Origin of the sequence: Bradyrhizobium liaoningense (assembly GCF_018130825.1) — a bacterium.
GTDB lineage: Bacteria > Pseudomonadota > Alphaproteobacteria > Rhizobiales > Xanthobacteraceae > Bradyrhizobium > Bradyrhizobium liaoningense_B.
On record NZ_JAFCJS010000007.1, the window covers coordinates 171,562 to 227,802 of the forward strand.

53 protein-coding genes and 1 riboswitch (2 of these 54 cut by a window edge) are annotated in these 56,241 nt (G+C 65.6%); of the genes, 32 read left to right on the plus strand and 21 right to left on the minus strand.

Features of this window, described 5'->3' with window-relative positions:
* A protein-coding gene (mmsB, locus tag JQ603_RS28305) for a multiple monosaccharide ABC transporter permease (RefSeq protein ID WP_212344128.1) crosses the window boundary here: on the plus strand, positions 1 to 109 show its 3' portion. It extends 1,082 nt beyond the left edge of the window; 109 of the gene's 1,191 nt are visible here — the last part of the coding sequence; its start codon lies beyond the left edge, outside the window; it ends in the stop codon at positions 107 to 109.
* 403 nt (positions 110 to 512) lie between these two features.
* Here mmsB and JQ603_RS28310 read toward each other — a convergent pair whose 3' ends face one another.
* Positions 513 to 668, minus strand: coding sequence for a hypothetical protein (locus JQ603_RS28310; RefSeq protein WP_200875155.1), 156 nt, complete (start codon positions 666 to 668; stop codon positions 513 to 515).
* A 132-nt stretch (positions 669 to 800) separates the two neighbouring features.
* Here JQ603_RS28310 and JQ603_RS28315 point away from each other — a divergent pair, with 132 nt between their 5' ends.
* The 15 genes from JQ603_RS28315 (at position 801) to JQ603_RS28385 (ending at position 15,962) form a co-directional block, all read left to right on the plus strand.
* Entirely contained in the window at positions 801 to 1,376 is a 576-nt protein-coding gene (locus JQ603_RS28315; RefSeq protein WP_212344130.1) for a cytochrome c oxidase subunit 3 family protein, read from the plus strand.
* 2 nt (positions 1,377 to 1,378) lie between these two features.
* Positions 1,379 to 1,639 carry a cytochrome C oxidase subunit IV family protein gene (locus JQ603_RS28320; protein ID WP_212344133.1) on the plus strand — a complete coding sequence of 87 codons (261 nt, stop codon included), beginning with the start codon at positions 1,379 to 1,381 and terminating at the stop codon, positions 1,637 to 1,639.
* A gap of 94 nt (positions 1,640 to 1,733) precedes the next feature.
* On the plus strand, positions 1,734 to 2,186 hold the full coding sequence (locus JQ603_RS28325) for a c-type cytochrome (protein WP_212344135.1): 453 nt from the start codon (positions 1,734 to 1,736) through the stop codon (positions 2,184 to 2,186).
* Between the two features lie 39 nt (positions 2,187 to 2,225).
* On the plus strand, positions 2,226 to 3,572 hold the full coding sequence (locus JQ603_RS28330; protein WP_212344137.1) for a cbb3-type cytochrome c oxidase subunit I: 1,347 nt from the start codon (positions 2,226 to 2,228) through the stop codon (positions 3,570 to 3,572).
* Positions 3,573 to 3,634: 62 nt separating this feature from the next.
* Complete coding sequence (locus tag JQ603_RS28335) at positions 3,635 to 4,447, plus strand: CbbQ/NirQ/NorQ/GpvN family protein (RefSeq protein ID WP_212344139.1); 813 nt, start codon at positions 3,635 to 3,637, stop codon at positions 4,445 to 4,447.
* 10 nt (positions 4,448 to 4,457) lie between these two features.
* Entirely contained in the window at positions 4,458 to 6,374 is a 1,917-nt protein-coding gene (locus tag JQ603_RS28340; protein ID WP_212344140.1) for a nitric oxide reductase activation protein NorD, read from the plus strand.
* A 73-nt stretch (positions 6,375 to 6,447) separates the two neighbouring features.
* A complete protein-coding gene (locus tag JQ603_RS28345) occupies positions 6,448 to 7,110 on the plus strand; it encodes an HAD family hydrolase (RefSeq protein ID WP_212344142.1) in 663 nt (220 codons plus the stop codon).
* A 6-nt stretch (positions 7,111 to 7,116) separates the two neighbouring features.
* Positions 7,117 to 8,067: a sugar-binding transcriptional regulator gene (locus JQ603_RS28350; RefSeq protein ID WP_212344144.1), complete on the plus strand. Its 951-nt coding sequence runs from the start codon at positions 7,117 to 7,119 to the stop codon at positions 8,065 to 8,067.
* Positions 8,068 to 8,351: 284 nt separating this feature from the next.
* A complete protein-coding gene (locus JQ603_RS28355; protein WP_433996658.1) occupies positions 8,352 to 9,695 on the plus strand; it encodes an ABC transporter substrate-binding protein in 1,344 nt (447 codons plus the stop codon).
* A gap of 100 nt (positions 9,696 to 9,795) precedes the next feature.
* Positions 9,796 to 10,668, plus strand: coding sequence for a carbohydrate ABC transporter permease (locus JQ603_RS28360; RefSeq protein ID WP_212344148.1), 873 nt, complete (start codon positions 9,796 to 9,798; stop codon positions 10,666 to 10,668).
* 3 nt (positions 10,669 to 10,671) lie between these two features.
* Positions 10,672 to 11,502, plus strand: a complete 831-nt coding sequence (locus JQ603_RS28365) for a carbohydrate ABC transporter permease (RefSeq protein ID WP_212344150.1) — start codon at positions 10,672 to 10,674, stop codon at positions 11,500 to 11,502.
* A gap of 10 nt (positions 11,503 to 11,512) precedes the next feature.
* Positions 11,513 to 12,520: an ABC transporter ATP-binding protein gene (locus JQ603_RS28370; RefSeq protein WP_212344152.1), complete on the plus strand. Its 1,008-nt coding sequence runs from the start codon at positions 11,513 to 11,515 to the stop codon at positions 12,518 to 12,520.
* 41 nt (positions 12,521 to 12,561) lie between these two features.
* Positions 12,562 to 13,335: an SDR family NAD(P)-dependent oxidoreductase gene (locus tag JQ603_RS28375; RefSeq protein ID WP_212344154.1), complete on the plus strand. Its 774-nt coding sequence runs from the start codon at positions 12,562 to 12,564 to the stop codon at positions 13,333 to 13,335.
* Positions 13,336 to 13,374: 39 nt separating this feature from the next.
* A complete protein-coding gene (locus JQ603_RS28380; protein ID WP_212344156.1) occupies positions 13,375 to 15,021 on the plus strand; it encodes an FGGY-family carbohydrate kinase in 1,647 nt (548 codons plus the stop codon).
* Between the two features lie 5 nt (positions 15,022 to 15,026).
* Positions 15,027 to 15,962 (plus strand): carbohydrate kinase family protein, encoded by a 936-nt coding sequence (locus JQ603_RS28385; protein WP_212344158.1) that lies wholly within the window; start codon positions 15,027 to 15,029, stop codon positions 15,960 to 15,962.
* A gap of 4 nt (positions 15,963 to 15,966) precedes the next feature.
* Here JQ603_RS28385 and JQ603_RS28390 read toward each other — a convergent pair whose 3' ends face one another.
* A complete protein-coding gene (locus JQ603_RS28390) occupies positions 15,967 to 16,854 on the minus strand; it encodes a LysR family transcriptional regulator (RefSeq protein WP_212344159.1) in 888 nt (295 codons plus the stop codon).
* Between the two features lie 121 nt (positions 16,855 to 16,975).
* Between JQ603_RS28390 and JQ603_RS28395 the strand changes: the two genes are divergently transcribed.
* The 8 genes from JQ603_RS28395 to JQ603_RS28430 all read left to right on the plus strand — a co-directional run bounded on the left by JQ603_RS28395 (position 16,976) and on the right by JQ603_RS28430 (position 25,752).
* Positions 16,976 to 18,397, plus strand: a complete 1,422-nt coding sequence (locus tag JQ603_RS28395; protein WP_212344648.1) for an amidase — start codon at positions 16,976 to 16,978, stop codon at positions 18,395 to 18,397.
* An 84-nt stretch (positions 18,398 to 18,481) separates the two neighbouring features.
* Positions 18,482 to 19,432, plus strand: a complete 951-nt coding sequence (locus JQ603_RS28400; protein WP_212344160.1) for an ABC transporter permease — start codon at positions 18,482 to 18,484, stop codon at positions 19,430 to 19,432.
* On the plus strand, positions 19,429 to 20,322 hold the full coding sequence (locus tag JQ603_RS28405) for an ABC transporter permease (RefSeq protein WP_212344161.1): 894 nt from the start codon (positions 19,429 to 19,431) through the stop codon (positions 20,320 to 20,322). Before JQ603_RS28400 ends, JQ603_RS28405 begins: the two co-directional genes overlap by 4 nt.
* A 2-nt stretch (positions 20,323 to 20,324) precedes the next feature.
* The gene (locus JQ603_RS28410; protein ID WP_212344162.1) at positions 20,325 to 21,338 is read left to right on the plus strand and encodes an ABC transporter ATP-binding protein; all 1,014 of its coding nucleotides are present in this window, start codon (positions 20,325 to 20,327) and stop codon (positions 21,336 to 21,338) included.
* Entirely contained in the window at positions 21,335 to 22,339 is a 1,005-nt protein-coding gene (locus tag JQ603_RS28415; protein WP_212344163.1) for an ABC transporter ATP-binding protein, read from the plus strand. Before JQ603_RS28410 ends, JQ603_RS28415 begins: the two co-directional genes overlap by 4 nt.
* Before the next feature lie 55 nt (positions 22,340 to 22,394).
* On the plus strand, positions 22,395 to 23,891 hold the full coding sequence (locus JQ603_RS28420) for an ABC transporter substrate-binding protein (RefSeq protein WP_212344167.1): 1,497 nt from the start codon (positions 22,395 to 22,397) through the stop codon (positions 23,889 to 23,891).
* A 582-nt stretch (positions 23,892 to 24,473) separates the two neighbouring features.
* Positions 24,474 to 24,710: a hypothetical protein gene (locus JQ603_RS28425; RefSeq protein ID WP_245003908.1), complete on the plus strand. Its 237-nt coding sequence runs from the start codon at positions 24,474 to 24,476 to the stop codon at positions 24,708 to 24,710.
* A 535-nt stretch (positions 24,711 to 25,245) separates the two neighbouring features.
* The gene (locus JQ603_RS28430; RefSeq protein WP_212344168.1) at positions 25,246 to 25,752 is read left to right on the plus strand and encodes a hypothetical protein; all 507 of its coding nucleotides are present in this window, start codon (positions 25,246 to 25,248) and stop codon (positions 25,750 to 25,752) included.
* A gap of 176 nt (positions 25,753 to 25,928) precedes the next feature.
* Here JQ603_RS28430 and JQ603_RS28435 read toward each other — a convergent pair whose 3' ends face one another.
* The 11 genes from JQ603_RS28435 to JQ603_RS28485 all read right to left on the minus strand — a co-directional run bounded on the left by JQ603_RS28435 (position 25,929) and on the right by JQ603_RS28485 (position 38,120).
* Positions 25,929 to 26,363 carry a hypothetical protein gene (locus JQ603_RS28435; RefSeq protein WP_212344169.1) on the minus strand — a complete coding sequence of 145 codons (435 nt, stop codon included), beginning with the start codon at positions 26,361 to 26,363 and terminating at the stop codon, positions 25,929 to 25,931.
* Between the two features lie 1,953 nt (positions 26,364 to 28,316).
* On the minus strand, positions 28,317 to 29,870 hold the full coding sequence (locus tag JQ603_RS28440; protein ID WP_212344171.1) for a hydantoinase/oxoprolinase N-terminal domain-containing protein: 1,554 nt from the start codon (positions 29,868 to 29,870) through the stop codon (positions 28,317 to 28,319).
* 6 nt (positions 29,871 to 29,876) lie between these two features.
* Entirely contained in the window at positions 29,877 to 30,983 is a 1,107-nt protein-coding gene (locus JQ603_RS28445) for a DUF917 domain-containing protein (protein ID WP_212344174.1), read from the minus strand.
* A complete protein-coding gene (locus JQ603_RS28450; protein ID WP_212344176.1) occupies positions 30,980 to 31,666 on the minus strand; it encodes an AroM family protein in 687 nt (228 codons plus the stop codon). Before JQ603_RS28450 ends, JQ603_RS28445 begins: the two co-directional genes overlap by 4 nt.
* A gap of 2 nt (positions 31,667 to 31,668) precedes the next feature.
* Positions 31,669 to 32,745 carry an ABC transporter ATP-binding protein gene (locus JQ603_RS28455; RefSeq protein ID WP_212344178.1) on the minus strand — a complete coding sequence of 359 codons (1,077 nt, stop codon included), beginning with the start codon at positions 32,743 to 32,745 and terminating at the stop codon, positions 31,669 to 31,671.
* Positions 32,742 to 33,806 (minus strand): ABC transporter substrate-binding protein, encoded by a 1,065-nt coding sequence (locus tag JQ603_RS28460; RefSeq protein ID WP_212344179.1) that lies wholly within the window; start codon positions 33,804 to 33,806, stop codon positions 32,742 to 32,744. Before JQ603_RS28460 ends, JQ603_RS28455 begins: the two co-directional genes overlap by 4 nt.
* 28 nt (positions 33,807 to 33,834) lie before the next feature.
* Positions 33,835 to 34,701, minus strand: coding sequence for an ABC transporter permease (locus JQ603_RS28465; protein ID WP_212344181.1), 867 nt, complete (start codon positions 34,699 to 34,701; stop codon positions 33,835 to 33,837).
* Positions 34,702 to 34,709: 8 nt separating this feature from the next.
* On the minus strand, positions 34,710 to 35,585 hold the full coding sequence (locus tag JQ603_RS28470; RefSeq protein WP_212344188.1) for an ABC transporter permease: 876 nt from the start codon (positions 35,583 to 35,585) through the stop codon (positions 34,710 to 34,712).
* Entirely contained in the window at positions 35,582 to 36,364 is a 783-nt protein-coding gene (locus JQ603_RS28475; RefSeq protein ID WP_212344191.1) for an IclR family transcriptional regulator, read from the minus strand. Before JQ603_RS28475 ends, JQ603_RS28470 begins: the two co-directional genes overlap by 4 nt.
* 179 nt (positions 36,365 to 36,543) lie before the next feature.
* Positions 36,544 to 37,185 (minus strand): alpha/beta hydrolase, encoded by a 642-nt coding sequence (locus JQ603_RS28480; RefSeq protein ID WP_212344193.1) that lies wholly within the window; start codon positions 37,183 to 37,185, stop codon positions 36,544 to 36,546.
* Entirely contained in the window at positions 37,182 to 38,120 is a 939-nt protein-coding gene (locus JQ603_RS28485) for a ring-cleaving dioxygenase (protein WP_212344195.1), read from the minus strand. Before JQ603_RS28485 ends, JQ603_RS28480 begins: the two co-directional genes overlap by 4 nt.
* A gap of 129 nt (positions 38,121 to 38,249) precedes the next feature.
* Here JQ603_RS28485 and JQ603_RS28490 point away from each other — a divergent pair, with 129 nt between their 5' ends.
* Entirely contained in the window at positions 38,250 to 39,176 is a 927-nt protein-coding gene (locus tag JQ603_RS28490) for a LysR family transcriptional regulator (protein WP_212344198.1), read from the plus strand.
* Positions 39,177 to 39,708: 532 nt separating this feature from the next.
* Positions 39,709 to 40,185, plus strand: coding sequence for a hypothetical protein (locus JQ603_RS28495; RefSeq protein WP_212344200.1), 477 nt, complete (start codon positions 39,709 to 39,711; stop codon positions 40,183 to 40,185).
* Between the two features lie 230 nt (positions 40,186 to 40,415).
* Here the strand turns inward: JQ603_RS28495 and JQ603_RS28500 are convergent, their stop codons facing one another.
* The 6 genes from JQ603_RS28500 to cobU form a co-directional block, all read right to left on the minus strand.
* The gene (locus tag JQ603_RS28500; protein WP_212344202.1) at positions 40,416 to 40,586 is read right to left on the minus strand and encodes a hypothetical protein; all 171 of its coding nucleotides are present in this window, start codon (positions 40,584 to 40,586) and stop codon (positions 40,416 to 40,418) included.
* Between the two features lie 284 nt (positions 40,587 to 40,870).
* Entirely contained in the window at positions 40,871 to 43,561 is a 2,691-nt protein-coding gene (locus JQ603_RS28505) for a hybrid sensor histidine kinase/response regulator (RefSeq protein ID WP_212344204.1), read from the minus strand.
* A complete protein-coding gene (locus tag JQ603_RS28510; RefSeq protein ID WP_212344205.1) occupies positions 43,558 to 44,601 on the minus strand; it encodes an ABC transporter substrate-binding protein in 1,044 nt (347 codons plus the stop codon). The genes JQ603_RS28505 and JQ603_RS28510 overlap by 4 nt, the downstream gene beginning before the upstream one ends.
* A 225-nt stretch (positions 44,602 to 44,826) precedes the next feature.
* The gene (bluB, locus tag JQ603_RS28515) at positions 44,827 to 45,459 is read right to left on the minus strand and encodes a 5,6-dimethylbenzimidazole synthase (RefSeq protein ID WP_212344206.1); all 633 of its coding nucleotides are present in this window, start codon (positions 45,457 to 45,459) and stop codon (positions 44,827 to 44,829) included.
* 4 nt (positions 45,460 to 45,463) lie between these two features.
* A complete protein-coding gene (gene cobS, locus JQ603_RS28520) occupies positions 45,464 to 46,246 on the minus strand; it encodes an adenosylcobinamide-GDP ribazoletransferase (protein WP_212344207.1) in 783 nt (260 codons plus the stop codon).
* The gene (gene cobU, locus JQ603_RS28525) at positions 46,243 to 46,746 is read right to left on the minus strand and encodes a bifunctional adenosylcobinamide kinase/adenosylcobinamide-phosphate guanylyltransferase (RefSeq protein ID WP_212344210.1); all 504 of its coding nucleotides are present in this window, start codon (positions 46,744 to 46,746) and stop codon (positions 46,243 to 46,245) included. The genes cobS and cobU overlap by 4 nt, the downstream gene beginning before the upstream one ends.
* A gap of 121 nt (positions 46,747 to 46,867) precedes the next feature.
* Between cobU and cbiB the strand changes: the two genes are divergently transcribed.
* The gene (gene cbiB, locus JQ603_RS28530; protein WP_245003909.1) at positions 46,868 to 47,809 is read left to right on the plus strand and encodes an adenosylcobinamide-phosphate synthase CbiB; all 942 of its coding nucleotides are present in this window, start codon (positions 46,868 to 46,870) and stop codon (positions 47,807 to 47,809) included.
* Between the two features lie 11 nt (positions 47,810 to 47,820).
* Positions 47,821 to 48,786, plus strand: a complete 966-nt coding sequence (gene cobD, locus JQ603_RS28535) for a threonine-phosphate decarboxylase CobD (RefSeq protein WP_212344213.1) — start codon at positions 47,821 to 47,823, stop codon at positions 48,784 to 48,786.
* On the opposite strand, the gene JQ603_RS28540 is transcribed toward cobD, so the two are convergent.
* Together JQ603_RS28540 and cobO are read right to left on the minus strand one after the other, a co-directional pair.
* The gene (locus tag JQ603_RS28540; protein WP_212344215.1) at positions 48,775 to 50,223 is read right to left on the minus strand and encodes a cobyric acid synthase; all 1,449 of its coding nucleotides are present in this window, start codon (positions 50,221 to 50,223) and stop codon (positions 48,775 to 48,777) included. The genes cobD and JQ603_RS28540 overlap by 12 nt on opposite strands.
* 5 nt (positions 50,224 to 50,228) lie before the next feature.
* Positions 50,229 to 50,864: a cob(I)yrinic acid a,c-diamide adenosyltransferase gene (cobO, locus tag JQ603_RS28545; RefSeq protein ID WP_212344216.1), complete on the minus strand. Its 636-nt coding sequence runs from the start codon at positions 50,862 to 50,864 to the stop codon at positions 50,229 to 50,231.
* 40 nt (positions 50,865 to 50,904) lie between these two features.
* Positions 50,905 to 51,124, plus strand: a riboswitch (cobalamin riboswitch).
* A gap of 94 nt (positions 51,125 to 51,218) precedes the next feature.
* Here cobO and JQ603_RS28550 point away from each other — a divergent pair.
* The 4 genes in view from JQ603_RS28550 to cobG are tightly spaced (each overlapping or abutting the next) and all read left to right on the plus strand, a layout consistent with a single transcriptional unit that may run on beyond the window.
* Positions 51,219 to 51,593, plus strand: coding sequence for a DUF1636 family protein (locus JQ603_RS28550; RefSeq protein WP_027558954.1), 375 nt, complete (start codon positions 51,219 to 51,221; stop codon positions 51,591 to 51,593).
* Positions 51,590 to 52,624 carry a cobalamin biosynthesis protein CobW gene (cobW, locus tag JQ603_RS28555; RefSeq protein WP_212344217.1) on the plus strand — a complete coding sequence of 345 codons (1,035 nt, stop codon included), beginning with the start codon at positions 51,590 to 51,592 and terminating at the stop codon, positions 52,622 to 52,624. Before JQ603_RS28550 ends, cobW begins: the two co-directional genes overlap by 4 nt.
* Positions 52,624 to 55,866, plus strand: coding sequence for a cobaltochelatase subunit CobN (gene cobN, locus JQ603_RS28560; RefSeq protein ID WP_212344218.1), 3,243 nt, complete (start codon positions 52,624 to 52,626; stop codon positions 55,864 to 55,866). The genes cobW and cobN overlap by 1 nt, the downstream gene beginning before the upstream one ends.
* Positions 55,863 to 56,241, plus strand: partial view of a precorrin-3B synthase gene (cobG, locus tag JQ603_RS28565; protein ID WP_212344219.1) — the start only. The gene runs 785 nt beyond the window's last position; only the first 379 of its 1,164 coding nucleotides appear in the window; its start codon is at positions 55,863 to 55,865; the stop codon falls past the right edge of the window. Before cobN ends, cobG begins: the two co-directional genes overlap by 4 nt.

Sequence of the window (56,241 nt, forward strand, 5' to 3'; positions counted from 1 at the left end):
GAACAACGGCATGTCCATCCTCGGCATCGGCATCGACTACCAGCAGGTCATCAAGGGCCTGGTGCTGCTGGGAGCGGTGTGCATCGATGTGTATAACCAGCGGCGGTAGGGCGCGCGCGAATGCAAGGGTGGGTATAAGCACACCTCCGCGCGGCGTCCGCCCGGCGGTGATTGCGACAATTATCGTCAAATTCGATCACGGTATCGGCATTGCGGCGGCGGCCAATGCCTCGCCTTCACCATGATTTGGGGCATAAATCCGCGGCGCCGGGCAAGGCATGGGCAGGGCAGCGCCGATGACGGCTCCGTACCATGAGATGACGGAAGAAGAGTACGAGGACAAACTTCGCACCCTCGTCCGCATCGTGTCAGCCTCCACCCTGGGACTCTGCTCCTTTGCCGCGGGGCTGCTGATCGGGGCCTTTGTCCTGTTTTGAACCCTGCGATGCGCTGCCCGCACGCGCATTGCCATCATCGATCCCCTCGAACGGGGATTCGTTTGCCCGCCCCGCCTACTGCGTCGTGAACAGCACCGTCGCGATCGCGACGGAGAGGCTCACCGCCGATATGGTCGCGACCGTCGACAGCACGCCCATTCGCCTCAGCGCGATCGCAAAGGCGATGATGATGGGGGTCGCGGTCATCAGCCCGATCTGTGCATCACTCATGTGATCGTTCGCCACTTCTGGGAACCCTGAGCCGGTTCTTAACGCGCGCCGGCGTCTCCCAGTTTGTCCTGCGACAAATTCCGAGCTCGACGGGTCGGCTAAGTCTGGCCGGTGTCCTGATCCGGAGAGACGATGTCGACGGCCGACTGCGAACAACAGGAAACCGGCTGGGGAATTTTGCAGGATCTCCCCGGCGATCCCATGATCTGGGTGCTGATCTTCAGCGAGCTCGTCGCCTTCGGCCTGTTCCTCGGCGCCTTCGTGGTTGCGCGCGCGATTCATCCGGCGGTGTTCGCAGCCGGGCAGGCGACGCTCGATTCGAACCTCGCCGGCCTCAACACAATCGTGCTGGTGACCAGCGGCTGGGCCGCGGCAAGGGCGACCAAATCCGCGCGCGCCAATGCGAAGCGGGCTTCGCGCCGCTGGCTCCTCATCGCCATGGCGCTCGGCAGCCTCTTCATCGCAATCAAGCTCGCCGAATATGCGGAAGAAATCGGGCGAGGCGTCGGGCTCGAAACCAGCCCGTTCTTCACGCTCTACTTCCTGCTGACCGGCTTCCATCTCCTGCACGTCGGCCTCGGCATCGTCATCCTCGCCCTGGTCTGCCGCCGCGCTGAGGTATCCGGCGTGGAGACGGGCGCCGCCTTCTGGCACATGGTCGACCTGGTCTGGATCGTCATGTTCCCGGTTCTCTATCTGGTGCAATGACGATGCCGGATCGTATCGATATCACCTGGATCGCACTGATCGGCCTCGCGCTCGCGACCATCCTGATTCCGCCGTTGATGCCGCGTCCGCTGCTCGGCAACGCACTGCTGCTGGCGCTTGCCGCGCTCAAGGGCCGCCGGATCGCGCTCGATTTCCTCGATCTCCGCGCGGCGCCCGCGCTCTGGCGCGGCCTCGTCAGCGCCTGGATCCTGATCGTGCTGCTGCTTGCCTGGCTCGCTTCCGCCGTCGTCGCCCTGATCTGACGCGCTCATTGCGCCCTGACAAAGAACGGGCCGGGCAAAGCGGCAATAAATCGCAGCATCGCTATTTCGCAGAAGCAACCGGAAAGGATTGGCAATGGCTGAACGCCTGACCAAGTCGGCCGCTCGAAACGTGTTCTACGGCGGCTCGGCCTTTTTCTTCGCCATCTTCATAGGGCTGACGGCGCACAGCCATTACTACATGGCCACGAGCTCGACCGATGCGACGACGCTGACGTCGTCGGTCGCGCGCGGCAAGCATGTCTGGGAGAAGAACTCCTGCATCAACTGCCACACGCTGCTGGGCGAGGGCGCCTATTTCGCCCCCGAGGTCGGCAACGTCTGGGATCGCTGGGGCGGCAAGGAGGATCCGGCCGGCGCGCGCGAGACGCTGAAGGCCTGGATGCAGGCGCAGCCCTCTGGCGCGCCGGGCCGACGGCAGATGCCGCAGTTCGACCTGACCGACCAGGAGCTCAACGACCTCGCCGACTTCCTGCAATGGACCTCGACGATCAAGCGCCAGGAATGGCCGCCGAACAAGGCGGGCTGAGCAGGCCGAATTCCTCTTTCAAGACAGAGAGAACCCGAGATGAAATACCAAACCCAGAAAGTCGCGATGCTGTATTTCTACGGCGCGCTGACGCTGTTCCTGGCCCAGGTCCTGTTCGGCCTGCTCGCCGGAACCATCTACGTCCTGCCCAACACGCTGTCGACGCTCCTGCCGTTCAACATCGTCAGGATGATCCACACCAACGCGCTGATCGTGTGGTCGCTGATCGGATTCATGGGCGCGACCTACTTCCTGCTGCCCGAGGAAACCGAGACCGAGCTGTACAGCCCGCTGCTCGCAAAGATCCAGTTCTGGATGTTCTTCGGCGCGGCAGGTGTCGCCGTGGTCGGCTATCTCTTCCACTACCACGAGGGCCGCGAATTCCTCGAGCAGCCCTTCATCATCAAGGTCGGCATCGTCGTGGTCTGCCTGATGTTCCTGTTCAACGTCACCATGACGGCGCTGAAGGGCCGCAAGACCACGGTCACCAACATCCTCTTGTTCGGCCTGTGGGGCGTTGCGATCTTCTTCCTGTTCGCCTTCTACAACCCGGCGAACCTCGCGGTCGACAAGATGTACTGGTGGTACGTCGTCCATCTCTGGGTCGAGGGCGTCTGGGAGCTGATCATGGCCTCCGTGCTCGCCTATCTCATGATCAAGCTCAACGGCATCGACCGCGAGGTCGTGGAGAAGTGGCTCTACGTCATCATCGGGCTGGCGCTGTTCTCCGGCATCCTCGGCACCGGCCATCACTTCTACTGGATCGGCGCGCCCGGCTACTGGCAGTGGATCGGCTCGTTGTTCTCCACGTTGGAGGTCGCGCCGTTCTTCACCATGGTGATCTTCACGGTGCAGATGACCTGGAAGGCCGGCCGCAAGCATCCGAACCGCGCCGCGCTGTTGTGGTCGGTCGGCTGCTCGGTGATGGCGTTCTTAGGGGCCGGTGTCTGGGGCTTCCTGCACACGCTGTCCTCGGTGAACTACTACACCCACGGCACGCAGGTCACCGCGGCGCACGGCCATCTCGCCTTCTTCGGCGCCTATGTGATGCTGAACCTGTCGGTGATGGCCTATGCGATCCCGCAGCTCAAGGGGCGCGCGCCCTATAACCAGTGGCTGAGCATGGCGAGCTTCTGGATCATGTGCACGGCCATGATGACCATGACCTTCGCGCTGACCTTCGCCGGCGTGGTCCAGGTCCATCTCCAGCGCGTGCTCGGCCAAGGCTACATGGACGTGCAGGATCAGCTCGCCTTCTTCTACTGGATCCGGCTCGGGTCGGGCGTGTTCGTCGCGATCTCTGCGCTGATGTTCGTGTGGGCCGTGCTGGTGCCGGGCCGCGAGAAGACGGTGGCCATTCCGGCCGCGCTGCAGCCGGCCGAGTAAACGCTCACGGCGGCCGCGGTTCGCCGCGGCCGCCGTCTCAATGTGAATTGCGAGGAATGACCATGAAACCTGCCCTTCACGCCGTCACGGCACCGGCCCCCGCGTTGCCGGCCTATGTCGCCAGCGGCAACGAATGCGCGCTGTTCGAGCACGCCTGGCGGCACCAGCTTCCGGTCCTGCTCAAGGGGCCGACAGGCTGCGGCAAGACCCGCTTCGTCGCGCATATGGCGGCGCGGCTCGGCTTGCCGCTGCACACCGTGGCCTGCCACGACGATCTCACCGCAGCCGATCTCACCGGCCGCTATCTCTTGCGGGGCGGCGACACTGTATGGACCGACGGTCCGTTGACACGCGCGGTGCGCGAGGGCGGCATCTGCTATCTCGACGAGGTGGTGGAGGCGCGCAAGGACGTCACGGTGGTGCTGCATCCGCTGACCGACGATCGCCGCATCCTGCCGCTGGAGCGCACCGGCGAGGAGCTCGCCGCGCCGGAGAGTTTCATGCTCGTGGTCTCCTACAATCCCGGCTACCAGACGCTGCTGAAGGCGCTCAAGCCCTCGACGCGGCAGCGCTTCGTCGCCATCGAGTTCGGCTTCTTGGCCCCGGAGCAGGAGATCGCGGTGGTCGCGGCCGAGAGCGCACTGTCGCCGGAGCGCGTGCGGCCGCTGGTGGCGCTGGCCGGCCGGCTGCGCGCACTCAAGGGCCACGATCTGGAGGAGGGCGTCTCGACCCGCCTCGTGGTCTATTGCGCGACCTTGATCGCCGCCGGCATGCCGACGGCGGAGGCGGTGCTCGCCGGCATGATCGAGCCGCTGACCGACGATGCCGACGTCAAGGCGGCACTGCTCGACGTCGCACGTGCCGTGATCGGGTGAGGCGGGTCCCATGCTCGACTTCCTCGAACTGGAGGAGACGGTCGGCCGTGCCTGGCACAAAATGGTCGGCGGCACCGCCAGCTATCCGGTTCATGCCGATCACGCGGTCTCGCTTGCCGAGATGAGAAACAGGCTCGCGGTGATGTTCCGCGCGCTCGGCGGTGAGGCGGGGGTGCAGATCGCGAGCGCCGGCGCGCGCAAGTCCAGCCATCGGCTCGGCTGGCGGCAACGCATCGGCCTCGGCGACGAGCGCCTCGAGCAGCCGGGCCGTGACGCCGCGACCATCTTCCTGCCCGACAGCATCGCGATTTTCGCCGACCGCGAACTCAATGCATCGCTCTATCGTTGGCTCGCGGCATGGTTTGCGGTCGCGCCGATCGAGGCGATCACCGAGGCCGATCCGCTCCGGCGCGATCTCCTCGTGCTGCGCCGCGCCGCCGAAACGGCGGTCTTTGTGCTCACGCAGTTTCCCGGGCTCGCCGCCGACTACGCGCAGCTTGCCGCGGCGACCGCCGAGGCCCGGCCGCGGCGCCCCCTGCCGCGCATCGAGCAGGAGATCGAGCGGATCGTTCTCGCCCTGCTCGGCGCGGGACCAGCGCCCGCGGGACAATTGTGGCCGGCCATGATGGGAACGGGACCGCTGCCGGACAAGACGCCGCCGGGCTATCGTCCGATCCTGCCGTGCCCGCTCTGGGGCGATTGCTGGACGCGCGAGCTGTCGCCCGCGCATGCGGGCGAGGATGAATGCGCTGATGGTGCTGAGGTCACGGCCCAGGACAATCGCAAGCGCTTCGCCGTGCGCGAGCGTGAGGACGGCGCCAATCGCCGCGATCCCTTCGTGCTCAACCGCTTCGAAAAAATCCTGGCGATGGCCGAGATGGTCAATGTCGATCGCCCCTCGGACGACAGCGAGGACGAGGACGCGCAGAAGGCGGCCGACGATCTCGAGGAAATCACGCTCAGCCGCCGCAGCGGCAAGCCGGCGAGCCGGTTCAAGTTCGATCTCGATCTGCCGCCCGAGGCGCTCGATGCCTCGTGCTTGAATGCGGACCTCTCCTATCCCGAATGGGATTATCGCAGCAGCTCCTATCTGCCCGATCATTGCCGCGTGCTCGCATCTCCGGCTTCGGAGCGAGGTGAAAGCTGGGCGCCTGACGAGACCATGCGCCGGCACGTCCGCGAGGTGCGCCGCCGCTTCGAGGTCTTGCGGCCGCGTCATGAACTGATGCGGGCCCAGGCCGACGGACATGACCTCGACCTCGATGCGCTGGTGCGTGCGAGGTGCGACCTCCGCGCCGGCAGCAGCAATGGTCTCGATCGCGTCCACATGGCGATGCGCCCGCAAGGGCACGATCTCGCCGTCACGCTGCTCGTCGACGTCTCGCTCTCGACGGATGCCTGGGCCGATGGCCACCGGGTGCTCGACGTCGAGAAGGAGGCGCTGCTCGTGCTTGCGCACGGGCTGTCGGCCTGCGGCGATCACCACAGCATCCTGACCTTCACCTCGCGCCGGCGCTCCTGGGTGCGGCTCGAAACGGTCAAGGCATTCGGCGAGCCGATGAGCGGCGTGGTCGAGCGCCGCATCGGCGCACTCAAGCCCGGCTATTACACGCGGATCGGCGCGGCGGTGCGCCACGCCTCGGCCGAGCTTGCGCGCCAGCCGCAGCGCAAGAAGCTGCTGCTCGTCCTCACCGACGGCAAGCCGAACGACGTCGACCACTATGAGGGCCGCTTTGCGCTCGAAGACACCAGGAAGTCCGTGCAGGAAGCGCGCCGGCTCGGTATCGCGGTCTTCGGCGTGACGATCGACGCGGCGGCGCAATCCTATTTTCCGACGCTGTTCGGCCATAGCGGCTATGCGATCGTCGGCAACATCAAGCGGCTGCCCGCGGCGCTGCCGGCGATCTACCGGCAGGTGGCACATTGATGCGGGAATACCGCGGCACCGTGTTCCTTCCTGAGCTATTGCTCACACACTGAGTATATGATCGAATGTCCGGATGGACCAGGGCCGGCCAAGACCCGATCTGATCATCTTCGACTGCGACGGCGTGCTCGTCGACAGCGAGCTCTTGAGTTGCCGCTGCCTCTCTTCGGCGCTGGCCGAGCTTGGACTCGCGCTTAGCGAAGAGCAGGCGGTCGAATTGTTTCTCGGACGCAGCACGAAGGCGATCGAGCAGCACTACCGCGATCTCGGGCAGTCGCTGCCGGATGGCTTCCTGCCGCGATTGAAGTCGCGTGTGCTCGAAACGTTTGCCGCCTCGCTCGAACCGATCCCCGGGGTGGAGGCGGTGATCTCGGGGCTGACCGTGCCGTTCTGCGTGGCTTCGTCCAGCGACCTCGACCGCGTCTCGCTCTCGCTCGACGTCACTGGTCTTCGCGCGCATTTCGGCGATCGGCTCTACACCGCGCAGATGGTCAGGCACGGCAAGCCGGCGCCCGATCTCTTTCTCCATGCAGCCGAGAACATGCGTACGCCGCCCTCCAGCACGCTGGTGATCGAGGACAGCGTCAGCGGCGTGCAGGCGGCCAAGGCGGCCGGCATGAGCGTCTGGGGATTTGTCGGCGGCGGCCATTATCGCAGCCGCGACGGTCGGGCTATATTGTCCGCCGCCGGAGCCGATCGGGTCTTCGCGCGCATGAGCGATTTCTGGGAGATGTGAGCCCGTATGGCCGCCGAGAACGACAAGTCGAGACTCGACGACGCCGCGCGTGCCGGCTGGCTCTATTTCATTGCCGGCCACACCCAGGACGAGATCGCAAAGATGCTCCAGGTCTCGCGCGCCTCGGCGCAGCGGCTGGTCTCGCTGTGCCTCGCCGAGCGGCTCATCACGTTCCGGCTCGAACACCCCATCGCCGCCTGCATGGAATTGGCGGCGCGCCTGAAGGAACGGTTCCACCTCGTGCATTGCGAGGTGGTGCCGGCCGATCCTGCCGCGCCGCAGGCAGCTGCAGGCATTGCCGAGCGCTGCGCCAATCTGCTCGATTCCACCCTGCGCTCGGAGACGCCCGTCATCGTCGCGCTCGGCACGGGGAGGGCGGTGCGCGCCGCGGTCGAGCGCGTCACGCCGATCGAGCGGCCCAATCACCAGATCGTCTCGCTGGTCGGCAATATCTCCGCCGACGGTTCGGCAAGCTTCTACGACACCGTCGGCCGGCTCGCCGACCGCACCGGCGCGCGGCACTATCCGATGCCGCTGCCGTTCCTGATGTCGTCGGAGGACGAGCGCAACAAGATGGTGCGCATCGAGCCGATCGCCAAGGTGAAGGCGGTCGCGGCCAGGGCCGACCTGCGCCTCGTCGGCATCGGCCAGATGGACCAGAAGGCGCAGGTGCACGTCGACGGCTTCGTCACCCGCGACGAATTGTTCGAGATGATGCGCCTGGGCGCCATCGGCGAGATCACCGGCTGGGCCTATGATGCCAAGGGACGCCTGCTCAAGGCCGGCACCAACAAGCGCCTCACCAGCATTCCGCCGGAAGTGCCGGCGAAGACCACGACCATCGGCGCCGCGGTCGGTGCCGCCAAGGTGGCGGCCATCGCGGCTGCGCTGAGCGGCGGCCTGATCAATGGCCTGATCACGGACGAGACGACGGCAAGGGCGATCCTGGAGCGGTAGGGCACTCAGGTTTTCAGCGCGCTTCGCGAGGCTGTAGTTTCTCTCCACCTACATCGCTGTCATCGCCCGCGAAGGCGGGCGATCCAGTATTCCGGAGGCCGTGGTGGCTAAACCGAGGGGCCGCGGCGTACTGGATGCCCCGCTTTCGCGGGGCATGACAGCCGTGGACGAGGCAACACCTTCCATCACTCCCGCACCGCAGCACTCATAAGTTGCTGGAACGTCCACGCGCCTGCTTGACAAGCCCAGTCCCTCAGTTGAACATACGCCCAACGCGTGGGCATATGCTCAAAAGCGCGAGTCCAAGGGAGGTCACCGTGAAACATGTTCTGGGCGCCGTCTGCGGCGCGTCTGTCCTGCTGGCCGTCCCCGCGATGGCCGAAACGACCCTGACCATCGCCACCGTCAACAATGGCGACATGATCCGCATGCAGGGGCTGACGGGTGAATTCACCAAGAAGAATCCTGACATCACCGTGAAATGGGTGACGCTGGAGGAGAACGTGCTGCGCCAGCGCGTCACCACCGACATTGCCACGAAGGGCGGCCAGTTCGACGTGCTCACCATCGGCACCTATGAGGTGCCGATCTGGGCCAAGAAGGGCTGGCTGGTGCCGCTCGCCAATCTCGGCGCGGACTACGACGTCGCCGACCTCCTGCCCAAGATCAAGGACGCGGTCTCCGCCGACGGCAAGCTCTACGCCGCGCCGTTCTACGGCGAGAGCTCGATGGTGATGTATCGCACCGATCTGTTCGAGAAGGCCGGCCTGAAGATGCCGGAAAAGCCGAGCTGGGATTTCGTGATCGACGCCGCCAAGAAGCTCACCGACAAGAACGCCGGCACCTACGGCATCTGCCTGCGCGGCAAGGCCGGCTGGGGCGAGAACATGGCCTTTCTCTCGGCCATGGCCAATTCCTACGGCGCGCGCTGGTTCGACGAAAAGTGGGAGCCGCAGTTCAATACGCCGGAATGGAAGACGACGCTCACCACCTATGTGAACCTGATGAAGGAAGCCGGCCCTCCCGGCGCGAGCTCAAACGGCTTCAACGAGAATCTGGCGCTGTTCAACGCCGGCAAATGCGCGATGTGGATCGATGCCACGGTCGCGGCGTCCTTCGTCACCAACCCCAAGGACTCCAAGGTCGCCGACAAGGTCGGCTTCGCGCTCGCGCCCAACACCGGGCTCGGCAAGAACGCCAACTGGCTGTGGGCCTGGAATCTCGCGATCCCCGCCGGCTCCAAGAAGACGGAAGCCGCCGAGAAGTTCATCGCCTGGGCAACCAGCAAGGACTACACCAAGCTGGTGGCGTCGAAGGAGGGCTGGGCCAATGTGCCGCCGGGCACGCGCACCTCGCTCTACCAGAACGATGAGTACCTGAAGGTCGCGCCGTTCGCCAAGCTGACGCTGGCCTCGATCGACGCCGCCGATCCCAACAAGCCGACGGTGAAGCCGGTGCCTTACGTCGGCGTGCAATACGCCGCGATCCCTGAATTCCAGGGTATCGGCACGCAGGTGGGCCAGCAATTCTCCGCGGCACTCGCCGGCTCGATGACGGTCGATGCCGCGCTCGCCGCGGCGCAATCCCAGACCGAGCGCGAGATGAAGCGCGCCGGCTACATCAAGTAAGATCCAACCGAGCTCTTCCTCCTGAGCTCAAACTGGCGGCCATCCATCAGCCCAGCCCCGGATGGATGGCCGCCTTCTTCCACTCGGCGGAGAAGCGTTGATGGCAACCCGGCAGACGCAATTCCTCGCGAGGTCGCTGCTGACCCCGGCCGTCGGATTGCTGTTCGTCTGGATGATCGTCCCGCTCGCGCTGACGCTCTATTTCTCGACGCTGCATTACAGCCTGCTGGATCCCGGCTCCGAGGCCTTTATTGGCTTGGAGAATTTCCGCTACTTCCTCACCGATCCCGCCTTCCTCGCCTCGCTCCAGAACACGCTGGTGCTGGTCGGCTCGGTGCTGGCGCTGACGATCCTGCTCGGCATTCCCCTGGCGCTGTTGCTCGACCAGCCCGTGATCGGCCGCAATTTCGTGCGGCTGATGGTGATCGCGCCGTTCTTCGTGATGCCGACGGTGAGCGCGCTGGTCTGGAAGAACCTGTTGATGCATCCGGTCTCCGGGCTGTTTGCCTGGCTCGCCTCGCTGTTTCATCTGACGCCGATCGACTGGTTCAACGACGTGCCGCTGTTTGCCGTGATCCTGATCGTGGCCTGGCAATGGCTGCCGTTCGCGACGCTGATCCTGCTCACCGCGCTGCAATCGCTCGACGAGGAGCAGAAGGAAGCCGCCGAGATGGACGGCGCCAGCGCCGTCTCGACCTTCATCTACATCACGCTGCCGCACCTCGCGCGCCCCATCACGGTGGTGATCCTGATCGAGACCATCTTCCTGCTCACCGTCTTTGCAGAGATTTACGTCACCACGGGCGGTGGCCCGGGGCTGTCGACCACCAACATCGCCTTCCTGATCTATTCGCAGGCGCTGATCCAGTTCGACGTCGGCAGCGCGTCCGCCGGCGGCCTCGTCGCGGTGGTGATCGCCAACATCGTCGCCTTCTTCCTTGTCCGCATCGTCGGCCGCAACCTGGAGGCTTGAAGCATGGCGCGGATGGCGACGAGACGGCGGGTGGTCATATCGACGATCGGGGCCTGGTTCTTCGGCTTCCTGATCTTCTTCCCGATCCTGTGGATGGTGCTGGCGAGCTTCAAGACCGAGCTCGAAGCCTTCGCCATTCCGCCGTCCTTCCTGTTCTTCCAATGGACCACCGAGAACTATGCCACGGTGCAGGAGCGCAGCGATTATTTCCACCATGCGATGAACTCGATCATCATCGCCGGCGGCTCGACGCTGATTGCGCTCTTGATCGCGATCCCTGCAGCCTGGTCGATGGCGTTCTCGCCGACCAAGCGCACCAAGGACATCCTGCTCTGGATGCTCTCGACCAAGATGATGCCGCCGGTCGGCGTGCTGGTGCCGATCTACCTGATCTTCAAGACGTTCGGCCTGCTCGATTCCCGCGTCGGCCTGGTCTTCATCCTGTGCCTCGGCAATCTGCCGATCGTGATCTGGATGCTCTTCACCTATTTCAAGGAGATCCCGCGCGACATTCTGGAGGCCGCGCGCATGGACGGCGCCACCATCGGCCGCGAGCTGGTCTATGTGCTGACGCCGATGGCGATCCCGGGGCTGGCGTCCACGCTGCTGCTCAACCTGATCCTGGCCTGGAACGAGGCGTTCTGGACGCTGAACCTGTCGACCTCGAACGCTGCGCCGCTGACGACGTTCATCGCCTCCTATTCGAGCCCGGAAGGGCTGTTCTGGGCAAAACTGTCGGCGGCCTCGACGCTGGCGATCGCGCCCATTCTCGTCCTCGGTTGGTTCAGCCAGAAGCAGCTCGTGCGCGGGCTCACCTTTGGCGCGGTGAAATAAGGGGGCTGCCATGGGTCAGATCACACTTCAGGGCGTGCAGAAATCCTTCGGCCCGGTGCACATCATCAAGGGTGCCGACCTCGACATCGCCGACGGCTCGTTCGTGGTGTTCGTCGGTCCGTCCGGCTGCGGCAAGACCACGCTGCTGCGGCTGATCGCGGGGCTCGAGGACGTCAGCGGCGGCAAGATCCTGATTGACGGCAAGAACGTCGTTGATACGCCCCCGGCCAAGCGCGGGCTGTCCATGGTGTTCCAGTCCTACGCGCTCTATCCGCATATGAGCGTGCGCGGCAATATCGGCTTTGGCCTGAAGATGGCTGGCCTCGCCAAGGACGAGATCAACCGCAAGGTCGAGGCCGCCGCCGCGACGCTGAACCTTTCGCCCTATCTCGACCGCAAGCCGCGCGAGCTCTCCGGCGGCCAGCGCCAGCGTGTCGCGATCGGCCGCGCCATCGTCCGCGAGCCCAAGGCGTTCCTGTTCGACGAGCCGCTGTCCAATCTCGACGCCGCGCTGCGCGTGCAGATGCGCATCGAGGTGACACGGCTGCAGAAGCAGCTCGGCACCACCGCGATCTACGTCACCCACGACCAGGTCGAGGCCATGACCATGGCCGACAAGATCGTCGTGCTCAACGGTGGCAAGATCGAGCAATACGGCTCGCCGCTGGAGCTCTACGAGCGGCCCGCCAATCTCTTCGTCGCCGGCTTCATCGGCTCGCCCAAGATGAATTTCGTCACCGGTGAGCCGGCGTTGCAGAAAGGCGCGGCGACGATCGGCGTGCGACCGGAGCATCTGAAGATCGAGCGGGAGGGCGGAGGCGGCTGGCAGGGAACGATCTCGGTGGCCGAGCATCTCGGCAGCGACACGTTTCTTTATGTCGATGCCGGCCCGCTAGGGATGCTGACCGCGCGCTACATCGGCGAATTGAGCCTGCACGCCGGCGACCGCGTCTCGCTGGTGCCGGACCCCCAGCGCATTCACCGCTTCGATGAGGGCGGCAACGCCCTTCGAGGCTAACAAGAAACGACAAGACAACGGCAAGAAACGGAAAGACCACCATGTACCTGGAAAAATTCAGATTGAACGGCAAGACCGCGTTCATCACCGGCGGCGGGCAGGGCATCGGCCTTGGCTGCGCGGAGGCGCTGGCCGAGGCCGGCGCCCGGGTCATCATCGGCGACCGTGACAGCAAGGTCGCCGACAGCGCCAAAGCCAGCCTGAAGGCGAAGGGTTTTGACGTCGAGACGGCAATCATGGACGTCACCGATACCAAGCGGGTGGCGGACGTGGCGAACGACCTCGTCGCCCGCCACGGCAGGGTCGACATCCTCGTCAACAATGCCGGCATCGCGCGCAGCGAGACGCCGGCCGAGACTGTCACCGACGAGCACTGGCTCAACGTCATCGACGTCAATCTCAACGGCACCTTCTGGTGCTGCCGCGAGTTCGGCAAGCACATGCTGAAGGCGAAAAGCGGCGCCATCGTCAATGTCGGCTCGATGTCCGGCTTCATCGTCAACAAGCCGCAGGAGCAGTGCTTCTACAACGCCTCCAAGGCCGCTGTGCACCATCTGACCAAGTCGCTGGCCGCCGAATGGGGCGCGCGCGGCATCCGCGTCAATGCGGTGGCCCCGACCTATATCGAGACGCCGCTCAACGCCTTCGTCAAGAGTAATCCTAAGATGTACGACGCCTGGATCGGCGGAACCCCGATGGCGCGGATGGGGCAGGTCGAGGAGATCGCCTCCGTCGTGCTGTTCCTCTCGTCAGAGGCCGCGAGCCTGATGACCGGCAGCATCGTGCTGGTGGATGGCGGCTACACTTGCTGGTAGGCTTATCGTCAAAACTGACGAGAGCTTCCGGGAGCGACAATGCCGCGAGCGTATATCGGCGTCGACGTGGGGACCACGAGCACGCGGGCAGGGGTGTTTGACGAGACGGGCACCTTGCTCGCCACCGCCAAGCATCCGATCAGGATCTGGCACGAGGCTGGCGATATCGTCGAGCAGTCGTCCCAGGACATCTGGGAGGCCTGTGCCAAATCGGTCCGCGCGGCCATGACGGAAGCCGCCATCGCACCCGACAGCATCGGCGGCATCGGCTTTGACGCCACCTGTTCCCTTGTGGTGCTTGATGCGCAAGGCGAGCCGCTCACCGTCAGCGCCTCCGGCGAGGCGCAGCGCAACGTCATCGTGTGGATGGACCACCGCGCCACGGCCGAGGCGCGGCTGATCAACGAGACCGAGGATGCCGTGCTGCGCTATGTCGGCGGCTCGATCTCGCCGGAGATGGAGATGCCGAAGCTGCTCTGGCTGAAGCGGCATCTGCGCGCGAGTTTCGACGCCGCAGGTCACTTCTTCGATCTGGCCGACTATCTGACCTGGCGCGCGACCGGCGCGCTGCAGCGTTCGACCTGCACCGTCACCTGCAAGTGGAACTATCTCGCCCATGACGGCGGCGGCTGGAGCGCGCCGTTCTTCAAGCGCATCGGTCTGTCCGACTTCGTCGCCGAAAAATACGCCCGCATCGGCACCGAGATCGTCGCCCCCGGTACGCGCCTCGGCGCAGGTCTCACCCCGGCAGCCGCAGCCGAACTCGGCCTGACGCCGGGCACCCCGGTCGGCGCCTCCCTGATCGACGCCCATGCCGGCGGCATCGGCGCGATCGGCGGCCGCGACGGGGTCGGCGGGGCGAGCGATGTCAGCGACCGTCTCGCCTACATCATGGGAACGTCGGCCTGCATCATGGCGACGACGAAGGAGCCGTGCTTCGTCCCCGGCGTGTGGGGGCCCTATTATTCCGGCATGGTGCCGGAGTTCTGGCTCAACGAGGGCGGCCAGTCCGCAGCGGGTGCGGCGATCGATCATCTCCTCAAGTCGCATCCCGGCCATACTGATGCGGGCGTAGCGGCGCGCAGCCAGGGCCTCGACCTCATCGATTTCCTCGAGCGCCGCATCATCGCGCGCGCCGGCGACGCCAGCCGCGCCGCGCGGCTCGCGCGCGACGTTCATGTGCTGCCCGAATTCATCGGCAACCGCTCGCCCTATGCCGACCCCGACACCCGCGCGGTGATCGCCGGTCTCGATCTCGACACCGACATCGCCTCGATGGAGCGGCTGTTCGTCGCCGGCCTGTGCGGGCTTGCTTACGGGCTTGCCGAGGTGATCGAGGCCTTTGCCGCGCATGGCGTCCGTTCCAGCCTCATGATCATGGGCGGCGGGGCCAGCCGCAGCCCGCTGGTGCGGCAGATCATGGCGGATACCACCGGCCTCACGGTCGCGCTGCCGCAGACGAAGGAGCCGGTGCTGCTGGGCGCCGCCATGCTCGGCGCGGTCGCCGGCGGCGCCTATGCCTCGATCGGCGAGACCATGGCCAAGATGTCGGCGCTGGGACGCAAGAGCGAGCCGACCGCGCCCGACATGGCCGCCTTTCACAGGCGTAAGCGTGAGGTCTACAAGCTGCTGCGCGAGGTCGATCGCGGCAGCCGTGCCGCGATGGCCGACATCGCCAGGGGTTGAAAGAGATGTTGTTATCCTGCGGCGATGCGCTGATCGATTTCGTGCCGACGCGAAACATGGAAGGACGCGAGGCGGTGATGCCGGCCGTCGGCGGCTCCTGCCTGAACGTCGCGATCGGCATGGCGCGGCTGGGCGCGCCGACCGGCTTCGTCGGCGGCATCTCCGCCGACCTGTTCGGGCGGATGATCGCGGATCACGCAATCGCCTCCAACGTCGAGCTCGGCCTCGCCACCCGCAGCGGTCACCAGACCACGCTCGCCTTCGTCCGCATCGTCGCGGGCGAGTCGCATTACGCCTTCTACGATGCGGAGACCGCGACGCGGAACTGGACCTACCGGCGCGGGTCCATTCCCTTCGATACGGTCGAGGCCGTCCATGTCGGCTCGACCACGCTGGTCAACGATCAGGGCGCCGCCGAGACCAAAGCTCTCATCGCAGACGCGCGCGCCTCCTCGACGATCTCCTTCGATCCGAACTGCCGCCCCAACCTCGTCAAGGACAAGCCGGCCTATCTCGCGCGCATGGCGGAGTTCGCCGCCCACGCCGATCTCATCAAGATGTCGGACGTCGATTTCGCCTATCTCTTCGGCGAGGAGCCGTATCAGCAGCGCGCGAGCGCGTTGCTGGGGCAGGGCACCAGCCTCGTCGTCATCACCCGCGGCAACAACGGCGCGATTGCCTGGCATGCGCGGGCAGGGCAGATCGAGGTGCAGGCACCAAAGGTCGCGGTCGCCGACACCATCGGTGCCGGCGACAGCTTCCAGGCCGCGCTGCTGTTCGCCCTGCACAAGCAGGCGCGTCTTGCGCGACGGCAGCTCAAGGACATCAGCACTGAGGAGCTCCGCCGCGCGCTGTCCTTCGCGGCCAATTGCGCCGGCCTGACCTGCACCCGTCCGGGCGCCGATCCGCCCTGGAGCCGCGAGATCACCTGGAGCCTGTAGCCCGTCACAACCCCGCGACGACCTTCTCCGCGCATTTGAGGAAGGTGCGGATCAGCGGGCTCTGTGAATCCCGCCGCCAGCAGACCGCGATGTCGAGGGAGTCGGTGGCGTCGCGCAGCGGCCTGAACACGATGCCGCGCGGGGCGCCGAGCTGCGCGCAGGCGGGCAGGATCGCGAGGCCTTCGCCGGCGAGAACCAGGCTCATCGCCGAATGCACCGTCTCCACCCGGCTCGCGATCGGCATCACCACCTGGTGCCGGCGCAGCAGGGGGACCACGGCGGACGATGCGGGACCATGGTCCGGATGCGGCAGCGCGATCAGCGGACGGCCGTGCAACCGGGCCATCGGTACGGAGCTGAGGCGCGCGAGCGGCGAGCTGGTCGGCATCGCCAGCATGAAGCGCTGCGCACCGATCCGCGCCACCTGGATCTCGGGATGGTTGATCGCCGGCATGCACAGCGCGACCGTGACGCTGCGATCGAGCACCCGGGCCTCGCGTGTCGATGCGCTGAGCTCGGCGAAGTCGAGGTCGACACCGGGCACCGAGCGGCGCAGCTCGGGGATCAGCCGCGGCAGGATCGCATTGGCCAGCACGAACATGTAGCCGACCGACAGTCGCCCGCGTTTGCCGGATGCGACCGCGCGTGCGGCCTCGATGCCGTCGGCCGCCAGCGCCAGCGCTTCGCTGGCGCGCACCAGCAGCGCCTGGCCCGCCTCGGTCAGGTCCATGCCGCGCGTGCCGCGGCGGAACAGCGGCGCGCCGACCTCGGCCTCGAGCTTGCGGATCTGCACCGAGAGCGGCGGCTGCGCCATGCGCAGCCGCTCGGCGGCCTTGCCGACGCTGCGCGCTTCAGCGACGGCGACGAAATAGCGGAGCCGGCGGAGATCCATTGGCATACCGAAAACGTATGGGTTGGCGACAAAAATCGTATTGGACGGCGAGTTAACAAAACTGTCATTCTCGCTGTCAATGCCTGCCAACGGTGGCGGGCCTGCGGAGCGTGATGTGACGATGAACGGCGATCCCTGTCTTCTGTCCGCAACCGAGCTGCGCGGCCTGATCGCCGCCAGAAAGATTTCGCCGGTCGAGATCGTCAGCGCCGTGCTCGCCCGCGCCGAGGCGCTCCAGCCCGAATTGAACTGCTTCATCACGCTGTGCGGTGACGAGGCGATGGCGCAGGCCCGCGCGGCCGAGCGCAAGGTGATGGCCGGCGAGCCGCTTGGCCTGCTCCACGGCATCCCCGTCACCGTCAAGGACATCGTCAACACCAAGGGGGTCAAGACCACCTTCGGCGCGGTGCCTTACAAGGACAACGTGCCGACCGAGGACGCCGTCGCGGTGGCGCGGCTGCGAGCTGAGGGCGCGATCCTGATCGGCAAGACCACGACGCCGGAATTCGGCAGCAAGTGCCTGACGGATTCGCCGCTGTTCGGCCGCACCCGCAATGCCTGGGACGCCTGCCGCTCCTCCGGCGGCTCCAGCGGCGGCGCGGCGGTGGCGGTGGCGAGCGGCATCGCGCAGCTGGCGATCGCGACCGACGGCGGCGGCTCGACCCGGATTCCCGCCGCCTGCAACGGCGTGGTGGGCCTGAAGCAGAGCAACGGCGTGATCCCGCACAGCCAGGCCCTCGACGTCTTCGGCAACCAGACCTATGTCACGCCGACCACCCGCACCGTCGCCGACACCGCGCTGATGATGCAGGCGATGGCCGGTGAAGATCCTGTCGATCCCTGGTCGATCGGCGTGCCGGTGCCCGACTTCGTCGGCACCGCCGCCCCGCGCGGCGACCTGCGCGGGCAGAGGATTTTGTACTGCCTGACGCCGCCGGGCCGCCCCGTTTCCGCCGAGGTCGCCGCCAGTTTCAAGGCGAGCCTCGACCGGCTGGCCGGGCTCGGCGCCGAGCTCGAGGAATTCTCCGGCGAGGGCTTTGACATCGAGCCGATCTGGCGCGCCATCAACCACACCGTCTGGCGCACGCGCTTCGCAAAGCTTGCGGCCGAGCACGGGGACCAGCTGAGCGAGGCCTTCCTCAAGCAGCTCGCGCTCGCCACCGAGGTCAGCGGCGTCGACTACCAGGAGGCGATGTTCGCGCGCACCGCGCTGTTTCGCCACGTACAATCCCTGCTTGCGCGCGGGCACTTTCTGGCGATGCCGACCCTCACGCGCACCGCGCTGCCGATCAAGCAGGATCTGTTCGGCAGCATCGAGATCGACGGGGCGCATTTCGACAGCGTCCGGCCAAACTGGTTCCCCTGGACCATGCCGTTCAACATGACCGGGCATCCCGCCGTAAGCCTTCCCAGCGGCTTTGCCCGGGACGGGCTGCCGATCGGGCTTCAACTGGTCGGCCGCTTCCGGCTTGATGCCGACTTGCTGCGTGTTGCCGCGCTGTTCGAGGCTTCAGGCGACCTTCTGTCCCGCTGGCCGGAATGACGTCATGCGCAAGCAGCAAAGCCCTTGCCTCGGCCGCCCGGACATGTTGATCGTGCCGCGGATGAGCCCTGAAACCGACCGCACATGAGCGTCTTTGTCCTCCGACGTCTGTTGACCCTGCTGGCGACGCTGGTCGGCGCATCGCTGATCATTTTCCTGGTGCTGGATGCGCTGCCCGGCAATGCCGCGCAGATGCTGATGGGGGCCGACGCCTCGCCGGACGCGGTGCGCGCGCTCACCGTCAAGCTCGGCCTCGACCAGCCGCTCCCCGTTCGCTACCTGCAGTGGATCAAGGGCCTCGTCGTCGGCGATCTCGGCAATTCCTATGTCTACGGCACGCCGGTCGCCAGCCTGATCGCGGAGCGGCTGGTGCTGACCATTCCGCTCGCGATCATGTCGATGGCGATCACGGTGACGCTGGCGCTCTCGGCCGGCGTCTACACCGCCGCCAACCACAACAAGCTCGGCGACGTCGGCGTGATGTCGCTGACGCAAGTGGGCATCGCGCTGCCGAACTTTTGGTTCGCGATCCTGCTCGTCCTGTTGTTCGCGGTGCGGCTGCAATGGCTTTCGGCGGGCGGCTTCGCCGGCTGGGAGGACGGCGTCTGGCCAGGCGTCAAGTCGCTGCTCCTCCCGGCAGTCTCTCTGGCGGTCGTGCAGGCCGCGATCCTCGCCCGCGTCACGCGCTCGGCCGTGCTCGAAGTGCTGCGCGAAGATTTCGTCCGCACCGCCCGTGCGAAGGGGCTCGGCAAGCGCGAGGTGCTGTGGAGCCACGTGCTGCGCAACGCCATGATCCCCGTGATGACGGTGATGGGCCTGCAATTCGCCAATCTGCTCGCCGGCACCATCGTGATCGAGAACGTGTTCTACCTGCCGGGCCTCGGCCGGCTGATCTTCCAGTCGATCGCCAACCGCGACCTGATCGTGGTGCGCAATTGCGTGATGCTGCTGGCGACCATGGTCGTCATCGTCAATTTCATCGTCGACGTGCTCTACGCGCTGATCGATCCCCGCATCAAGGTGCACGACCTGTGAGCGCGCCCGTGACCACCTCCATTGACGCACCCGTCGCGACGCGCCGTCTGCCGGCCAAAACCTTCTGGGGCCGCGCGCTGCGCCATCGCAGTTTCGTCCTCGGCGGCGCGCTCAGCCTGCTGGTGCTCGTCTCGGCGCTGCTGTCGCTGGTTTGGACGCCGTGGTCGCCCTACGAGATCGACATCGCCTCGAAGCTCCGGCCGCCATCGGCCGCGCACTGGCTCGGCACCGATTCCTTCGGCCGCGACATCGTCTCGCTGCTGCTCGCCGGCGCGCGCTCCACCATCATGGTCGGCATCATCGCCGTCAGCATCGGTCTCACCTTCGGGGTCTGCCTCGGCCTGATTGCGTCCGCCAAGCGCGGCTGGACCGAAGAGATCATCATGCGCTTCTCCGACTTCACCTTTGCCTTTCCCGCCGTGCTGTCCGCGATCATGCTGGCCGCGGTGGTCGGACCCGGCATGGTGACCTCGATCGTCGCCATCGGCATCTTCCAGATCCCGACATTGACCCGGCTGACGCGCGGCTCGGCCAACGCGATCTGGGCGCGCGAATTCGTGCTGGCCGCGCGCGCGTCGGGGAAGGGAAAATTCCGCATCACCATCGAGCATGTGCTGCCGAACATCCTGTCGATCCTGATCGTGCAGGTCACCATCCAGTTCGCGCTCGCCATTCTCGCCGAGGCCGCGCTGTCCTATCTCGGCCTCGGCACCCAGCCGCCGCAGCCGTCCTGGGGGCGGATGCTGAACGATGCGCAGACGCTGCTGTTCCAGTCGCCGATGCTCGCGGTCTATCCCGGCGCTGCGATCGCGATCGCCGTGCTCGGCCTCAATCTCCTTGGCGACGGATTGCGCGACCTGCTCGATCCCCGCCTGGCGCGGGAGCGATGACGATGGCTGATCGCTCCAACACGCCGCTGATCGAGGTCGACAATCTCGGCGTCCGCCTCAACACCAGCCGCGGACCCGCACAGGCCGTGCGCGGCGTCAGCTTCGCGCTGAAGCGCGGCGAGACGCTCGGGCTCGTCGGCGAATCCGGTTGCGGCAAGTCGGTCACCGCGATGTCGCTGATGGGCCTGTTGCCTGACAGCGCACGCGTCACCGGCAGCATCAAGCTCGACGGCAACGAGCTCGCCGGCTTACCGGATGCGGACTACTGCCGCCTGCGCGGCAACCGCATCAGCATGATCTTCCAGGAGCCGATGACCGCGCTCAATCCGATGCACACGATCGGCAACCAGGTCGCCGAGCCGCTGCGGCGTCACAAGAAATACTCGGCGGCGCAGGCGCGAAAAGAAGCGATCGCCTTGCTCGACCGCGTCGGACTACCCGATCCGGCGCGGCGCATCGATGCCTATCCGCACCAGTTCTCCGGCGGCCAGCGCCAGCGCATCACCATCGCCATGGCGCTCGCCTGCGAGCCGGACCTGTTGATCGCGGACGAGCCGACCACCGCGCTCGACGTCACCATCCAGGGCCAGATCCTCGACCTCATCGCCGATCTCGTCGAGGAGCGCGGCATGTCGATGATCCTGATCTCGCACGACCTCGGCGTCATCGCCGAGAACGTGCAGCGCATGATGGTGATGTATGGCGGCACCGTGGTCGAGAGCGGGCCGACCGACGAGGTATTCCGCCGCATGGGCCATCCCTACACGCAGGGCCTGTTCCGCGCCCGGCCGAAGCTCGGTGCGCGCAAGGGCACGCGGCTGAAGACGATCTCGGGCACGGTGCCGGAGCTAGCGGATCTTCCGGCCGGCTGCACCTTCTCCGAGCGGTGTCCGCTGGTGATCGATGCGTGCCGCGCCGCGCTGCCGCCGATGGTCGACGTCGGACCCGGACACGGCGTGCGCTGCATCAGGACCGACATCTCCATGGCTGCGAATGTCGGAGCGCTGTCCGCATGAGCACCGCGCCTCTTCTCGACGTGAAAGATCTCGAGCAGCGCTACACGCTGCCGCGCGAGAGCCTGTTTCGTCCGCCCGGGCAGGTGCGCGCGCTCAACGGCGTCAGCGTGACGGTCGCGGCCGGCAAGAGCCTCGGCATCGTCGGCGAGTCCGGCTCGGGCAAATCCACCTTCGCGCGCGTTGTGATGGCGCTGGAGCGGCCGACCTCGGGCCAGGTCGCGCTGCTTGGCCGCGATCTCAACCGCATCCCCGCCGACGAGCTGCGGCGCGCGCGGCGCGATTTCCAGATGGTGTTCCAGGACCCCTACGGCTCGCTCGATCCGCGCCAGACCATCGCGCGCATCGTCGCCGAGCCGCTCACTGTGCTGGAAGGCGCCGACCGCACCACCTTCCGCGATCGCGTCGCCGCGGTGCTGCGCCAGGTCGGCCTGCGCGATGCCGACATGGACAAATATCCGCATGAGTTTTCCGGCGGCCAGCGCCAGCGCATCGCGATCGCGCGGGCGCTGATCACCCAGCCGAAGCTGATCGTCGCCGACGAGCCGGTCTCCGCGCTCGACGTCTCCGTGCAGGCCCAGGTGCTCAACCTGATGCAGGACCTCCAGGAGCAGTTCGGCCTCAGCTACATCCTGATCAGCCATGACCTCGCCGTCGTCGACTATCTCTGCGACGAGGTCGCGGTGATGTATCTCGGCCGCATCGTCGAGCAGGGGCGCCCCGAAGATCTGTTCGAGCATTGTGCCCATCCCTATACGCGGGCGCTGCTGGACTCGGTGCCGCGGGCGCGTGCCGGGGGCGGCCGACGCCGACGCGGGGCCCAGGCGATCGCCTCGCAATCGGCGGCCGCGACCGGATGTCCCTATGTCGCGCGCTGCCCGCTCGCCGACCAGCATTGCCGCGAGGCCCTGCCTGAGCTACGCAGGGTGGGCGAGGGGCACCTTGCCGCCTGTCACAAGGCGGAGGCCGTGATGGCGTTGCCGCCAGCGGCCATGGAAGGTTAGTGTCCGGAGCAGGATTGGCGTAGTCTGGGCAGGCAGCAGGCCGGGGAGTTACGAGATGTTCAGGAAACTATCGATCGTCGCATTTGTCGCCGCGCTTGTTGCAGCGCCGCTGCCGGTCCTGGCGCAGAGCAAGAAGGACAGCGTCGTCACGGCGATGGCGCTGGAGCCGCCGGGGCTCGATCCCACCAATGCCGCTGCGGCTGCGATCGCCGAGGTCACGCTCTACAACATCTACGAGACACTGACCAAGATCAACGAGGACGGCTCGGTGTCGCCGCTGCTGGCGGAGAGCTGGACCGCTTCGCCCGACCTGAAGACCTACACTTTCAAGCTGCGCAAGGGCGTCAAATTCCAGAACGGCGAAGCCTTCGATTCCGCGGCCGTGAAATTCTCCTTCGAGCGCAACGCGGCGCCGACCAGCACCAACAAGGACAAGAGCCTGTTCCAGGCTTTCGAGAAGGTCGATGCGCCCGACGCCGACACGGTCGTGATATCGGTGAAATATTCCGAGCCGAACCTGCCGTTCCTGCTGGGACAGGCGAGCGGTTCGATCGTCGAGCCGAAGAGCGCAGCCACCAACGTGACGCAGCCGGTCGGCACCGGGCCCTATCAGTTAGGGGCCTGGGCCAAGGGCTCGTCGATCACCCTGACCAAATGGGCCGACTATCGCAACGCCGCGGCGATCAAGCTCTCGAAGGTGACGATCCGCTTCATCTCCGATCCCGCCGCGCAGGTGGCGGCGCTGCTGTCGGGCGACGTCGATGCATTCCCGCGCGTTGCCGCGGCGCGCGCCTTGCCCCAGTTCAAGTCCGATCCGCGCTTTGCGGTGCTGGTCGGGGGCTCCAAGGCCAAGACCATCGTCGCATTCAACCACCGCAAGAAGCCGCTCGATGACGTCCGCGTTCGCCGCGCCATCATTGCCGCGATCGACCGCAAGGCCATGATCGACGGCGCCGTCGACGGTTTCGGTACGCCGATCGGCAGCTTCTACGTGCCGGGATCGCTCGGCTATGTCGACACCACCGGCATCAATCCTTTCGACCCCGAGAAGGCCAAGAAGCTGCTCACTGAAGCCGGCGTCACCACGCCGCTCGAATTGTCGCTCAAGCTGCCGCCGCCGTCCTATGCGCGGCAGGGCGGCGAGATCGTCGCGGCCCAGCTCGCCAAGGTCGGCATCATCGCCAAGATCGAGAACGTCGAATGGGCGCAATGGCTGTCACAGGTGTTCGCCGGCAACGGTCCGCATAATTTCGACCTCACCATCGTCAGCCATGTCGAGCCGTTCGACCTCGTCAAGATCACCGAGGCCGATTACTATCTCGGCTACAACAACGAGGCCTACAACGCCCTCTACAAGCAGATCGTCTCGACGCCCGACGAAGCCACCCGCGCAAAACTGCTCGGCGACGCCCAGCGCATGCTGGCCACCGACGCCGTCTCCGCCTACCTCTACCAGCCGCAGCTGATCACCATCACAGCCAAGAAGCTGAAAGGCGTCTGGAAGGACGTGCCCCAATACGAGAACGATTTCTCGACCTGGTATTGGGAGTAGGGGCGGCGACAGCGCGGTGCTCATTGCGGTGCCCTTTCCCCTCGTGGGGGAGGGCTATCGCGGATGGCGTCCTGGTGGCGGTCTGAGCGAGCGCCTCGTCCTTCGAGACGACCGCTTCCAGCGGTCTCCGCAGGATGAGGCCAGGCAGTATTGGCCCGTTTGAAATTGCTGCCGCGCGCTCCGCCCTCATCCTGAGGGCCCGCCATCGGCGGGCGTCTCGAAGAATGTATTGCAGGCGAGCTATCCGCAGCTCTTCTCTCTTTCGGCGCTATTGGGTGCGGATGTTTGCTGCAGTGGCCTATCTGCACGAACGCATGACCATCGTGGCATATGCGCTTTGATTTTCGTGATTTCCGCGCCCTTGCCGCGTAGTCGTCGGGAAGCCGCAATCAAGGTGCAGACTTGGGATTGGCTGTGACCGCTGTCGGCGCGGCGCCGACGGGAGCGTTCGCGATGCGCGCCTGTATCCCAATTCCCACACTTCGCGCAAAAGAGCATCCGTTTGTCGCTTTTCGAACAGACGGAAAAAGCCCGCTCCGTTCCAATTCCCCAACAATCAAAAGAGCCGGTCGGGGAGACGAAATGGAACGTACCCTGTTAGTTGAGATGGCGCGCGACAAATATGTCGAGCGGTGCAAGCAACGGGCCTTCGATCATCTGGACCGAGGCGATCTCAAGAACGCGGTTACTTCGTTTGTCGGCAATATGAGCGCGCGTCCCGATTGCGAATTGCCAGCCTACCTGGCAGCGCTTGGCGCTTCGCTGCTCGGGGCGAACGATGCGTCCGGCTGGAGGATGCTGATTGAAGGATTGAGGTGATGATCCGATAAATGCGGCGTGGGGAGGCGTGGGGATGGCTCACTACCGAGCTTACCTTTTGGATCAGCACCACCGCGTCATAAGCGTGGCCAAATTGCAGTGTGCCGACGAGCAGGAAGCACGAGAACGTGCTGCGCAACTGGTCGATGTCAACGACGTTGAGCTATGGCAGCTCGACCGCCGTATTGCGGTGTTTGAGGCCCCCACGAGCCGAACTTCGCAGGCTCCGGGAAAGGGAAAGCCGTGGCGCCCTAAAGACAAATGAGGCGTGCGTGCCGGTGCGCGAATCCCGCGAGTTGAATTCGTGGAGACAACTCCCGGCGGCGCCGCGCCGTCCGCGGATTTTTCCGGCCAGATGCTTCCGGTTCCTGTCGGGAACTACGTGGTCGATCGTCGCTGTGCGCTGGCCGCTTGATTTAGATCAAGCTCGAGACGACGAAATGCCAAATGCATGCGCCGGTGCCGTCGCCGTTGGCGCGGGCATCACCCGCAAAGGCCAGCGGATCGATGGCGCCTCACCATCAGGAGGAAGCTCATGGTTCGCTATGGTCTGATTGGTTTCGCGGCAGCTATCCTCGTCGCTGCCAGCCTGGTGCCCGATGACGCGTTTGCTCGCCGTGGTGGAGGTGGCGGCGGCTTTCGCGGTGGAGGAGGAGGATTTCATGGCGGCGGCATGCGCGCCGGTAGCTTTCACGGCGGCGGCATGCGTGCTGCCCACGTTGGGCGAGGCGGGGCTTATGCCGGACGCATCCACGGCGGTCGCGGCTATGGCGTGGCCGGAGGAGTTCGGCCGTCGCATCCGATAGCAGGCCGCCCGATTGCAGGTCGACCCGGCTATCCGGGACGCCCGATCGCTGGTCGCCCGGGCTACGGCGGCGGCTACTACCGCCCGGGCTTGGGCTATGGTGCTGCCGCGGTGGGCGCCGCCGCTGCCTACGGAGCCTACGGTTACTACAACAACAACTACAACAGCGGCTGCTACTACGACACCAACGGCAGCTACGTCTGTCCGGGTCAGTATCAGTATCAGTATCAGTATTGAGAAGACCAGGTGAGCACGGACGGCGGTGATCGAGGGCCGCCGCCTGTTCTTGGCATTCTCGCCGCCGATTGCTCCGGATAAGAGGCGAACCTGTTGGGCCGGCGCTTCAGGCTGTTTCTGCAATCGAATTTGTAGCCTTCAATCAGCTTTTGTCGCGGTTAACCGGTCCCGCGGGCTCAGGAGGCGCATGCGCGATACATCGCCTGCAGCGGGTTTCCGCGGAGGAATATGGTCCGGGGCGTCAAGCCGCCGCGACGGGCGATCCAGCGTCGCACCGGTGCGGGATACATGAGATACATCATACGCGTCGCGCCGGCGTTCGTGACAGCCCGTCCGCGAGGACCAATATCCCATGCGGCGTGGAACGCCAGCTCGGCCCGCGAAGTCACGCAAATCCTTTCGGCGGGCAGGCTCGCCAGGACAATCGTGCAAGCCGACGCGCAGAAACCGTCGATGATGACACGCTGGCCCGAAGCGCGCAGCCGTTCATACTTGTATACGTACTTCCCGATCGATCCGCCTCGATCGTCTGTGATCCGCACGGCGGCATCGCTGGAGCGCGATCCGGCGACCATGAGTGCTGCGATGACAAGCCTCATCCAGCGTTTCATGCCGAGCCCCTGCGCGTTGCCTGATCAATCCTCTTGAATCAGGCGTCGGTTGGCTTGATCCAGATCAACCAACTCGAAAACACGCCGACATCGGCGCGAGGTTGCCGAGCTTGCGGTTGACCGCGTGGAATGGCGCGCGGATGGCTTCCTGGTTGGTGCGACCGAACACGGCTGGCATCTCCTGTCAGAAGGAAGCGCGATCAACTTTTGGTCGCTCCGGCAACCTCCACGCCCGCGAGGAGATTTGTCAGAGACATTGTCCCAATTAGACCCGTGTCCTCGACTTGATGTCGTCGAACCCCAAAGTATCTAGATTGAAGTCGGGAGTGTTGACTAGCCGGGTTGCGGCTCTCGCGGGGAATAAGCAATGAAGGAAATGCAGGCCCAGCTAGAACTGCTCCGCGCGCAAATCGCCGAATGCGAGCGGCTTCAGAAAGCTGCCAAGAGCGCGACACATTCACGAGATTGCTCGCTCGCTACCGGGCGATCGCCGTGGAGTTGGAGCGAGCAATAGCAAGAATGCCACCGGCTCGCGGTACTTTCCTTGGACCGCAAAGCTGAGGAACCCCATCCGCAAGAACAAGAAGAACGGTAAGGCCCACCTGAATGCAGCCTCTTCGTGCTCTTCATCCAATGTGACCTGTTGGCCCAGTTGTGCTCGAACGATTTGAAGTCGTAACGAATTCGAATCACGTCCGGAGAGTGAAAATTAGTTCTGCGCCATAATCGTAATGACTCCGTCGTAAAAAAAGAAAATAAGGTGCAAAAAACAAAAAATAGCTGGGAGGAGCAAATGGATACTGCGAGTCGCCTGCGCGCGATGGCGTCGCTGTGCCGTCAGACAGCCGCGCATCATCCTGATCGAAGTTGGAAGCTGCTCGCCGAAGCTGAGTATTGGGAGCATTTGGCCAACGATACGCCGCCCGATGATTTCGAACTTTGCCAAGTTGGCTCACCGCCTCATGGAGAGCGCAGTCTCACGCAACCGGCCGCGGCCGTCGCAGGGGAAGTGCAAGACAGCATAGTTTGTTAGCTTCTATATGCCTAACTGGAAGCGTGCCGATTACCGCCGATTGCGGCACATTGGAATGGGAATGCCGGCCCCGGCTGTTACCCCATCCTGCGGCTGGGGCCGTTTTGAACTTTCAAACTCCAACGACAACCATGTTGAGAGGCAGCGCTATAGCGCTATTTGGAATGGGCATCTCTTCTCAGCCTGATCGAGCGCTGTTCTGTGGCCGCAATACTGATGCCGCGGTCAGGGTTGTGCGGGAGATCAGCCGAGCCTAGAGGCGCTTCAGGAACTACCCGTGCGCTCAACGCCCTGCTGCCAGGGACAGCTACTTCTTCAACAGTATTCCGATGCTCCGCGCCATTCGTCGCACCGACCCGGCGTGACGGCCCAATTCGGCGGCTATCTTCGATGTGCCAACGCCCTGCCGGGCGAGCCTGATCAATCGGCGAACCTCCTGCTCGGCCCATTGCTTTGGCTTCGGTGCTTTCATGGCGGTGCTCGACTGCACCAGTTAACCAGCAGGGTGATGGGCCGGCACTTGGGAAATTTACGGGTGGTGATTGCTCCCAATCGACATCCGACGCCTGGCAACCGCCACGAGGCACACGGCTGCGCGCAACGGCTATGCCGCTTGCTCGCGCGCCTCTCACCTGGATGTCGTCTGATGACTCATGGCTAAACTGCGTGGGTTGCTGCCGTTGAAGTCCCAGCCGCAGGTCAGCGCCGCCGCGCCAACGATCCAAACGCCGTTCGCGCCGGTTTTGCCTCCCAGAGGAGAAAGAGGATAATGCCCGGAATTCGGAATAATAGCATTATACCCCTGTGTTGCCCGACGTGTCAAAGGGGCCGTGGCTATCTGCGTAAGCCGTTGATTGTGTTATCGCCGGCTACTGTGCATGGGGTTGTTTTCGCATTTTTGTTTGTTGGGGATGAATAGGCTATGCCGCCGCCGGCAGATACGGATCGGCGATCGCCCCTGCAACACGCACCCGCACACGCAGCGCATTGCCGGGCAGATACGCAATCGGCATGTCCTCGACGTCGACGGTCTTGAGGCTGTCGCGCGCCGCTCCCGCCTGGACGGCGCGGTCGGCCGCGATGTCGCGCGCGGCTGCGATGGCATCCTCGCGGCTGAGATCGCGGAACACCTGATCGGCTTCGCCAGAGACCTGCGCGATCGCTGCGCCGACCGCATTGGCGCAGTCGCCATGTGGCACGCGCACGATCTCGGAAATGCCCGGAAGGCGATCCGGCACCAGGAAGGCGCCGCCGCCGACCGCGAGCAGCGGCACGTCGCCGGCTTCGGTCTTCATGCGGTCGATGTCTTCCTCCAGCTTGCGCCAGGCATCGCGCAGCGCGGCCCCGATCAGGCGCTTCGGCAAGTTCGCGACGCGCGAGCGGTCGCCGATGTCGATCAGGCCGGCCGCGACCGCAATGTCGGTGGCGGTGAGGCGCGAGCCGCCGAACACCAGCGCATCTGACGTCAGGCGATAGCCGACGCTGAGCGGGCCGACGCGGACCGGGTCCTCGTCGACATGGCTGCCGCCGCCGAGCCCGATCGAGAGCAGATCGGGCATCCGGAACAGCGTGCGCACGCCGCCGACCTCGACGACCGCATTGGCTTCGCGCGGAAAGCCGTGACGCAGCTGGCCGATGTCGCTGGTGGTGCCGCCGACGTCGACCACCATGGCATCGTCGAGGCCGGACAGATGCGCGGCGCCGCGCATGGAGTTGGTGGCGCCGGAGGCGAAGCTCATCACCGGGAAGGCGGTGGCGATCTCGGCCTGCATCACCGTGCCGTCGTTCTGGGTCAGGAACAGCGGCGCATCGATGCCGCTGTCGGCGATCGCCTTGCGGAAGGCCGCGACCGTGGTGACGGCGAGATCGTGCAGCGAGGCATTGAGCAGCGCCGCGTTCTCGCGCTCGAGCAGGCCGATGCGGCCGAGATCGTGCGACAGCGTCACCGCGACGTCGGGGCAGATCTCGGCGAGGATCTCGCGCGCCGTGGTCTCGCAGGAGGGATCGAGCGGGGAGAAGCTCGAGCATACCGCGACCGAGCGCAGGCCGGCGTCCTTGATCTTTCGCGCGGCGTTCTTGAGGCCGGCGACATCCAACGGCATGAACGGACGGCCGTCGTAATCGTGCCCGCCTTCCAGCATGAAGATCTCACCGTTGACGAGGGAGGCGAGATCCGTCGGCCAGTCGCAGAACGGCGGCAGCGAGGCGCTTGCGGGCATGCCGATGCGGATCGCACCGATCTTCTGCACGTGGCGGCGCTGCACCACGGCGTTGATGAAATGCGTGGTGCCGATCACGACCGCGTCGACCTTCACCGCGGCGGCAGGCTCCGCGCGCAGCGCCTTCAGCGCGTCCAGAATGCCCGAGGTCACATCCGCGGTGGTCGGCCGCTTGACCGAATGAACGACCTTCTCGTCGACGATCAAAACGGCGTCCGTGTTGGTGCCGCCGACATCGATGCCAATACGCTTCATGGGATCTTAAGCTCCGACTGCTGCGGGCGAGAAGAGGGAACGGAAATCGAGGTCGTAGCCGAAGGCGCGCGGGCCGACGAATTCGAGACCGCGCTGGCTCGTCAGCACCGGCGGTGCGGGCAGGGCCACGACGGTGACGCGCTGGCCATAGCGAATGGTCTCGGTGCCGATGCCGTGGCCGTTGACGCTGTCGAGCACGCAGATCAGATCGGGCGAGGTCGCGATCGCCTCCTCATCACGCCAGGCCACGATCCATTCGTTCTGGAACGAGAGTTTTAGCTTTGTGCCGCGATCCGCGTCGCTGCCGTCCACCATCGCTGTGCCACGCAGGAATCCCTCGGTTGTCCGTCGCGCAACGTCAACAATCTTGCCGGTGAAGAGCTTCTTGCCGCCCTCGGTCGCGAGCAGCGCCGCGATCGGATCCTCGTGGCGGCGGTTCGCCTCCTGCACGGCGCGGCCGATGCGGATCGCCTTGGTGGTGGTGAAATGGATGCCCCAGTCCTTGACCTCGCGCCCCGTGCGCGGCGCCTTGCTGGTCGAGGCGATCGAGCCCATCTCGACGCAGATCTTGCGGCTCGCCCGCTCCATCCACTTCCAGGTAGGCACCTTGGTCACGACCGCCTCGATGCCGCGGGGATCGTAGAGCGTGCAAGGGTAGGGACGCAGGCCACCGATCGCGACCGAGGTCATCTGCGCCTCGGGGAAAGCGCGGCCCATGCAATCGGCGTCGACCACGGGAATGCCGAGATGGGCGGCCGCCATCAGCGCCTGCACGCCGTTGCCACCGCCGATCTCGACCGACATCACCGCGCGGAACTTGATGTTGTTGATCTCCTCCTGCATGCGCACGGCGCGCGCGATGTTGCGGCTGTCGGCGAGGCGCTCCTGTCCGACCAGCGGCGCGCCCATGTTGGAGACCACCGCGACCCAGTCCTCGTCGTCGAGGTCGAGCGGCGACATCAATTGTACGCGGTGGCCTTCGGCGTAGAGCCGGCGCAGATTGAGCAGGCCGAGATAGGGGCTGCCGCCGCCGCCGGTGCCGAGAATCCAGGCGCCGACCGCGAGCGCCTCGATCTCCTCGAGGGTGATCGTCTTCAATTCCACCTTGCTCACGATACCAGCTCCTCGACGATGCGGGCCGCGGCGGCGATGCCGAGGATAACAGGGCCCGGATAGGCCTTGCGCACGCGCGCCTTGTTGGCGCTGGTGTAGCTGATGCAGTCCATCACCACGAGATCGGGCTCGAGGTCGGCCATCGTGCGCGCGGCTTCGTCGACGGCGGCCTCGCTGGAGCCGGGGCGCAGCGTGATGCCGACGACTTCGACGCCCTCGCGCTGCCATTTCTTGTCGATCAGCGCGGTCTGCTCGGGTAGCGGCGAGAACACGCCGAGCCGGCCCTTCGGCAGCACGGCCTCGACGATATTATGCAGGACGGCCGACGGCAGGATGACAAGCCCGTCGGCGGCGAGGTTGGGGAATTTTCCGGTGCAGGCCATCAGCGTCACGCCGACGCCCTCATGCTTGAAGCGCGTGATCTGCTGGCTCGCGCGCCGCTCCACTTCCTTCTTGCTGATGGTGACGCCGTCGCCGTTCGGCAGCAGCGTGAACAGCGTGTCGTAGCCGTCCATCGGCGGAATGGCGTCGATCTCGGCGCGGCTCATGCCGTCGAGCGCGCCGCGCAGCTCGATCTGGATGCCCGGCGACAGCACGGCTGCGATCTCGGCAGCGACGGTCGGGCGCGGACTCTGGCCGATCACGACCACTCCGATGCGCTGGTGCTTCAATGGCATGTTCATGTCTAGTCCTTCAACACGACGAGATCGGCCGGCGTCCATTCGAGTGTGACGCCGTTGCCGGGAACGAACAGGCGGCTCGTACCTGCATTGGGTTGTTGCACGAGGATGCGATGGCCGCCCTCGAGCGTGATACGGTAGAGCACGGCGCCGCCGAGGAAGTTGGTGTTCTCGACGATTCCATGGGCCGAGTTGCCGGCCGGAGTGGCGGCGTCAGCGCGCGGCATGAGGCGAATCTTTTCGGGGCGCAGCGCGACCGAGAGCACGCCGGTGCCCTGCGCTTCGGTGGGCGGCAGTGCCAGGATCAGGCCCTTGCCAACGTCGAGGCTCTGGCCCGCGGCAGTGCGCTCGCCGCGGAAGATGTTGGTGTCGCCGATGAAGTCGGCGACGAAGCGCGTCGTCGGCTGGTTGTAGATCTCCGTGGGCGTGCCGGCCTGCTCGACGCGGCCGCCGTTCATCACGGCGATGCGGTCGGACATCGCCAGCGCCTCTTCCTGGTCGTGGGTGACGAAGACCAGGGTGAGGCCGAGCTTCTTCTGCAGCTGCTTGAGCTCGAACTGCATCTGCTGGCGCAGCTTCTTGTCGAGCGCCCCTAACGGCTCGTCGCAGAGCAGGACGCGCGGGGCGATCACGATGGCCCGCGCAAGCGCGACACGCTGCTGCTGGCCGCCGGAGAGCTGGGCGGGGCGGCGATCTTCCAGCCCGGACAACTCGACCATGGCGAGGGCGGCTTTCACCTTGGCCGCGATGCTCGCCTTGTCGAGCCCGCGCATGCGGAGGCCAAAGGCGACGTTCTCGGCGACGGTGCGATGCGGGAACAGCGCGTAGTTCTGGAACACCATGCCCATGTCGCGCTTGTGCGCGGGCACATGGGTGATGTCGGCGCCGTCGACGCGGATCGCGCCCGCGCTCGGCGTCTCGAAGCCGGCGATCATGCGCAGCGTCGTGGTCTTGCCGCAGCCGGACGGGCCGAGCAGGGAGAAGAACTCCCCTTGCCTGATGTCCATCGCGACCGCGTCGACGGCGCGGACGCCGCCGTCATAGACCTTGCTGACGCCGGCGATCTCGATCGATGCACTCATGCGCGGAAGATCCGGTTGACGCGCTGGTCGATCTCGTCCTTGCGCTCGTTGTACCACTTCCAGTCGACCTGGATCAGCTTGGAGACCTTCTCGGGCGTGGTCAGCAGCTTGGCGTCATACTTGGCGTCGAGCTTCACCTTCTTGTTGGCTGGTGAGTACCACACGGTCTCGGCGAGGCGCTTCTGCACCTCGGGACGCAGCATGTAGTTCACATAGGCGTTGGCGAGCTCCTTCATCTTGCTGCCGGGCGTGATGGTCAAAACCTGCTCCAGCGACAGCACGCCTTCGCTCGGCGAGACGAAATCGGTCGGCTGGTTCTGGCCGTCATAGCGGTAGATGCCGGAATCGTGGATGACGCAGAGGCCGACTTCGCCTGATAGCAGCATCTTCTCCATCGCACCGGTGAAATCGACGATCTTGATCGGCTTCAGCTTCTCCAGCGCGGCATAGGCCGCGTCGAGATCGGTCTGGCCCTTGCCGAACAGCGTGCCGCACATCATCAGGAAGGCTTGGCCGAGGCTGTTGACCGGAATGACATAGCCGCCGCGGACGCCGTTGTATTTCGCGTCCCACAGTTCCTTCCAGGAGGTGACGGGGCCGTAGCCCTTGTCGGTGCGCATGCCGAGACCGATGGCGCTGGTGAAGATCGAGACGCCGACGATCTTGTCGCTGACGGCGTAGGGATAGACATCGGCGAGGTTCGGCACCAGCTTGGGATCGATCTTCGGCTCGACCAGCCCCATCTCGGCGGCGGCCCACTGCTCGTTGGAATTGGTGTGCAGCACGTCGTAGATCGGCGCGGAGCGCGAGCTCGCCTGGAGTTTCGGCAAGTATGGGAAGGCGGAGTCGGTCTGGAGCTTGCACTTGAACTCGCTCTCGAAGGCGGGACCGATCTCGGCCTTCATGATCTCGCCCCACTTGCCGCCCCAGCCGGTGATGCGCAGCGTCGGATCGTCGGCGCGCGCGACGTAAGGCGCGGCGATGGTGCCGATGCCGAGCGAGGCACTCGCGGTCAGAAAGCGGCGGCGGCTGAGCCGTGACGATCCCAGAGCTTTCATCATGTGTCGATTCCTTCGTTGGAATGAGCGGTTACAATTTGACGTAGGAGCGCAGGCCGACCGTGCGGTCGAGCCCGATGACGACGACAAAGGCGAGCACGATCGAGACCACCGAGGCGGCGCCGATGGTGCCGTCCAGATCGAACTTCAGATAATTGAACAGCGTGACCGGCAGCGTCTCGTTGCCCGGGGAGACCAGGAACAGCGACACCGGGAACTGATCGAACGAGACGATGAAGGCGAAGATCGCACCCGCGAGCACGCCCGGCTTGATCAGCGGCAGCGTCACCTCGAAGAAGGTGCGCAACGGGCTGGCGCCGAGATTGCGCGCGGCCTCTTCCAGGCGCGTGTCGAAATTGTGCAGCACGGCGAGCGTGGTGCGCGCCACGTAAGGCAGCGTCACCAGCGTGTGGCCGGCGACGAGGCCCCAGGTCGGCCGACCGACATCGAGCAGCACATAGGTCTGGAACAGCGCAAGGCCGGTGAGGATCGCCGGCAGCATCAAGGGCGAGAGCATGGTGGCCACGATCAGCCGCGTGCCCGGCAGGTTGCCGCGTGCAAGCGCCAGCGCCGCGGAGGCGCCGAGCAAAGTTGCGGACAGGGTGGTGAGCACGGCGACTTCGAGGCTGAAGCCGAGCGCATGCATGAAGTCGCGCGAGGCGAAGAATTTCTCGAACCAGCGCAGGGACACGCCGACCGGCGGAAACTGGATGAACGGCGTCGGGTTCAGCGCGAACACGACGACGATCGCGATGGGGGCCAGCAGGAAGACCAGGATGGCGATGTTGAGGGCGAGATAGAGATAGCGGCAGTAAGGCCATGCGGCTGCAGCCGTACGAGCAGGCGTCGCCTGCCGGGCGGTTGCGAACGATGGGCTGTGGGAGGTGGAGGTGCTCATCGTCCGCCTCACTGCAATTCGCGCTGGCCGGAGACGAGGCCGAGCGCGCGGTTATAGGCGATGACGAGCAGAAGCGAGATCATGAGCAGCACGATGCCGAGTGCAGCGGCAAAGCCGACGTTGAAGTTCGCTGAGATCTGCTGGTAGATCAGGATCGGCAGCGTCATGATCTGGAAGCCGCCGAGCAGGATCGGCGTGACATAGGCACTGATCGCGAGCGCGAAGACCAGCAGCGATCCGGCGAGGATGCCGGGCAGGCTGAGCGGCAGCGTCACCTCGAGGAAGGCGCGCAAGGGGCTGGCGCCGAGATTTTCCGCAGCCTGCTCCAGCCGTTCGTCGATGCGGCCGATGACGCCGGTCAGCGTCAGCACCATGAAGGGCACGTAGATGTGGACGAGGCCAACCACGATGCCGGTCTCGGTGTACATCAGCTTCAAGGGTTGAGAGATCAGGCCGAGCGACATCAGGGTCTGGTTGACCACGCCCTTGTCGGAGAGCAGCGTCATCCACGCGAAGGTGCGTACCACGATGCCGGTCAGCATCGGCGCCAGCACGGCCATCAGCAGCAGTGCGTGCCCGGTGCGGCTCTTGATCCGCGCCATCCAGTGCGCCAGCGGATAGCCGATCAGGAGCGCGACCAGCGTGGTGACGAGCCCGATCCGGATCGTGGTCCAGATCACTTCGAGATAATAGGGATCGCCGATCATGCGGGCGTAGTGGCGGTTGGTGAAGGCGACCTTCGGCATCACCACGGGATTGCCGGTGAGCACGCTCATCAGCGCCATCAGCCCGATCGGCAGGAAGAAGAACAAGGCGAACAGCAGCGCGCTCGGCAGAATGAAGAGCGCAAGGCCGTTGGGGCGCGTGGTTGCGGTGCTGCTCATCGCGTCCCCGTCTGGATGCGGGCTGTGTCCTGATCGAGCGGGTCGCCGGTCAGTCGTCGCAGTTTTGCGGCCATCGCCGCTAGCTCGCGGCGGACATTGGCGCGCTCGGCGGCGGTGGTCGCCTGCACCGAATAGGACACCGCGATGCCGATCATCTCGCCGGTCTCGCCGCTCTTGAGCGCAAAGCCTTGCGAGCCGACGCCCTCGATGGATTCATCGGCCGCCTCCGACACGCCGGTGCTGCGGATCTCGTTCAGGCGCAGCATCAGCTGCTTGAAATTCTGCGGCGAGTTGCGCGGCAGCTTTGGATAGGTCGCAGGCACCCGCGCGCGGATGTCCTCGTCGGAAAGGCGCGCCAGCATGGCGCGGCCATTGGAGGTCGCGAGCGCAGGCGTGCGCTGGCCAGGCGGATTGACGACGCGCAGGGGATTGGAGCCCGGCACGATGCGGAGCACGACCTGCTCAAAGCCGTCGAGCACGGCGATGTAGCCGGTGTGGCCCGTGCGCGCGCAAACCTCGCGCAGCTCGCGCTCGGCCATGCTGATGAGATCGTCATGGGCGCGATGCAGTCGGCCGAGCTCGAAGGTGAGTAGGCCCGGCCGGTAGCGGCGGGTGTGCGGGTCCTGCTCGAGCAGGCCGCAATCGCGCAAGGAGCGCAGCAGCCGCGAGGTCGAGCTCTTCGGCTTGCCCGTCAGCGCCATCACGTCCGCGAACGACAGATCGGGCCGCGCGCTGGAAAAGCAGCGGAGGATCTCGATCGCGTTGGTGAGAGCACTCATCAGGGTTGGTCCAAGGTAGTTCCATATTTCGGAACCTTGTCCCAAATTCTAAGCCTGACGCGGAAACGGGCAAGCGGAAAATTCCGGCAGGCTGGCGCCCGATTGCGCAGATGCGGCGGAAGGTCGCTTGCAGGGGGCGAGGCGGCGCACCGCGACCAACGGTGCGCCGTTCGCAGATGTCAGGCCGCTTCGGCGGCGACGCTGCCGATCCAGTCGCGGGCGAGCGTCACGTCGGCCTGCGACAATTGATGGCCTGCCGGCAGGACCTTGTGCGTCACGCCGGCGCCTGCTTGCGACAGCAGCGCTGCCAGCCGCGCCGAGTTGCTCGCAGGCACGATCGGATCGGCCTGCCCGGAGAGCAGGAGGATCGGCTTGCCACCGAGCTCAGGCTTTGCCGGTTGGTTTTCGGGCGGATCCGACAGCGGCACCATGGCCCGCAGCAGGATCGCGCCTGCAAGCACGTCCGGCTTCAGCAGCAACAGTGCCGCAGCGATATTGGCGCCGTTGGAGAAACCGACCGCGACTGGCGCAGCGATACCGTATTGCTTGCTTGCCTCGGTAACGAAGTCTCCGAGCTCAAGCGCGCGCCGACGCACGTCCTCCTCGTCGAACACGCCTTCGGCGAGGCGGCGGAAGAAGCGCGGCATGCCGTGCTCGAGCACGCGGCCGCGCGGCGAGAGCAGCGCCGAGCCTGGCGAGATCATCTTGCCGAGCCCGAGCAGGTCGTTCTCATCGCCGCCGGTGCCGTGCAGCAGCAGGAGCGGGGGTGAGCCCGCGCTGGTCGCGGGCTCGAAACGGTGGATGAAGGTGCTCTCGGTCATGACACGCTTTCTTCGAGGCTCGGCAGCACGCTCTCGATCTGCTTGCGATGCTGCTCGAGGAAGCTCGGCAGCTTCAGGTCACGTCCGAGCGTTGCGACGGGCTCGTCGACAGCGAAGCCGGGGATGTCGGTTGCGATCTCGAACAGCACGCCGCCGGGCTCGCGGAAATAGATCGAGCGGAAGTAGTTGCGGTCCCTCTGCTCGGTCGGGTGCAGGCCGTGATTGCTCACGAGCTTCTGCGCCATCTTGCCCTGCTCGGCATCATCGGCCGCGCGGAAGGCGATGTGATGCACCGAGCCGCCGCCCTGGTGCCCGCGCAGAAAGCCCTTGGCCTCGTAGATGTCGACGACGCTGCCTTCGACATCGCCCGGCGCCTTGAAGCGGATCACCGAGCCCTCGCGGCCGGTCTCCTTGAAGCCGAACACGTCGGTGAGAATGCCAGCCGTCTTCGCCGCGCTGTCGAGCAGCAGCGTCACGCCATGGAAGCCGCGGATTGCGTGCTCGGCCGGCACGTCGCCATTGCTCCAGCCGGGCTCGTTCTCGGCGCCGGGGACGCCGACCAGCGCGAGCGCCATGCCGTCAGGATCGGTGAAGGGCAGCACGGATTCGCCAAAGCGCTTCTCCAGCGCCTCGTAAGCAATGCCCTTCTCGGTGAAGCGCTGGGTCCAGTAGCCGAGCGAGCGCTGCGGCACGCGGAAGGCGGTCTGATGGGTCTCGCCGACGCCACGGCGGCCCGAGGGCACGCCGGCCCAGGGGAAGAAGGTCAGGATGGTGCCCGGGCGGCCGGTCTCGTCGCCATAATAGAAGTGATAGGTGCCGGGATCGTCAAAATTGACCGTCTTCTTGACGAAGCGCAGGCCGAGATCGCGCGTGTAGAAGCCGAAATTGCGGATGGGGTCGCCGGCAATCGCGGTGACATGGTGCAGTCCAGACATTGTCGTCCTCCTGAAATCGGGGAGCGGTCTTGCTCTGGCTGGAAATATCGTTCCGCTTTGGATTGGAGACAATCCATGCAAATATGACGGCTATGTCTACGATTTGGAAACAATCGCGGGGGCCGGGCCTTGGATAAGGTCGCCAGCCTCCGGGCCTTCGTCAAAGTGGTCGAAAGCGGCAGCTTCGCCGAGGCCGGACGGCAGCTGCGGCTGTCGCGCTCGGCGATCAGCAAATACATCGCCGACCTCGAGGAGAGCCTTGGCGTCCAGCTGCTGAACCGGACCACGCGTCACGCCAGCCCCACCGAGAACGGCCAGCGCTATTTTGAGCGTGCGGTCGTCATCCTCTCCGAGATCGAGGCCGCGGACCAGGCGGTGACACAGGCCCAGTCGGCGCCGCGAGGTCTGCTGCGCGTCAACGCGCCGATGTCGTTCGGCACGATGCGGTTAGGTCCCGTGCTCGCCGATTTCATGGCGCGCTATGGCGAGCTGCAGCTCCAGATCGTGCTCAGCGACGATCTGCTCGATCCCGTGCAGGACGGCTTTGACGTGACCTTGCGGATCGCAGAACTGGAATCCTCCAGCCTGATCGCGCGCAGGATTGTGCCTGTCCCGCGCATGATCTGCGCCTCGCCGGATTATCTCGCGCGCCACGGCACGCCAAAACATCCGCAGGATCTGCGCGAGCACGCCTCGCTGACCTACGGCTTCCTGCTCACAGGCAATCAGTGGAAGCTCACCGGCAACGACGGCGATCACTGGATCCAGCCGGCCTGGTCGCTCTGCGTCAACAATGCCGAAGTGCTGCGCGATGTCGCGATCAAGGGCAGGGGGCTGGCGTTGCTGCCGGAGTTCATCGCTGCGGACGCGTTGAAGAAGGGCGAGCTGCGGACGGTGCTGGACGATTATTCGGCGCCGCCGCTCGCGCTCTATGCGGTCTATCCGCCGACGCGGCATTTGTCTGTGAAGGTGCGGCTGTTCATCGATTTCCTGGTGGAGCGGTTTGGCCGCGAGGAGGAGGCCGGCGGGCGCAGACGTGCGGAGGCTGGGCCGTGAACCCATAAATCTCCCGGGCGACGGCTCGCTAGAGTCCGCTAACCCCGATGGCGCATCAATTTCCCTGTCACAGCGATTCTGTCGCGATGGGGCAAGAGGCGATTCCATGGGTGACCAGCGCAGGGACTTACACCCGTGAAATGGTGTCGCGACATCGCTCTCCCATTTGTCAACGTTGGTGACACTAATCCCCGGAATTGCTGTTCCACGAACTATCGGATGGAGTTGGCCAACCCAGCGAAGGCCATCCGGCGCCGTCGAAGCATTGGTCAGCTCGATCACATCGCCCGTATCGACACACTGAGGGTCCCGTGTAGCTGGACACCATTATACCGTAACGGAAACCTGAACTTTCTTCCGATCGCTCGGGACTCATACTTGCGTCCCGGCTTCGCGCCTTAGGACCAGAGAGCTTCAGCCGCTGCCGGGGCGCCGCCGAGGGCTCTCTTTCGTGCCGCAGCGAAAAGCGGCGGCATGATGTGTAGCTCGCCGGCACTTCTCGACTTGATTTCAACAAGCTCAGGAGGAGCCTATGCGGAAGTCTCTCACCTTTTTTCTTTCTGGCGTGGCATTGACCATCGCGGCGTCAACCGCCGTAGCCGGCGAGCGGGTGCTTGAGTTCAAGCTGATTACGAAGCCGATCGACCTCAAGGTGATAGAGGCCGCAAACGTCGAAGGACAGACGGTTGCGTCTGGTAAATTCTTTGGGGTCGCAGTCTTCAACGATGGCCGTATCGGAGTGAAGGAGTTCGTTAATAGTTCGGACTTGCTCAAAGGGTCGGGCCCCTTCTTCGGCTATAGCACTTACACGTTCGAGGAAGGCTCGATTACGGCGCGCTACACCGGTTCGGTCAAAGACGGCAAATCAATGGGCGAATACACGATCCTATCGGGCACAGGTGCTTATGCGAACGCCACGGGTACGGGAACAATCGAAAGCGCCCCGAACCCATTCAAGGGCGTCAACCTGCTTAACATCAAGCTCGTCGTTAAAACGTCCGGTTCTTGAGAGTGCAATGCTCACAGACCCCTGCACGAAGGAAGTTAATCCCTCGTGTGGCGTGTTAGCCCGGCCGGCACATTGCCGGCCGGGCGACCTGCTGAAGAAACGACCGGAATCGTGAGATCGATCTCCCTCTTGGCGCTAGGTGGCGGCGGCCGCATCGGCTTGGTGGCGGTCCATTCAGAGTTGCCGAGGTCCGTCGCGCGCAATTCGAGGCTACTGTTTGGGAGCTTGAATCATAGGCTGACGCGGTTGCTCCACTGGTCCTGATCGTAGGCCTGCAGGATGCGGACAAAATCGGCCATGCTGGATCGATCCCGGTTTTCGGGGACAGCCGCAACCTGGGTATCGGATGCGGGCTGGCTCCCATGCCAAAACCGCACGAGCAGATCGGTGATGTTTCTCATGACGTACTCTCTGCAGCCAACTGGGACAGTAGACATCAAGTACTGGAGCGGCATCGTGCCGTTCGATCAGGAGAAAGGCCGGCGGGCGCCTACGCCGCCGGACTTGTCCTGCAACTGCCGGCTCGTAGGGCCGGTTCCGTTGCTTTTCACTCTGCGTTCATAGGTAGCACGGAGCACTTGGCTGTCGCCATTGTGCGCGGGTATGGCGTGACCATACTGAGGTAGGGTCAGATGATGCATCGGGATAAGTCGACCAAGGGGCGGTTTATTCACGGGGTCAGCGGCTAGCTGCTCGAACGCGCCTCGGCCGGCGTGAGCAGATCGTCCAGCGCTTTCATCGACGCCTGCTGAAGCGCGACAAGTTCGTCGGCCGCACTCTGGCATTCCGTCGGGGATATCGAGATTGCAGCCAATTCGACCTCGCGGCAGCGCTCGAACAGGCGGACGAGCCCGAGCGCGCCGGCCGCGCTGCCGAGCTGGTGCGCGGATCGGGCGAGCTGCTTGTGGTCGCCGGTCGCCGCAGCCTTGGCGATATCGTCGATCAGCCGTTCGCTCGTTTGCTGCAGGAGCTGATGGAGTTTTGCGATCTGCGCCGCACCCAGCAATTCCTTCTGGTCATCGAGAAAATGCCGGTCGATCAGTGCGCCTGCGGCGAGTTGCGCGGCGGCCGGTTCGTCCGGGATGTCTTCGATCGCCTCGCGCAGCGCATTGATCAGGATCGGCTTGCTGACGACCTTGGTGATGCCGGCGCCGGCGAGGCGTTCGCGGGCGTTGGTGGATACGTCGGCGGTCACGGCGATGATGCGAGGCATCTTCGGCAAACCGAGCTTGCCGATCAGCGAGGCTGCCTCCACGCCGTCTATGTCAGGCATGTGCAAATCCATCAGGATGATATCGAACGTCTGGTCGCGCGCGAGTGCGACGGCGGAGGCGCCGTTGCCGGCGAGGGTGGGGCGATGGCCGAGCCGGTTCAGAATGGCTTCGCCGACCTGGCGATTGACGGGATCGTCGTCGACCAGCAGCACGCGGAGCTGCCGCGACGGCGGCGGAAGCGCGCCTTGCGCGATGCCGCTCGCGGCGCGGTCGAGCGGTACTTCAAGCCTGAACGTGCTGCCGGCGCCCGGCGTGCTCTCCACCGTCAGCTCGCCCCGCATCAGGCGGGTGAGGCGCCGCGCGATCGCAAGGCCGAGGCCGGTGCCGCCGAACCGCCGTGCAATGCTGTCGTCGGCCTGGACGAAGTCCTCAAAAATCCGGTCATGCATGTCGGGCGCGATGCCGATGCCGGTATCGCGAACGGTGATGTGCAGCAGGACATGATTGTCGAGCCGTTCGGCGGCCGCCGTCAAAGCGATCCCGCCGCGCGGGGTGAACTTGATCGCGTTGCCGATCAGGTTGAGCAGGATGCGGTTGAGCCTGACGGGATCGCCGTGAACTGACGTATTGACCGTCGCATCGCTGGCGAGATCGAAGGTCAGTCCTTTATTGAAGGCCTGCGGGCGCATCAGATCGGCGGTTGCCTCGATCAGCTGGTCGAGGCGGAAGTCGCGCGTCTCCAGCGCCTCGGTGCTGGCCTCGAGGCGCGCATATTCCAGGATCGCATCGACCAGCGCGATCAGCGTTTCGCCCGATGCGGCGGCGGTGGCGAGGTGGCGCCGCTGCATCTCGCCGAGGCTGCCGTCGTCGAGCAGTTGCAGCACGCCCATGACGCCGTTCAGCGGCGTGCGCAGCTCGTGGCTGACGACGGCAAGAAAGCGCGATTTGGTCTCGTTGGCCTGCACGGCAATGCTGCGCGCGCGCTCGGCAGCGTCGTGCTCGGCCAGGGCCTGATCGCGTGCCTTTTCGAGCTCGGAGGTCCGCTCGATTACCTTGCCCTCGAGCGTTGCGTAGGAGTCGCGCAAGTGAGCGGCCATCCGGTTGAACTGGTCACCGAGCGCCTCCAGCTCGTCGCCGGTCCTGATCGCGAGCCGCAGGCCGAGATCGCCGCTTCCGATCCGCCGCGCGCCCTGCGTCAGGATCTGGATCGGCACTGTCATGCGCCGACTGAGCCAGAGGGACACCAGAACCGCAATGGCGAGCAGGACGACCAGAAGAAAGGTGGAGCGTCCGATCGACGCGTAGATCGGGGCATAGGCTTCGGTGAGCGGAAGCTCGACGAACACCAGCCAGCCGAGCGACGGCACCGTCGCATAGGTCGACAGCACGCGTTGACCTGACAGGTCCTCCCTGACCAGACCGCCCGAGGGCGGGCCTACGCCGTCGAGCGCGGCGCGCACGTCCGCGTGGCCGGTGAGATCGCTGCGGCGTAGCGCCGGCCACAGATCCGGATGCGCGATCAAGACCCCCATGCGGTCGACCACATAGGCCTTGCCGGTGTTGCCGACCCTGATCCCGGCGACGAGGTCCCAGATGAAACGCAGATTGACTTCGGCGACGACCACATTGGGCGCGCGGCCGCTCCCGCGGGTGGCGAGCGTCATGAACGGCTCGGTGTCGCCGAAGAAGTAGACAGGCCCGTAATAGGCACGGCTTTCATTGGCGCCGCGGAAGGCCGGCGAAGTGGAGAGGTCGGCCTTGCTGCCGACCTTGTCCGCAACGCGGCGCGACACGCGCACCAGCTCGCGGCCCTGCGCATCGAGCTCGGCAATTTCCGCGATCGCGGGCGAGAGGCGCAGCAGGCGGATGGCGTTCAGGCGATCGTCCTCGTTGGTCGACAGTTCCGGCGGCAGGCGCGAGAGCCATCTGATCTGGTTTTCGATCTGGCCGATGAACTGGCCGATCTGGATGGCCGCGGATGCCGCCTGCTCGCGCTGGATCGCCGCGAGGAGCTGCTTCTGCTCGCGATAGGAGAACCAGACGTCGAAGCCGGTGTTGATGGCGAGCGCGGCAAAGGCGAGGGCAACGATCGAGTAGAGATATTTCCGGAACAGCCGGCCGGGAGGCGTCCGCAAATGTCCCTGGTCGACCTGCTCGTTCACTCGCGGATCTCGTCGGCGCGCGCGAGCAGCGTGAACGGGATCGTCAGTCCGAGCGATCGCGCGACGGTGCGGTTGATCAAAAGCTCGTATTTACGCGGCGATTGCACCGGCAGATCCCCGGCCTTGGTGCCGCGCAGGATCAGGTCGACATAGTCGGCCGAGCGGACCTCCAGCGTCGGCCCGTAGCTCATGAGCCCGCCCGCATCCATGAAGTAATGAAACGGATAGATCATCGGAACGCGATACTTCGCCGTTGCCGCGACGATCGCCTGGCGGTTCACCACCAGGAAGCTGTCGACGAGCGAGATCATCGCAGCCTTGGGCGGCTCGGAAAAGCGGCTGATCGCCCCGTCGATCTCCGCCGCCTTGCCGATGGGGGCGAGGACCACGTCAACCCCCGATGTCGCGGCCTCCTGCTCGAGGGAGTCGAGAAAGAAGCGTCCGGCGCGAGGCGTGCTCGCAGGATTGAACAGGACGCCGACACGCGCCATGTCCGGCACGGCCTCCTTGATGAGCTGAAACCATTTGCCGCCCATCTCGGCGGTGCTGCTGGTGAAGCCCGTGACGTTGCCGCCGGGGTGGGCGAGGCTCTCGACGAAGCCGTTGCCGACGGGATCGTTGGAGGTCGCGAAAACGATCGGGATCGTCTTGGTGGCCGCCAGCACGGCCGCGGTTTCACCCGTCGAGCCGGTCAGGATGACATCCGGCTTGAGATCGATGAGCTCCTGCACGGCGGTCTTCAACTTGTCCGGTCCGCCGAAGCTCGACCGGATCTCGAAACGGAAATTGACCCCTTCGACCCAGCCTCGTTGCCTCAGGCCCGCGATGAGCCCGCCAAGCCGCGTGGTCGCAGCTTCGGTCATGCTTCTTTTGGTCAGTTCGTCGTCGAGCGGCAATGCCGTGAGCGTCGCGACGAGCCGCATGCGATCCGGTGTTGCGCCGAGCACAAGCCATCCCGCGGCAGATGCGCCCGCCAGGCGAAGGAGATCGCGGCGGGCGACCGCCGGCACAACGCGGGCAGGAGCGGGCCGCTCAGTCATGAAATGCTTCGCAAAAGTTGTCCCTGACGCTGTGCATATCCCGAAAGGCTAGCGACCACAATTGATGAAAAAGTGCTTGTGAATGTTCATTCGCAGCCATGCGCAGCCCGATACCGTATTCCTACGAGCCGAGAGAGTCGCTGTTTCGATCGTTGTCTGATCCGTGACGCTCTGTGATGCCTTGTCCTTCGCTGCGCTCGCAATGATGGAGGATCGTGCGGCTTGCTAGCGTCGTAGCGTAAATTCGCTCGCGCCGCGCCGGTGCTCCCATTTCGCCTGCTCCAGTTCGGGCTGGTCGCATTCGACTTCCGGATACCCGATGCAGAGATAGGCGATGAATTTCCAGGTGTCAGGCACGTCGAGAATGGCGTGGATGCGATCGGGATTCAGGATCGACACCCAGCCAAGGCCAATGCCTTCCGCGCGCGCGGCGAGCCACATCGCGGTGATCGCGGCGACCACGGAATATTCCGTCGTTTCCGGCATGGTGGCGCGGCCAAGGCCGTGGCCGATGTCGCTGGTCTTGTCCGCGAACACGGCGAGGTGGCCCGGCGCCTGTTCGAGGCCCGACAGTTTTAGCGTGGCATAGCGCGCCGCGCGGTCGCCCGAGTAGCAATTGAGCGCATCGGCGTTGCAGGCCCTGAAGTCGTCGATGACGGCGCTACGCCTTGCCGCATCGTCGACGACGACGAAGCGCCAGGGCTGGCTGAGGCCGACCGACGGCGACAGACAGGCCGTCTCGATCAGCCGATCAATGGCGCCGTCCGGCAGCGGATCGCTGCGAAAACGGCGCACGTCGCGGCGCCACACGAACAGCTCGTGCAGGTGCCGGCGGAAGGTGTCGTCGAACTCGACCATGAGGTCAGCGTCCCATCTGGAAGGCCGCGGCGACCAGCAGGATCAGGATTTCGCCGATCTGCTCGAACGCGCCGAGAATGTCGCCGGTCTGCCCGCCGATCTGGCGGATGGCAAGCCGCGCCAGCGTCAAGCCGGCGAGCGAGAGCAGGATCAGGCCGACCAATGCCTTGCCCGGCCCCAACGCCAGCGCAAGCACGAGCGTTCCAACCGCGAAAGCAACGGCCACGCTGCGGCCAGGCGGCGCTCCAGCGCTGGCCGACAGTCCGTCAGGCCGCGCCGGCGGCACCAGCGACATGAAGGCCGGCACGCCCGCGCGTGCAGCGGCGTGCGCGGCGCATAGCGCGAACGTGACCGCCAGGGGATTGGCGATCGCTGCGAGCGCGCTCCAGCGCAGGCCGAACGACAGGATCAACGCGCAGACGCCGTAAGCGCCGATCCGGCTGTCGCGCATGATCTCGAGCTTGCGCTCGCGCGTGCGGCCGCCGCCGAGCCCATCGGCGGTGTCGGCAAGGCCGTCCTCGTGCAGCGCGCCGGTGATGAGGGTAGTCGTCGCCAGCGCGAGCAGGGCGGCGAGGCTCGGCGTCAGCCCGAGGCGGATGGCGACCTTGTAGATGAAAGCGCCGGCAAGGCCGACCAGAAGGCCAGCGATTGGAAGGGCCCAGGTCGCGCGCGCGACGGCGCCGTCGGCTGCGGGTTTCGACGATGCGACGGGGAGGATCGTGACGAACGATGCCGCCATCCTGAGATCGGCGACGATGTCCTTGAGAAGCTCCACGCGCGGCATCATTTCAGTTTCATCGGCAGGCCGGCAACCACGAACTCGACCTCGTCGGCGAACTCGGCAATCGTCTGGTTCATGATCCCGGCGGCGTCGCGATAGCTGCGCGCCAGTGCGTTGTCGGGCACGATGCCGAGGCCGACCTCGTTGGTGACGAGCACGACCGGGCTCTTGAGATTGAAGAGGGTCGCGGCAAGCGCGTTCACCTCGTGCTCCCAGTTGCGCCCGGCATGCATCAGGTTGGAGAGCCAGAGCGTCAGGCAATCCACTAGCCGTGCGCCGCCGCCGTCGCTTGCGACCAGCGCGGCCGCGAGATCGAGCGGCACTTCCCGCTCGATCCAGTCGGTTCCGCGCCGCGCGCGATGCCTGGCGATGCGCGCCTCCATTTCTCCATCCAGCGCCTCGGCCGTAGCGACATAGACGGGCTGTCCGGGAAAAGCGCGCGTGCGTGCTTCCGCGCGCTTGCTCTTGCCCGATCGCGCTCCGCCGGTAATCAAGATGACGGCCATGAAGGTCTCCTGTGGGCCTGACTAATCACCAAACGCGGCCAAAGACAAAGCCGAAATCAGGCGGGCAGGGGCTTGCGCTCGGCCCTCGCTTTGCGCAACAGGGGCAGGACAGGAGGCGGATTTGGGTTTTGCGGGCGCGATGGTGGTGGCGATGGCGGTGGATGCCTTTCTGGGCTGGCCGTCCTGGCTGTTCGCACGCATCGGGCACCCCGTGACCTGGCTGGGCCGGCTGATCGGCGCGATCGATACCGGCTGGAATCGCGATTACGATCCGCCGGCGCTGCGCCGCGCTGCGGGTGTTGTGGGAGCGCTTTTGGTGATTGCGCTCTCCGTCGCGCTCGGCTGGATGCTTCAGTCCTTGCTGGCCTCAGGCTGGATCCAGATCGTGCTGGTCGGCGTGCTCGCCTGGCCGCTGGTCGCGCTGCGCTCGCTCCATGATCACGTTGCCGCCGTCGCGAGGCCATTGCAGGCCGGCGATATCGCTGCCGCGCGCGAAGCGGTCTCGCGCATCGTCGGCCGCGATCCCGCGGCGCTCGATGAGGCCGGGATCGCGCGCGCGGCGCTCGAGAGCCTCGCCGAGAACGCTTCCGACGGCATCGTGGCGCCGGTGTTCTGGGGCGCGTTGTTCGGCCTGCCCGGCATCCTCGGCTACAAGGCCATCAACACGCTGGACTCCATGATCGGCCATCGCAGCGAACGCCACGAAGCTTTTGGCTGGGCCGCGGCCCGCATCGACGATGTCGCCAACTTCATTCCGGCGCGGCTAACAGGGTTTCTGTTCGTGCTGCTGGCACCAAGGCGATCCGAGGCGCTGTCGTGCATGACGCGCGATGCACGTCGTCATCGCTCGCCCAATGCCGGCTGGCCGGAAGCGGCCATGGCCGGTGGGTTAGGCGTCCGGCTCAGCGGTCCCCGCATCTATCATGGCAGCGTCACGAAGGAGCCCTGGCTCAACGAAGGCGCGCGCGATCCACTTGCTGCCGACATCGGCGAAGGGCTGAACGTCTACCGCCGCGCCATGCTGCTGCTTGCCGGCCTCCTTGCGATCCTGGCCTTCGCGTGAAAGAACGGGGCATGCGCGAGCACGGTGGAAATCTCGATCTGGCCCAGCAGCGGTTTGGCGGCCGCGCCGAGGACTGGATCGATCTGTCGACCGGGATCAACCGGGTGCCTTATCCGGTGGGCGAGGTGAGCATGCGCGCCTGGAGCGCGCTGCCGTCGCGGGCTGAGATCGATGCGTTGCATCAGGCGGCGCGGCACGCCTATCGCACGAGCGCACCACTCGTCGCGATGGGCGGTGCACAAGCCGCCATTCAACTCTTGCCGCAACTCGCGCCGTGCGGCCGCGCTCGCATTCTCGCACCGACCTACAACGAATACGCCGGGGTCCTCTCGGCTACGGGCTGGGATGTCGAGGAGGTCAGGGACTTCGAGGCATTGGCAGGCGCGGACCTCGCCATCATCGTCAATCCCAACAATCCCGATGGCCGCTGCCACGCGCCCAATGATTTGCTTGAACTGCTGCCGCGCGTCGGCCGTCTCGTCGTCGACGAGAGTTTTGCCGATGCCGTTCCGCATCTGTCGCTGGCACCGGACGCGGATCAGCCGAGACTGCTGATCCTGCGCTCCTTCGGCAAGTTTTACGGGTTGGCCGGCCTGCGGCTTGGGTTCGCGATCGGCAATGCCGCCGATGTCGGCAAGCTCGCGGCGGCATCGGGCCCATGGCCGATCTCGGGAGCGGCGATCGCCATCGGCTGCCGCGCATTGTTTGACGATGCCTGGGCCGAGGCGACAACGGCGCGGCTTGTGCGCGACAGCATACGGCTCGACGCGATGGTACAGTCGCAAGGCTGGTCGCTGATTGGCGGCACGCCGCTGTTTCGTCTTTACGAGACGCCCGACGCGTTGACTGCACAGGACAAGCTCGCGCGCGCCCATATCTGGTCGCGCGTCTTCGCGAAAGAGCCGACATGGCTGCGGCTCGGGCTTCCAGGCAACGAAGCCGAATGGTCGCGCCTTGCCGAGGTTCTAGCGCGCTAGCGCGAGCAGGCCTTCGACGTCGAGATGCTTTTCGATGTGGTCGGCGAGCGCATCGAGCGCGCTCTCGACCCGGGCGTGATATGGCTCTTCGCCCGCGGGAATGTCGAGCTTTGCCAAATACGCTTTGCGAAAATCGTCCGAGGTGAAGAGGCCGTGCAAGTAGCTGCCCTGCACGCGCCCATCGTGCGAGATCGCGCCTTCCGGCTCGCCGTTCAGGCTGGCGAACGGACGCGCGCGATCCGGCCCGTCGGTGCGGCCGATGTGGATTTCGTAGGCTTGGATCGGCTGATCGGTCGCGGCGTGCACGGCCGTGGCGCGCGTCAGCGTCTTCTGCGGGCTCATCACGGTCTCGACATCGAGAAGTCCGAGGCCCGGTGTGTCGCCCGCAGGGCCTTCGATGCCCTCAGGGTCGGAAACGCTGCGCCCGAGCATCTGGTAGCCGCCGCAGAGGCCGAGCACATGGCCGCCGCGGCGGTGATGCGCGAGCAGGTCGATGTCCCAGCCCTGCGCGCGCAGGAAGGCGAGATCGCCGCGGGTGGATTTCGAGCCGGGGATGATGACGAGACGGACATCGCCGGGGATCGGCTCGCCCGGACGCACCATGATAAGATCGACGCCAGGCTCGAGCTTGAGTGGATCGAGATCGTCGAAATTGGCAATCCGCGATAGCGCCAGGCACGCGATCTTGCAGCGGCCCGGCTTGCGCGCGTCGCTCAGGCCCAGCGCGTCCTCGGCCGGCAGCTCGCCGGCTCGCGGAAACCAGGGCAGCACGCCAAAACCGCGCCACGATGTTTTTGCCTCGATCAGTCTGTAGCCATCGTCGAACAGCGTGGGATCGCCGCGGAACTTGTTGATGACAAAACCCTGAATCATCGCAGCATCTTCAGGATCGATCACCGTCCTGATGCCGACGAGCTGGGCGATGACGCCGCCGCGATCGATGTCGCCGACCAGCACGACAGGAACATCGGCCTTGCGAGCAAAGCCCATATTGGCGATGTCGGCCTTGCGCAGGTTGACCTCGGCCGGACTGCCGGCGCCTTCGACCAGCACCAGATCAGATCGCGCCTTCAGCCGCTCAAAGCTCTCGATCACCGCACCCATCAGCGACGGCTTCATCGCCGCATATTCGCGCGCACGCGCGGTCGCAATGCGTTTGCCGTGGACGACGACCTGTGCGCCGACATCGGTCTCGGGCTTGAGCAGCACCGGGTTCATGTCCGTGTGCGGCTCGACGCCGGCGGCAAGCGCCTGCAGCGCCTGGGCGCGACCGATCTCGCCGCCATCGACCGTGACGGCCGCATTGTTCGACATGTTCTGCGGCTTGAACGGAAGCACGCGCAAGGCCCGCCGCGTGAAGGCGCGCGCGAGGCCGGCGACGATGAGCGATTTGCCCACGTCCGAGCCGGCCCCCTGGATCATCAATGCGCGCGCCATCGAATTCAGAACTCGACGCCGGCCTGCGCCTTGATGCCGGAGCGGAAGGGATGCTTCACCAGCGTCATCTCGGTGACGAGATCGGCGATCTCGATCAACTCGTCCTTGGCGTTGCGCCCGGTGAGGACAACGTGTGTCATCGGCGGCTTCTGCGTGGTCAGGAAATCGACGACCTCGGCGATGTCGAGATAGTCGTAGCGCAGCGCGATGTTGATCTCGTCGAGCACCACCATGCGCAAATTGGAATCGAGGATCAGCTCCTTGGCCTTCTCCCAGCCGGCGCGCGCGGCGGCGATGTCGCGGGCACGGTCCTGCGTCTCCCAGGTGAAGCCTTCGCCCATCGCGTGGAACTGGCAGAGGTCGCCGAAATGGCCCGTGAGCAGGCGCCGCTCGCCGGTATCCCAGGCGCCCTTGATGAACTGCACGACCGCGCAGGGGAAGCCATGGGCGACGCAGCGGACGATCATGCCGAAGGCGGAGGAGGACTTGCCCTTGCCCGCGCCGGTATGGACGATGATGAGGCCCTTTTCGCCGCTCTTGGTCGCCATGATCTTGTCGCGGGCGGCCTTCTTCTTCGCCATCTTCTGGGCGTGCCGGGCGTCGGTTTCCTCTGTTGTTTGGGTATCCGGTTCAGGCGTCATCGGTCCCGGTCCTTCGGCTTGACAAGAGGCGGCCGGGGGCAAATGGTGGCCCGGCGTTGGTTCCTGTCCTATGACAGGCGAAGAGGGAATGCGATAGGGTCCGAATCAGCAAGATTTGGGTCCAAAATGCAGCCGCCCCCGCGACCGTGACCGGAGAGATGCCCGAAGCCACTGATTCCCTAGGGAATCGGGAAGGCGGGGATCGAAGGGCAAAACCCTGCTCCGCAAGCCGGGAGACCTGCCAGCGCGGACGAGTTTTGGACCGGCGGACGGGGTGTTCCGCGACGGGGAAACGGACCCTCGGAAGAAGGTTCGTGGGCCTCTTCGCCTCGGCCGTTTATTCTGGAAGAGGCGATGACCGTCACACTTCACGTCTGCATCACCTGCCGCGCCGGCCAGACGCTTGGCGAGGGCGAGACGACACCCGGCAAGCGCCTGCACGGCGCGATCCTCGAGGCGGGCGTGCCCGAGGGCGTCAATGTGGTTCCCGTCGAATGCCTGTCGGCCTGCAGCCAGGGCTGCTCGGTCGCGCTCAGCGCGCCCGGCCGCTGGTCCTATGTCTATGGCCGCCTGTCGGATGCGAACGCGCAGGACGTCGTCGCGGGTGCCGCAGCCTATGCGGCGGCGCCCGACGGTCTCGTGCCATGGCGCAGCCGTCCCGAAATCTTCCGCAAGCAGTCGCTTGCCCGCATTCCCCCCATTGCCGTGTTGCCGGAGGCCGCTGAATGAACTCGCTCGCAAAAGTCCCTGTCACGGTGGTCACGGGTTTTCTCGGCTCCGGCAAGACAACGCTGATCCAGCATCTGCTCAGCAATGCCAACGGCAAGAAGCTCGCCGTGCTCGTCAACGAGTTCGGCAGCGAGGGCGTCGATGGCGAGATCCTGAAATCCTGCGCCGACGCGAACTGTCCGGAAGAGAACATCGTCGAACTCGCCAATGGCTGCATCTGCTGCACCGTCGCCGACGATTTCATTCCGACCATGGAGCAATTGCTGGCCCGGCCGGTGCGGCCCGATCACATCCTGATCGAGACCTCGGGTCTGGCGCTGCCAAAGCCGCTGCTGAAAGCGTTCGACTGGCCGGAGATCCGCTCGCGCATCACGGTCGACGGCGTGATCGCGCTGGCCGACGCCGAGGCTGTGGCCGCCGGCCGCTTCGCGCCCGATCCGGCGGCCGTCGAAGCGCAGCGCGCAGCGGACAAAAATCTCGATCACGAGACGCCGCTGTCGGAAGTGTTCGAGGACCAGATCGCCTGCGCCGACATCGTGCTGCTGACCAAGGCAGATCTTGCGGGCGCGGCTGGGGTGGAAGCAGCCAAGGCGGCGATCACCGCCGAGATGCCGCGCCGCGTGCCGATGCTGCCCGTCACCGATGGCGCGATCGACGCGCGCGTCATCCTCGGCCTCGGCGCTGCCGCGGAGAACGATCTCGCCGCGCGGCCCTCGCATCATGATGGCGAGGAGGAGCACGAGCATGATGATTTTGCTTCGGTCGTGATCGACCTTCCGGAAGTCCTGGATGTCGATGCGCTGGTCGCATCGGTCCAGAAGCTGGCGCGCGAGCAGAACGTGCTGCGCGCCAAGGGCTATATCGCGGTCGCCGGCAAGCCGATGCGCCTGTTGCTGCAGGCGGTGGGCGAGCGCGTGCGCCACCAGTTCGACAAGCCCTGGGGCGCGGGTCTCAGGCAATCAAAGCTCGTCGTGATCGGCGAGCATGGCGACATCGACGAGGCCGCGATCAGGTCAGGACTGGGTATCTGATGCACGTCGTCTTCCGCGAGAGCCGCGGTCTGGAGGAGACCGCGACGCCAAGGGACATCGGCCAGGACCCGGCCGATCTCGTGGTGCTCTCGTACTCGGATTCCGACCTTGCCGCGTTTGCTGCCGGCTGGCGCCGCGGCCGCGACAGCCTGCCGTCGCTGCGGCTCGCCAATCTCGCGGAGCTGCGTCATCCGCTGTCGGTCGATACCTATATCGAGCGCACGCTGTCGCATGCGCGCGGCATCCTGGTGCGCCTGATCGGCGGTGAATCCTATTGGCCGTACGGGCTCGCGGCCCTGCAGCAACTTGCGAAGGACCGTAACATCGTGCTGGCCGTGCTGCCGGCCGATGGTCGCGACGACACGCGGCTCGATGCCTACTCGACCCTGCCGGTTTCGACGCTGCGCCGGCTGAAGGTGCTTTGCGACACCGGCGGCCCGGTCGCGGCGCAAGCCGCGATCGCGCAGCTCGCGCTGGCCTCGGGGCTTTATGCAGGCCCGGTCGTCGGCGAGATGACGGTGCCCGAGATGGGCTTTTACGATCCTGCGCGCGGTGTCATTGCGGCGCCGGGCGAGGGAAAGCCGCGCGCGCTGGTGACGTTTTATCGCTCCTATCTCACCGCTGCCGACACCGGCCCCGTCGATGCCCTCATCGCCGCGTTGCGCGACAAGGGCTTTGATGCGCATGGCGTGTTCGTCACCTCGTTGAAGGCCGCGGGCGTTGCTGATTGGCTGGGCGCGCATCTCGCGCAAAATCCGGCGGCTGCGATCGTCAATGCGACGGCGTTTTCCGCGGTTGGCGACGACGGAACGACGCCGTTCGATGCTGCATTGTGTCCGGTCTTCCAGGTCGCGCTTTCCACGGCGCGTCGCGAGGACTGGGCGGACTCGCTGCGCGGCCTTTCGCCCGGCGATCTCGCGATGCATGTGGTGCTGCCCGAGGTCGATGGCCGCGTGTTCACGGGCGTGGTGAGTTTCAAGTCCGCCGCGGTGCGCGATCCCGATCTGCAGTTTTCGCATTTGGCGCACCGGCCCGATGAGGAGCGCGTAAAGGCTGTGGCCGCGCGCGTCGCGGCCTGGCGGCACCTCGCGGCGAAGCCTGCCGCCGAGAAGCGTGCGGCGATCGTGCTCTCGAACTATCCGGGCCGTCCGCACCAGATTGCGCATGCGGTCGGTCTCGATGCGCTGGCTTCGGTCGAGGCCCTGGTATCCGATCTCGCGGAAGCCGGCTTCGGCGTCGCGCCGATCCATGCACTCGGCGATACGCTGCTCAAGCAGCGATTGACCTGGAGCGTCGCCGACTATCGCGCCGCGCTCGCGCGCCTGCCGAAATCCTTGCAGGATGATCTCGCGCAAGCCTGGGGCGCGCCGGAGACTGACCCGAGTTACCGCGACGGCGCGTTTCACTTCGCGGCCATCACTTGCGGCAACTCGATCATCGCGGTCCAGCCGGAGCGCGGCGATGCCACCTCGCGCGATGCCGATTATCACGATCTCGCCCGCACGCCGCGCCACGCCTATGTCGCGTTCTATCTCTGGCTCCGCGCGCAGGCCATCGATGCCGTCGTGCACATGGGCGCGCATGGCACGCTGGAATGGCTGCCCGGAAAATCGGTGGCGCTGTCTCCAGCCTGCTGGCCGGAAGCCCTGATCGGCGATCTCCCAATCATCTATCCCTTCATCGTCAACGATCCCGGCGAGGCCGCGCAGGCCAAGCGGCGCATCGGCGCCGTCACGATTGGCCATCTGCCGCCGCCGCTCGAAAAATCCGCCGTGCCGGAAGGCCTGCGTCGGCTCGAACGGCTCCTTGACGAATATTCGACCGCCGATGGTCTGGATCCAGCCCGCCGGCAGCGTTTGATCGCGGCAATCCGCGACGAGGCGCGTGCAGCCGGCCTTGAAGACGATCTTGGCCTGGATGCTTCTGCTGCACCGGCCGAAGCGATCCCGCGCATCGACCGCTTCGTCTGCGATCTCAAGGAGAGCCAGTTCGGCGACGGCCTGCACGTGTTTGGCCGCGGCGCCTGTGGCGATGCGGAGCGCGACGCCCTGCGTGCTGCGCTCGCAGGACAGCGAGTCGCGCCGGGGCCGTCGGGCTCGCCTTATCGCGGCCGTCAGGACGTGCTGCCCACGGGACGCAATCTCTTCGCCGTCGATCCCCGCGCGGTGCCGACCCCGTCGGCGCACGCGCAGGGGATAAAACTCGCCGAAGAGCTGTTGCGGCGCCATCTGCAGGATCACGGCGACTGGCCGAAGGGCCTCGTCGTCGATCTCTGGGGTTCGGCGACAATGCGCACCGCGGGCGAGGAATTTGCGATGGCGCTGCATCTGGCAGGCCTCGCGCCGCGCTGGGATCACGCTTCCGGCCGCGTCACCGGTTACGACATCATCGCGCCCGCCGAGCTCGGCCGCCCCCGCATCGACGTCACGCTGCGCGTCTCAGGCCTGTTCCGCGATGTCTTCTCCGGCCTTGCGCAATTGTTCGAAGCCGCGGCGGAAGCGCTCGCAGGCCGCGACGACGAGGGCGAGGAAAATCCGTATCGCCAGCGTGTGTCGCGCGTGTTCGCGCCGCGTCCCGGACAATACGGTGTCGGCCTGTCGGCGATCCCGGATGCCTTCACATCCGAAACGCGCGAAGCGGCCGGCGAAGCCTGGCTGTCGGCGTCATCCTGGGCATTCTCCGCCGATGGCGAGATCAGGGCCGATCGTGCCGGCATCGAGACGCGCCTCGCGTCGGCCGATGCTTTTGTCCACGTCCAGGACTTGCCGGAAACCGATCTGCTGCTCGCGGCCGACTACGCCGCGCATGAAGCGGGGATTGCGGCCGCCGCGGCACAGCTCGGCGGGACCGCGCCGTCGCTCTATCATCTCGACGCAACGCGCCCCGACCAGCCGCATGCGCGGACGCTGACCGAGGAGATCTCGCGCGTGGTTCGCGCGCGCGCCGCCAATCCGGCCTGGATCGCCGGCATGATGCGCCATGGTTTTCGCGGCGCCGCCGAGATCACCGCGACGCTCGAGCATATGGCAGCCTTCGCCCATCTGGCGGGCGCCGTGCCGCCGCATCTGTTCGATCTCTATTATGACGCGACACTGGGCAACGAGGACGTCAGCGCGTTCATGGCCCGCGAGAATCCGGCGGCACTTGCCGCGATGGAGACCTGCTTCACCCGCTTGCATGAGGCTTCACTCTGGCGAACGCGCCGCAATTCGATCGCGGCTGCACTCCGGGAGGCGTCATGAGCGCGGCTATGGTCAAGGGCTGGTGCCCCGGTGCGCTGCGGCCGATGCAATCGGGCGACGGACTCGTCGTCCGCGTGCGGCCGTTCGGCGGTCGGCTCGATGCGGCGCAGGTCTCCGGACTTGCGCATCTGGCCGAACGCCACGGCAACGGCCTGATCGACGTCACCAGCCGCGCCAATCTCCAGATCAGGGGCGTCAGTGAAAGCAGCCACGGGCTGCTGGTCGACGGGCTCGCGCAACTGGCGCTGCTCGATCCGGACCCCGAAACCGAATCCCGGCGCAATATCCTGGTGACACCGTTCTGGCGCGCGGGCGACGAGACCCAGGCGATTGTCGCCGAGCTCGAAGCGGCGCTCGAGGCGTGCGCGCTCGCGC

What these genes read in the sequence shown, in the direction of transcription:
- JQ603_RS28340 (WP_212344140.1), top strand. Translation starts at nt 4,458, where the DNA reads ATGCTCGACTTCCTCGAACTGGAGGAGACGGTCGGCCGTGCCTGGCAC.
- JQ603_RS28430 (WP_212344168.1), top strand. Translation starts at nt 25,246, where the DNA reads ATGGTTCGCTATGGTCTGATTGGTTTCGCGGCAGCTATCCTCGTCGCT.
- JQ603_RS28365 (WP_212344150.1), top strand. Translation starts at nt 10,672, where the DNA reads ATGGCGCGGATGGCGACGAGACGGCGGGTGGTCATATCGACGATCGGG.
- JQ603_RS28495 (WP_212344200.1), top strand. Translation starts at nt 39,709, where the DNA reads ATGCGGAAGTCTCTCACCTTTTTTCTTTCTGGCGTGGCATTGACCATC.
- JQ603_RS28485 (WP_212344195.1), bottom strand. Translation starts at nt 38,120, where the DNA reads ATGTCTGGACTGCACCATGTCACCGCGATTGCCGGCGACCCCATCCGC.
- JQ603_RS28460 (WP_212344179.1), bottom strand. Translation starts at nt 33,806, where the DNA reads ATGATGAAAGCTCTGGGATCGTCACGGCTCAGCCGCCGCCGCTTTCTG.
- JQ603_RS28510 (WP_212344205.1), bottom strand. Translation starts at nt 44,601, where the DNA reads ATGACTGAGCGGCCCGCTCCTGCCCGCGTTGTGCCGGCGGTCGCCCGC.
- JQ603_RS28390 (WP_212344159.1), bottom strand. Translation starts at nt 16,854, where the DNA reads ATGGATCTCCGCCGGCTCCGCTATTTCGTCGCCGTCGCTGAAGCGCGC.
- cobW (WP_212344217.1), top strand. Translation starts at nt 51,590, where the DNA reads ATGAACTCGCTCGCAAAAGTCCCTGTCACGGTGGTCACGGGTTTTCTC.
- cobS (WP_212344207.1), bottom strand. Translation starts at nt 46,246, where the DNA reads ATGATGCCGCGCGTGGAGCTTCTCAAGGACATCGTCGCCGATCTCAGG.
- JQ603_RS28345 (WP_212344142.1), top strand. Translation starts at nt 6,448, where the DNA reads ATGGACCAGGGCCGGCCAAGACCCGATCTGATCATCTTCGACTGCGAC.
- cobU (WP_212344210.1), bottom strand. Translation starts at nt 46,746, where the DNA reads ATGGCCGTCATCTTGATTACCGGCGGAGCGCGATCGGGCAAGAGCAAG.
- JQ603_RS28440 (WP_212344171.1), bottom strand. Translation starts at nt 29,870, where the DNA reads ATGAAGCGTATTGGCATCGATGTCGGCGGCACCAACACGGACGCCGTT.
- JQ603_RS28540 (WP_212344215.1), bottom strand. Translation starts at nt 50,223, where the DNA reads ATGGCGCGCGCATTGATGATCCAGGGGGCCGGCTCGGACGTGGGCAAA.
- JQ603_RS28310 (WP_200875155.1), bottom strand. Translation starts at nt 668, where the DNA reads ATGAGTGATGCACAGATCGGGCTGATGACCGCGACCCCCATCATCATC.
- cobD (WP_212344213.1), top strand. Translation starts at nt 47,821, where the DNA reads ATGCGCGAGCACGGTGGAAATCTCGATCTGGCCCAGCAGCGGTTTGGC.
- JQ603_RS28350 (WP_212344144.1), top strand. Translation starts at nt 7,117, where the DNA reads ATGGCCGCCGAGAACGACAAGTCGAGACTCGACGACGCCGCGCGTGCC.
- cobO (WP_212344216.1), bottom strand. Translation starts at nt 50,864, where the DNA reads ATGACGCCTGAACCGGATACCCAAACAACAGAGGAAACCGACGCCCGG.
- JQ603_RS28465 (WP_212344181.1), bottom strand. Translation starts at nt 34,701, where the DNA reads ATGAGCACCTCCACCTCCCACAGCCCATCGTTCGCAACCGCCCGGCAG.
- JQ603_RS28380 (WP_212344156.1), top strand. Translation starts at nt 13,375, where the DNA reads ATGCCGCGAGCGTATATCGGCGTCGACGTGGGGACCACGAGCACGCGG.
- JQ603_RS28425 (WP_245003908.1), top strand. Translation starts at nt 24,474, where the DNA reads ATGGAACGTACCCTGTTAGTTGAGATGGCGCGCGACAAATATGTCGAG.
- JQ603_RS28500 (WP_212344202.1), bottom strand. Translation starts at nt 40,586, where the DNA reads ATGAGAAACATCACCGATCTGCTCGTGCGGTTTTGGCATGGGAGCCAG.
- JQ603_RS28455 (WP_212344178.1), bottom strand. Translation starts at nt 32,745, where the DNA reads ATGAGTGCATCGATCGAGATCGCCGGCGTCAGCAAGGTCTATGACGGC.
- JQ603_RS28410 (WP_212344162.1), top strand. Translation starts at nt 20,325, where the DNA reads ATGGCTGATCGCTCCAACACGCCGCTGATCGAGGTCGACAATCTCGGC.
- JQ603_RS28415 (WP_212344163.1), top strand. Translation starts at nt 21,335, where the DNA reads ATGAGCACCGCGCCTCTTCTCGACGTGAAAGATCTCGAGCAGCGCTAC.
- JQ603_RS28450 (WP_212344176.1), bottom strand. Translation starts at nt 31,666, where the DNA reads ATGAACATGCCATTGAAGCACCAGCGCATCGGAGTGGTCGTGATCGGC.
- JQ603_RS28385 (WP_212344158.1), top strand. Translation starts at nt 15,027, where the DNA reads ATGTTGTTATCCTGCGGCGATGCGCTGATCGATTTCGTGCCGACGCGA.
- JQ603_RS28470 (WP_212344188.1), bottom strand. Translation starts at nt 35,585, where the DNA reads ATGAGCAGCACCGCAACCACGCGCCCCAACGGCCTTGCGCTCTTCATT.
- JQ603_RS28360 (WP_212344148.1), top strand. Translation starts at nt 9,796, where the DNA reads ATGGCAACCCGGCAGACGCAATTCCTCGCGAGGTCGCTGCTGACCCCG.
- JQ603_RS28420 (WP_212344167.1), top strand. Translation starts at nt 22,395, where the DNA reads ATGTTCAGGAAACTATCGATCGTCGCATTTGTCGCCGCGCTTGTTGCA.
- JQ603_RS28355 (WP_433996658.1), top strand. Translation starts at nt 8,352, where the DNA reads ATGCTCAAAAGCGCGAGTCCAAGGGAGGTCACCGTGAAACATGTTCTG.
- JQ603_RS28400 (WP_212344160.1), top strand. Translation starts at nt 18,482, where the DNA reads ATGAGCGTCTTTGTCCTCCGACGTCTGTTGACCCTGCTGGCGACGCTG.
- JQ603_RS28335 (WP_212344139.1), top strand. Translation starts at nt 3,635, where the DNA reads ATGAAACCTGCCCTTCACGCCGTCACGGCACCGGCCCCCGCGTTGCCG.
- JQ603_RS28395 (WP_212344648.1), top strand. Translation starts at nt 16,976, where the DNA reads ATGAACGGCGATCCCTGTCTTCTGTCCGCAACCGAGCTGCGCGGCCTG.
- JQ603_RS28480 (WP_212344193.1), bottom strand. Translation starts at nt 37,185, where the DNA reads ATGACCGAGAGCACCTTCATCCACCGTTTCGAGCCCGCGACCAGCGCG.
- bluB (WP_212344206.1), bottom strand. Translation starts at nt 45,459, where the DNA reads ATGGTCGAGTTCGACGACACCTTCCGCCGGCACCTGCACGAGCTGTTC.
- JQ603_RS28325 (WP_212344135.1), top strand. Translation starts at nt 1,734, where the DNA reads ATGGCTGAACGCCTGACCAAGTCGGCCGCTCGAAACGTGTTCTACGGC.
- cobN (WP_212344218.1), top strand. Translation starts at nt 52,624, where the DNA reads ATGCACGTCGTCTTCCGCGAGAGCCGCGGTCTGGAGGAGACCGCGACG.
- JQ603_RS28320 (WP_212344133.1), top strand. Translation starts at nt 1,379, where the DNA reads ATGCCGGATCGTATCGATATCACCTGGATCGCACTGATCGGCCTCGCG.
- JQ603_RS28330 (WP_212344137.1), top strand. Translation starts at nt 2,226, where the DNA reads ATGAAATACCAAACCCAGAAAGTCGCGATGCTGTATTTCTACGGCGCG.
- JQ603_RS28315 (WP_212344130.1), top strand. Translation starts at nt 801, where the DNA reads ATGTCGACGGCCGACTGCGAACAACAGGAAACCGGCTGGGGAATTTTG.
- JQ603_RS28475 (WP_212344191.1), bottom strand. Translation starts at nt 36,364, where the DNA reads ATGAGTGCTCTCACCAACGCGATCGAGATCCTCCGCTGCTTTTCCAGC.
- JQ603_RS28370 (WP_212344152.1), top strand. Translation starts at nt 11,513, where the DNA reads ATGGGTCAGATCACACTTCAGGGCGTGCAGAAATCCTTCGGCCCGGTG.
- JQ603_RS28375 (WP_212344154.1), top strand. Translation starts at nt 12,562, where the DNA reads ATGTACCTGGAAAAATTCAGATTGAACGGCAAGACCGCGTTCATCACC.
- JQ603_RS28435 (WP_212344169.1), bottom strand. Translation starts at nt 26,363, where the DNA reads ATGAAACGCTGGATGAGGCTTGTCATCGCAGCACTCATGGTCGCCGGA.
- JQ603_RS28550 (WP_027558954.1), top strand. Translation starts at nt 51,219, where the DNA reads ATGACCGTCACACTTCACGTCTGCATCACCTGCCGCGCCGGCCAGACG.